At 71.2% G+C, this 57,671-nt stretch carries 43 protein-coding genes and 3 pseudogenes (1 of these 46 running past the window's edge); 23 read left to right on the forward strand and 23 right to left on the reverse strand.

Translation table 11 applies throughout. From position 1 onward, the window contains the following. Positions 1–15: 15 nt before the first annotated feature. Positions 16–4,452, forward strand: coding sequence for an SDR family NAD(P)-dependent oxidoreductase (locus ACIQFZ_RS16595; protein WP_402691512.1), 4,437 nt, complete (start codon positions 16–18; stop codon positions 4,450–4,452). A gap of 124 nt (positions 4,453–4,576) precedes the next feature. Beyond that, complete coding sequence (locus tag ACIQFZ_RS16600; protein WP_402691513.1) at positions 4,577–5,338, forward strand: thioesterase II family protein; 762 nt, start codon at positions 4,577–4,579, stop codon at positions 5,336–5,338. Between the two features lie 210 nt (positions 5,339–5,548). On the opposite strand, the gene ACIQFZ_RS16605 is transcribed toward ACIQFZ_RS16600, so the two are convergent. The 8 genes from ACIQFZ_RS16605 to ACIQFZ_RS16640 form a co-directional block, all read right to left on the reverse strand. Further along, complete coding sequence (locus ACIQFZ_RS16605) at positions 5,549–6,463, reverse strand: RNA repair domain-containing protein (protein WP_402691514.1); 915 nt, start codon at positions 6,461–6,463, stop codon at positions 5,549–5,551. 305 nt (positions 6,464–6,768) lie between these two features. After that, entirely contained in the window at positions 6,769–7,860 is a 1,092-nt protein-coding gene (locus tag ACIQFZ_RS16610) for an aldose epimerase family protein (protein ID WP_402691515.1), read from the reverse strand. 33 nt (positions 7,861–7,893) lie between these two features. Further along, positions 7,894–8,910, reverse strand: coding sequence for a LacI family DNA-binding transcriptional regulator (locus ACIQFZ_RS16615; RefSeq protein WP_383056758.1), 1,017 nt, complete (start codon positions 8,908–8,910; stop codon positions 7,894–7,896). Positions 8,911–8,973: 63 nt separating this feature from the next. Further along, positions 8,974–9,999, reverse strand: coding sequence for an ABC transporter permease (locus ACIQFZ_RS16620; protein ID WP_383056759.1), 1,026 nt, complete (start codon positions 9,997–9,999; stop codon positions 8,974–8,976). Continuing rightward, the gene (locus tag ACIQFZ_RS16625; RefSeq protein ID WP_365777327.1) at positions 9,996–10,964 is read right to left on the reverse strand and encodes an ABC transporter permease; all 969 of its coding nucleotides are present in this window, start codon (positions 10,962–10,964) and stop codon (positions 9,996–9,998) included. The genes ACIQFZ_RS16620 and ACIQFZ_RS16625 overlap by 4 nt, the downstream gene beginning before the upstream one ends. After that, on the reverse strand, positions 10,961–12,619 hold the full coding sequence (locus tag ACIQFZ_RS16630; protein WP_402691516.1) for a sugar ABC transporter ATP-binding protein: 1,659 nt from the start codon (positions 12,617–12,619) through the stop codon (positions 10,961–10,963). The genes ACIQFZ_RS16625 and ACIQFZ_RS16630 overlap by 4 nt, the downstream gene beginning before the upstream one ends. Positions 12,620–12,697: 78 nt before the next feature. Beyond that, positions 12,698–13,780 (reverse strand): ABC transporter substrate-binding protein, encoded by a 1,083-nt coding sequence (locus ACIQFZ_RS16635; protein WP_402691517.1) that lies wholly within the window; start codon positions 13,778–13,780, stop codon positions 12,698–12,700. Between the two features lie 254 nt (positions 13,781–14,034). After that, positions 14,035–17,334 (reverse strand): LamG-like jellyroll fold domain-containing protein, encoded by a 3,300-nt coding sequence (locus tag ACIQFZ_RS16640; protein ID WP_376651134.1) that lies wholly within the window; start codon positions 17,332–17,334, stop codon positions 14,035–14,037. 454 nt (positions 17,335–17,788) lie between these two features. Between ACIQFZ_RS16640 and ACIQFZ_RS16645 the strand changes: the two genes are divergently transcribed. After that, on the forward strand, positions 17,789–20,251 hold the full coding sequence (locus ACIQFZ_RS16645; RefSeq protein ID WP_402691518.1) for a beta-L-arabinofuranosidase domain-containing protein: 2,463 nt from the start codon (positions 17,789–17,791) through the stop codon (positions 20,249–20,251). Positions 20,252–20,333: 82 nt separating this feature from the next. Next, positions 20,334–20,480, forward strand: coding sequence for a hypothetical protein (locus tag ACIQFZ_RS16650; protein WP_365419242.1), 147 nt, complete (start codon positions 20,334–20,336; stop codon positions 20,478–20,480). A 26-nt stretch (positions 20,481–20,506) separates the two neighbouring features. On the opposite strand, the gene ACIQFZ_RS16655 is transcribed toward ACIQFZ_RS16650, so the two are convergent. Further along, positions 20,507–21,358, reverse strand: coding sequence for an NmrA/HSCARG family protein (locus ACIQFZ_RS16655; protein WP_365419245.1), 852 nt, complete (start codon positions 21,356–21,358; stop codon positions 20,507–20,509). Between the two features lie 238 nt (positions 21,359–21,596). Between ACIQFZ_RS16655 and ACIQFZ_RS16660 the strand changes: the two genes are divergently transcribed. From ACIQFZ_RS16660 to ACIQFZ_RS16690, 7 genes and pseudogenes are all read left to right on the forward strand, one after another. Next, positions 21,597–22,883, forward strand: a complete 1,287-nt coding sequence (locus ACIQFZ_RS16660; protein ID WP_402691519.1) for a flavin-containing monooxygenase — start codon at positions 21,597–21,599, stop codon at positions 22,881–22,883. A 10-nt stretch (positions 22,884–22,893) separates the two neighbouring features. After that, positions 22,894–23,364, forward strand: coding sequence for a RidA family protein (locus ACIQFZ_RS16665; RefSeq protein WP_365419251.1), 471 nt, complete (start codon positions 22,894–22,896; stop codon positions 23,362–23,364). Beyond that, the gene (locus tag ACIQFZ_RS16670) at positions 23,361–24,035 is read left to right on the forward strand and encodes a DUF1028 domain-containing protein (RefSeq protein ID WP_383056765.1); all 675 of its coding nucleotides are present in this window, start codon (positions 23,361–23,363) and stop codon (positions 24,033–24,035) included. Before ACIQFZ_RS16665 ends, ACIQFZ_RS16670 begins: the two co-directional genes overlap by 4 nt. After that, a complete protein-coding gene (locus ACIQFZ_RS16675; protein ID WP_402691520.1) occupies positions 24,032–25,180 on the forward strand; it encodes a M20 family metallopeptidase in 1,149 nt (382 codons plus the stop codon). Before ACIQFZ_RS16670 ends, ACIQFZ_RS16675 begins: the two co-directional genes overlap by 4 nt. A 74-nt stretch (positions 25,181–25,254) precedes the next feature. Further along, positions 25,255–25,674, forward strand: a pseudogene (locus tag ACIQFZ_RS16680) (lyase family protein); the annotation flags it as partial. Positions 25,675–25,754: 80 nt separating this feature from the next. Continuing rightward, on the forward strand, positions 25,755–25,985 hold the full coding sequence (locus tag ACIQFZ_RS16685; protein WP_402691521.1) for a hypothetical protein: 231 nt from the start codon (positions 25,755–25,757) through the stop codon (positions 25,983–25,985). 54 nt (positions 25,986–26,039) lie between these two features. Beyond that, entirely contained in the window at positions 26,040–26,966 is a 927-nt protein-coding gene (locus ACIQFZ_RS16690; protein ID WP_365419265.1) for a LysR family transcriptional regulator, read from the forward strand. Positions 26,967–27,014: 48 nt separating this feature from the next. On the opposite strand, the gene ACIQFZ_RS16695 is transcribed toward ACIQFZ_RS16690, so the two are convergent. Next, positions 27,015–27,632, reverse strand: coding sequence for a TetR/AcrR family transcriptional regulator (locus ACIQFZ_RS16695; RefSeq protein WP_402691522.1), 618 nt, complete (start codon positions 27,630–27,632; stop codon positions 27,015–27,017). 266 nt (positions 27,633–27,898) lie between these two features. Here ACIQFZ_RS16695 and ACIQFZ_RS16700 point away from each other — a divergent pair, with 266 nt between their 5' ends. From ACIQFZ_RS16700 to ACIQFZ_RS16715, 4 genes are all read left to right on the forward strand, one after another. Continuing rightward, a complete protein-coding gene (locus ACIQFZ_RS16700; RefSeq protein ID WP_402691523.1) occupies positions 27,899–29,371 on the forward strand; it encodes an aldehyde dehydrogenase in 1,473 nt (490 codons plus the stop codon). A 71-nt stretch (positions 29,372–29,442) separates the two neighbouring features. Then, entirely contained in the window at positions 29,443–30,810 is a 1,368-nt protein-coding gene (locus ACIQFZ_RS16705) for an aspartate aminotransferase family protein (protein WP_402691524.1), read from the forward strand. Positions 30,811–31,347: 537 nt separating this feature from the next. Continuing rightward, positions 31,348–32,853, forward strand: a complete 1,506-nt coding sequence (locus ACIQFZ_RS16710) for an APC family permease (protein ID WP_365419276.1) — start codon at positions 31,348–31,350, stop codon at positions 32,851–32,853. 169 nt (positions 32,854–33,022) lie between these two features. Further along, complete coding sequence (locus tag ACIQFZ_RS16715) at positions 33,023–33,283, forward strand: hypothetical protein (protein WP_402691525.1); 261 nt, start codon at positions 33,023–33,025, stop codon at positions 33,281–33,283. 141 nt (positions 33,284–33,424) lie between these two features. Here the strand turns inward: ACIQFZ_RS16715 and ACIQFZ_RS16720 are convergent, their stop codons facing one another. After that, a complete protein-coding gene (locus ACIQFZ_RS16720) occupies positions 33,425–35,638 on the reverse strand; it encodes a discoidin domain-containing protein (RefSeq protein WP_365777303.1) in 2,214 nt (737 codons plus the stop codon). 397 nt (positions 35,639–36,035) lie between these two features. On the opposite strand from ACIQFZ_RS16720, the gene ACIQFZ_RS16725 reads away from it, so the two are divergent. The 3 genes from ACIQFZ_RS16725 (at position 36,036) to ACIQFZ_RS16735 (ending at position 39,181) form a co-directional block, all read left to right on the forward strand. Next, a complete protein-coding gene (locus tag ACIQFZ_RS16725; RefSeq protein WP_383056772.1) occupies positions 36,036–37,130 on the forward strand; it encodes a DUF1996 domain-containing protein in 1,095 nt (364 codons plus the stop codon). Between the two features lie 185 nt (positions 37,131–37,315). After that, the gene (locus tag ACIQFZ_RS16730) at positions 37,316–37,921 is read left to right on the forward strand and encodes a class I SAM-dependent methyltransferase (RefSeq protein WP_365777301.1); all 606 of its coding nucleotides are present in this window, start codon (positions 37,316–37,318) and stop codon (positions 37,919–37,921) included. A 93-nt stretch (positions 37,922–38,014) separates the two neighbouring features. Beyond that, entirely contained in the window at positions 38,015–39,181 is a 1,167-nt protein-coding gene (locus tag ACIQFZ_RS16735; protein ID WP_365777299.1) for a permease, read from the forward strand. Positions 39,182–39,217: 36 nt separating this feature from the next. Here the strand turns inward: ACIQFZ_RS16735 and ACIQFZ_RS16740 are convergent, their stop codons facing one another. The 3 genes and pseudogenes from ACIQFZ_RS16740 to ACIQFZ_RS16750 all read right to left on the reverse strand — a co-directional run. Next, positions 39,218–39,997, reverse strand: a complete 780-nt coding sequence (locus ACIQFZ_RS16740; protein WP_383056774.1) for a D-Ala-D-Ala carboxypeptidase family metallohydrolase — start codon at positions 39,995–39,997, stop codon at positions 39,218–39,220. Between the two features lie 55 nt (positions 39,998–40,052). Then, positions 40,053–40,436, reverse strand: coding sequence for a peptidoglycan-binding protein (locus tag ACIQFZ_RS16745; RefSeq protein ID WP_365419303.1), 384 nt, complete (start codon positions 40,434–40,436; stop codon positions 40,053–40,055). Positions 40,437–40,475: 39 nt separating this feature from the next. Next, positions 40,476–41,366, reverse strand: a pseudogene (locus ACIQFZ_RS16750) (lysozyme); the annotation flags it as partial. Between the two features lie 428 nt (positions 41,367–41,794). On the opposite strand from ACIQFZ_RS16750, the gene ACIQFZ_RS16755 reads away from it, so the two are divergent. Continuing rightward, complete coding sequence (locus ACIQFZ_RS16755; RefSeq protein ID WP_402691526.1) at positions 41,795–42,871, forward strand: ParB-like protein; 1,077 nt, start codon at positions 41,795–41,797, stop codon at positions 42,869–42,871. Positions 42,872–42,960: 89 nt separating this feature from the next. On the opposite strand, the gene ACIQFZ_RS16760 is transcribed toward ACIQFZ_RS16755, so the two are convergent. From ACIQFZ_RS16760 to ACIQFZ_RS16780, 5 genes are all read right to left on the reverse strand, one after another. Then, positions 42,961–44,592, reverse strand: coding sequence for a CehA/McbA family metallohydrolase (locus tag ACIQFZ_RS16760; RefSeq protein ID WP_402691527.1), 1,632 nt, complete (start codon positions 44,590–44,592; stop codon positions 42,961–42,963). Between the two features lie 249 nt (positions 44,593–44,841). Then, complete coding sequence (locus ACIQFZ_RS16765; RefSeq protein WP_365419298.1) at positions 44,842–46,734, reverse strand: CocE/NonD family hydrolase; 1,893 nt, start codon at positions 46,732–46,734, stop codon at positions 44,842–44,844. Positions 46,735–47,277: 543 nt separating this feature from the next. Further along, positions 47,278–48,870, reverse strand: coding sequence for an FUSC family protein (locus ACIQFZ_RS16770; protein ID WP_402691528.1), 1,593 nt, complete (start codon positions 48,868–48,870; stop codon positions 47,278–47,280). A gap of 179 nt (positions 48,871–49,049) precedes the next feature. Beyond that, positions 49,050–49,835 (reverse strand): NAD(P)-binding domain-containing protein, encoded by a 786-nt coding sequence (locus ACIQFZ_RS16775; RefSeq protein WP_365434752.1) that lies wholly within the window; start codon positions 49,833–49,835, stop codon positions 49,050–49,052. Positions 49,836–49,987: 152 nt separating this feature from the next. After that, on the reverse strand, positions 49,988–50,407 hold the full coding sequence (locus ACIQFZ_RS16780) for a carboxymuconolactone decarboxylase family protein (RefSeq protein ID WP_402691529.1): 420 nt from the start codon (positions 50,405–50,407) through the stop codon (positions 49,988–49,990). A gap of 181 nt (positions 50,408–50,588) precedes the next feature. Between ACIQFZ_RS16780 and ACIQFZ_RS16785 the strand changes: the two genes are divergently transcribed. The 3 genes from ACIQFZ_RS16785 (at position 50,589) to ACIQFZ_RS16795 (ending at position 53,405) form a co-directional block, all read left to right on the forward strand. After that, positions 50,589–51,173 carry a TetR/AcrR family transcriptional regulator gene (locus tag ACIQFZ_RS16785; RefSeq protein ID WP_365434758.1) on the forward strand — a complete coding sequence of 195 codons (585 nt, stop codon included), beginning with the start codon at positions 50,589–50,591 and terminating at the stop codon, positions 51,171–51,173. Positions 51,174–51,359: 186 nt separating this feature from the next. Continuing rightward, on the forward strand, positions 51,360–52,031 hold the full coding sequence (locus ACIQFZ_RS16790; protein WP_365434761.1) for a GntR family transcriptional regulator: 672 nt from the start codon (positions 51,360–51,362) through the stop codon (positions 52,029–52,031). A gap of 81 nt (positions 52,032–52,112) precedes the next feature. Next, positions 52,113–53,405: an MFS transporter gene (locus tag ACIQFZ_RS16795; RefSeq protein WP_383056786.1), complete on the forward strand. Its 1,293-nt coding sequence runs from the start codon at positions 52,113–52,115 to the stop codon at positions 53,403–53,405. Between the two features lie 62 nt (positions 53,406–53,467). Here ACIQFZ_RS16795 and ACIQFZ_RS16800 read toward each other — a convergent pair whose 3' ends face one another. Continuing rightward, positions 53,468–53,686 carry an SDR family oxidoreductase gene (locus ACIQFZ_RS16800; RefSeq protein WP_383056883.1) on the reverse strand — a complete coding sequence of 73 codons (219 nt, stop codon included), beginning with the start codon at positions 53,684–53,686 and terminating at the stop codon, positions 53,468–53,470. Between the two features lie 34 nt (positions 53,687–53,720). Next, positions 53,721–53,873 (reverse strand): annotated as a pseudogene (locus ACIQFZ_RS16805) (2-oxo acid dehydrogenase subunit E2); the annotation flags it as partial. 356 nt (positions 53,874–54,229) lie between these two features. Between ACIQFZ_RS16805 and ACIQFZ_RS16810 the strand changes: the two are divergent. Beyond that, positions 54,230–56,938, forward strand: a complete 2,709-nt coding sequence (locus ACIQFZ_RS16810) for an ATP-binding protein (RefSeq protein WP_402691530.1) — start codon at positions 54,230–54,232, stop codon at positions 56,936–56,938. Between the two features lie 26 nt (positions 56,939–56,964). On the opposite strand, the gene ACIQFZ_RS16815 is transcribed toward ACIQFZ_RS16810, so the two are convergent. Then, a complete protein-coding gene (locus ACIQFZ_RS16815) occupies positions 56,965–57,606 on the reverse strand; it encodes a response regulator transcription factor (protein ID WP_361410080.1) in 642 nt (213 codons plus the stop codon). Next, positions 57,603–57,671, reverse strand: the 3' portion of a protein-coding gene (locus tag ACIQFZ_RS16820) for a sensor histidine kinase (protein WP_383056789.1). The gene runs 1,971 nt beyond the window's last position; 69 of the gene's 2,040 nt are visible here — the last part of the coding sequence; its start codon lies beyond the right edge, outside the window; its stop codon occupies positions 57,603–57,605. Before ACIQFZ_RS16820 ends, ACIQFZ_RS16815 begins: the two co-directional genes overlap by 4 nt.

Below are 57,671 nucleotides of genomic sequence, written 5' to 3' on the forward strand. Positions count from 1 at the left end.
GTCATCAAGATGGTGATGGCGATGCGGCAGGGTGTGCTGCCGCGCACCCTGCACGTCGATGCCCCGTCCTCGCACGTCGACTGGACCGAGGGCGCGGTGGAGCTGCTCACTGAGCAGACCGCGTGGCCGGAGACGGAGCACGTGCGTCGTGCGGGTGTGTCGTCCTTCGGTATCAGCGGTACGAACGCCCACGTGATCCTGGAGCAGCCGGCGAAGGTGATCCAGGGCACGGTGGTCGGTGCTTCGGCACCGGAGGCGGACGTGGTCGAGCCCTCGGTGGTGCCGTGGGTGCTGTCCGGCAAGACGCCGGAGGCGCTGCGCGACCAGGCCGCCCGCCTGCTCGCCGCGGTCACCGAAGAGCCGGCACCCCGTTCGGTCGACGTGGCCCACTCCCTGCTCGTCACCCGCTCGCTGTTCGCCCACCGCGCGGTGGTGCTCGCCGGTGAGCCCGAGGAGACGGTTCGCGCCCTCACCGCCCTGGTGGCGGGCACGACCGATCCGGCGGCGATGTCGGGCATGGTGACGGCCGGTCGCTCGGCGGCCTTGTTCTCGGGTCAGGGTTCGCAGCGGTTGGGGATGGGTCGTGAGTTGTACGGCCGGTTCCCGGTGTTCGCGGAGGCTCTGGATGCCGTTCTGGCCATCTTGGACGGTGAGTTGGGTGGCCCGCTGCGGGAGGTGTTGTGGGGTGAGGACGCAGGTCTGCTGAACGAGACCGGGTGGACTCAGCCCGCCCTGTTCGCCGTTGAGGTGGCGCTGTACCGGCTGGTGGAGTCGTGGGGTGTGAGGCCGGACTTCGTGGCCGGTCACTCGATCGGTGAGATAGCCGCGGCGCACGTTGCCGGGGTGTTCACCCTGGAGGACGCAGCCCGTCTGGTGGCTGCTCGTGGTCGTCTGATGCAGGCGCTGCCGGCCGGTGGTGCGATGGTGGCCGTCCGAGCCACCGAGGATGAGGTCACCCCGTATCTCACCGACGGGGTGTCGATCGCCGCGCTCAACGAACCTACGTCCGTGGTCGTTTCGGGCGTCGAAGGTGCCGTGCTGGAGCTGGCCGCGCGATTCGAGGCGGAAGGCCGCAAGACCACGCGGCTGCGGGTGTCCCACGCCTTCCACTCCCCGCTGATGGACCCGATGCTGGACGAGTTCCGCACGGTGGCGGAGGAGTTGTCGTACGCCGCCCCTGTGATTCCGGTGGTGTCGAACCTGACCGGTTCCCTGGCCACGGCGGAGGAGTTGTGCTCGCCCGAGTACTGGGTGCGCCACGTCCGTGAGGCGGTCCGCTTCGCCGACGGGGTGACCACGCTCGAGGAACAGGGTGTGACGACGTTCCTGGAGCTGGGTCCCGACGGGGTCCTCTCCGCGATGGCGCAGGAGTCGCTGACCGGCGGCGAAGCCGTCACGATCCCGCTGCTGCGCAAGGACCGCGACGAGGAGACGACCGCCCTGCTGGGCCGGGCCGGGCTGTACACGCGGGGGATCGGGGGAGGCTGGCAGGACCTGCTGGCCGGTACCGGTGCCCGCCGGGTGAACCTGCCCACGTACGCCTTCCAGCACCAGTGGTTCTGGCCGACCGGCCGGGCCGCCGCCACCGGTGACGTCCGCGCCGCCGGTCTCGGCTCCGCCGAGCACCCGCTGCTGGGCGCCGCCGTCGAACTTGCCGCAGGGCAGGGCGTGTTGTTCACGGGCCGCCTGTCGCTGACCTCGCACCCGTGGCTGGCCGACCACGCCGTCATGGGCACCGTCCTGCTGCCGGGCACGGCCCTGCTGGAGATGGCGGTCCGCGCGGGCGACGAGGTCGGCAGCGACCGGGTCGAGGAACTGACCATCACCGCGCCGCTGGTCCTGCCCGAGCGGGGCGCGCTCCAGGTACAGGTCGCCGTCGCCGTCCCGGACGACTCCGGCCGGCGTGTGGTCGGGGTGTACTCGCGCCCCGAAGGCGCCGACGAGTCGGCGTGGGCACAGCACGCGGCCGGTGTGCTGGCACCCGGCGCCACCGCACCGGACCAGGGCTTCGACACCGAAGTCTGGCCGCCGCGGGACGCCGAACCGCTGGACACCGAGGACTGCTACCAGGCGTTCGCCGAGGCAGGATTCGCGTACGGACCGCGCTTCCAGGGTCTGCGCGCGGTGTGGCGCCGCGGCGAGGAACTCTTCGCCGAGGTCGCGCTGCCCGAGCAAGGCACCGGCGAGGCGGCCGAGTTCGGTCTGCACCCGGCGCTCCTCGACTCCGCGCTGCACGCCACCATGCTGGCCGCCACCGGCGGCGATGAGGGCGACGGGGGAGGTGCCCTGCCGTTCTCGTGGGAGGGCGTCGCGCTGCACGCCTCCGGCGCCTCGGCGCTGCGGGTGCGGCTGGCCCCCGCGGGCGACAACGCGCTGTCGGTGAACGCGGTGGACCCGGCCGGTGCGCCGGTGGTCACCGTCGACCGGCTCCTCACCCGCACGGTCACCGGTGACCAGCTGAAGTCCGCGGGCGACGACCAGAACACGTTGTTCGGCGTCGACTGGATGCCGGTGGCCGACACCGGGGCCGCTCGGCCCGCGTCGGTCGCGGTCGTCGGGGACGACCCCTTCGGCCTCGCCGACGCGCTCACCGGCACCGGCCTCACGGTCGGCACGGCGGCCGACCTCACCGCGCTGCCGGCCTCGTCCGACGCCGCCGTACCGGACATGGTGCTCGTCCCGGTCGCCGGAGCCCCGGCCGGCGGGGAGGACCTGCCCGGCGCGGTCCGGGAGGTCACCGCGCGGGTGCTCACGCTCCTGCAGCAGTGGCCCGGCGAGGAGGCGCTCGCGGCCTCGCGGCTGGTGTTCGTCACTCGCGGCGCGGTAGCCGTGGACGACGGCGGGACCACGGACCTCGCGGCCTCTGCGGTCTGGGGCCTGGTGCGGTCGGCGCAGACGGAGAACCCCGGCTGCTTCGGCCTGCTCGACCTCGATCCGGCCGCTGCGGATTCGTCCGCCCGGCTCGTCGAGGCCCTGACGGCCGGCGCCGAGGAACCGCAGCTCGCGCTGCGCGGCACCGAGATCGTGGCCGCGCGCCTCGCCCGGCTCGACACCGGCACCGGCACCGCACAGCCGGAGCCCGCTTCCGGTACCGCGGCGGACGGCACGTCCCGCACGTTCCGGACCACCGGGACCGTCCTGGTCACCGGCGGCACCGGTGGCCTCGGCCGGCTCCTCGCCCGGCACCTGGTGGCCACGCACGGCGTACGGAGCCTGCTCCTCGCCAGCCGCAGCGGTCTCGAGGCGGACGGTGCGAGCAAGCTCGTCGCCGAACTGGAGGAACTGGGTGCCGAGGTCACCGTGCGGGCGTGCGACGTCGCCGACCGGGAGGCCGTGGCCGCCCTGGTCGCGGCGACACCGCAGGACCGCCCGCTGTCGGCGGTCGTCCACACGGCCGGCGTCCTCGACGACGGTGTCGTCGGCTCGCTGACACCGGACCGCCTCGCCACGGTGCTGCGGCCCAAGGCGGACGCGGTGTGGCACCTGCACGAGGCGACCCGCGGCCTGGACCTGGACGCGTTCGTCGTCTACTCGTCCGTGGCCGGCGTGTTCGGCGGTGCCGGTCAGGCCAACTACGCGGCAGCCAACACGTTCCTGGACGCCCTGATGGCGCGGCGCCGCGCCGACGGGCTGCCCGGCGTGTCCCTCGCGTGGGGACCGTGGGAGCAGGACAGCGGCATGACGGGCACCCTCTCGGACGCCGAGGCCGACCGCCTGGCGCGTTCCGGGATGCCGCCGCTGACGGTCGAGCAGGGTCACGCCCTGTTCGACGCGGTGGTCGCGGGCGACCGCGCGCTGGCGCTGCCGGTCCGGCTTGACCTCGCCGTACTGCGGGCCCGCGGTGACGTGCCCGCGCTGCTACGCGGCCTGATCCGGGTTCCCGCGCGGCGGGCCGCGGCCCAGAGCGCGGTGCCGTCCGCGGACACGCTCACCCGGCAGCTCGCCGGACTCGGCACGCAGGAGCAGGAGGAGGTGCTGCTCAAGCTGGTGCGCGGACAGGCGGCGGCGGTGCTCGGACACCGGGACGGCTCGGCGATCGGCTCGGACCGTCAGTTCCAGGAACTGGGCTTCGACTCGCTGACCGCGGTCGAGTTCCGGAACCGGCTCAACGCGGCCACCGGCCTGCGGCTGCCCGCCACGCTGCTGTTCGACTACCCGACGACGGCCGATGTCGTACGGCACCTGCGCGGACGGCTCGTCACCGACGACCGGGCCGGCGCCGGTTCGGTGCTCTTGGCGCTCGACGCGCTGGAGAAGGCGATCGCCGGACTCAGCCTCGACGACACGGACGAGCACCGTCGGGTGACCGGCCGGATCGAGGTCCTCAGGACCAAGTGGGCCGAGCTGGGCCGCACGGACACACCCGACGAGGACTCCTCGAAGGACGACCTGGACGGGGCGTCCGACGAGGACATGTTCGCGCTTCTCGACGACGAACTCGGTCTCAACTGACCCGCCCCGCGGGCCGCCCCGGCGGCCCGCGGGGACCCGTCGCGGCTCCGCCCCGTACCGCCGAAACCCGCCGCATGCCACACCGCCGGCAACACGCCGGCGCTCACGAAAGGTCCAGGAAAGCGTGACAACCCGTACGTCCACCGAGGAGAGCCTGTGGGCCCGGAGCTTCCACCCGGCCCCCTCCCGCTCCACCCAGCTCCACTGCTTCCCGCACGCGGGCGGCTCGGCGTCCTTCTACTTCCCCGTGTCCGCCCAACTGTCCTCCGCGGCCGAGGTGTTCGCGGTGCAGTACCCGGGACGGCAGGACCGGCGCAAGGAAGTGTCGCCCACGGACATCGCCACCCTCGCCGACCAGCTCTACGACGCTCTCGGCCCCGCCCTCAAGGCGCGGCCGACCACGTTCTTCGGGCACAGCATGGGCGCCACCCTGGCGTTCGAGGTGGCCCGACGGCTGGAGGCCGACGGCGGTGAGCTCGTCCGGTTGTTCGCCTCCGGGCGACGCGCGCCGTCGACCGTCCGCGACGAGCGGGTGCACCGCCTGTCCGACGAGGGCATCGTGCGGGAGCTGAAGCTCCTCGCCGGCACCGACACCGCGCTGCTCGGCGACGAGGAGATCCTGCGCATGATCCTCCCCGCCATCCGCAGCGACTACGAGGCGATCGAGACCTATCGGTGCGCCCCCGACGTCACCGTCCGCGCCCCGATCACCGTCCTCACCGGCGACAGCGACCCCAAGACGTCGATGGCCGAGGCCGAGGCCTGGCGCGGCCACACCACCGGCGACTTCGACCTCCAGGTCTACCCCGGAGGCCACTTCTACCTGACGGCGGAGGCCCCCGCGGTCATCGCCTCCCTCAGGAAGCACCTCGCCGGGCAGGGTTGACGTCCACCGTTCCGCCCCTCGTCAGGCCACGGGCGACGGGCGGAACGGACGACCTCCGGAGGGCTGGGGCTGTACGCATCCGGCGAGCGAGGTTCGGAAACAGGCCCGGTAGGGGCCGCGGACTGCGGTGGGTCGAGGTGCTCTTGCCAGGTTGGGCTCATCGGGTGGCGCTTGTCACCAGGTGTCGCGCGGGGTCGGCCACAAGTCGCCTCACCTGTCGGTGATCGTGGAGAGCCATGCCGTGTCCTCCGGGCCCGGTGCTTCGGGGTCGGGGGTGGGCAGTCGGCGGAGCTCGCCCGTGCGCAGGGCGACCGTGGCCCGTGGCCGCATCGGTCCGTCGCCCCTGCGGGAGAGCAGGACGAGTTCCCAGACCGTCGCCGTCATGGGGTCGAGCCGGGTGGCGCAGTCGGCGGTGACTTGCCGGGGATCCCTGGTCCGGCCCAGGGAAAGATGGGGGGTGAAGTCCTTGGCGGGCCCACGGCAGCGCGGGAACCGCCGGCTCAATGCGCGGTGCAGGTCCGCCCACGGCGTCTCGCCGGCTGCCGTCGGGTCGAGCCACACGGTGAAGTACGCCCTGTGCCGGAAGGTGCGCACCCCCTCCAGCCGGGCGGTGAAGACCGGTGTCGCGGCCGTCGCCGCGGCGAGCAGCGGGGCCGCCCGCTCGAAGTCGGACTCCGGTACGAAGCCGTAGAGCACATTGACGTGCGGCGGCCACCGGTGGATCTGCGGATCGTAATCCCGGCGGATGTCCTGGACCGCCGGCCACAGCTCCGCGGGCGGGATCCAGGCCACCGCCGTGCGGGCCGTCGGGGACACGTCGAGGACACCGACGGGCTCGCCGCTGCCGGAGGTCGCGTCGAAGCCCGGGTCCTCTTGCGGGGCCCGTACCCGGCCGGCGCCCGACGCGTCGACGCGGTCCACACCCGTGGACCGGTCCCAGACCACCTCGCCGTCCGCCTCGATGAACACCACCCGGTGCCACGGGATGTCGCCCCCGGGCACGAAGGAAGACAGCGGGACGCGTTCGACGCCGTTTCCGCGCAGGCTGATCCCCAGCACGAACCGGGACGGGTCGAACCGCGGGTCCCAGCGGACCTGGTGATAGATCTCGTCGCTGGTTCGCATCACGGATCCTCTCCCGCCTTCACTGGAAACCTCCGAGGGCGCCCCCGGCTTCAGCCGGGGGATGAATCGGACTCCTGCGGAGCAGGGCAGGGAATGGGGTTTCGTCCAAAAGGTGAAAGACCGCCCCGATGGTCGGGTAGGCTGAGCGTCGTGCGTTGCGAGAGCCAAGCACGCGCAACTCCTTTGTCTGATGGGCAACCGGGCAGGTTCCGTCCCGGCTGGTGCTGAGAGCGTCAGACTCGTTCGTTCGCTGAGCGAATGAGCTGCTTGAGCCAGGAATCCCCCTGCTTCAGCTGGGGGAGGGTTCAAACCCTCTCTTCCTCCAGGGTGCCGCCCGGGGCGAGCCGGTACTCGGTGCGGCTGGTCAGGGCGGAGCCCGGGCGCAGCACCGTGCTCGGGTACTCCGGGTGGTTCGGCGAGTCGGGCAGGTGCTGGGTCTCCAGGCAGACGGCCGCGTATCGCTCGTGGCGGCGGCCCGCCGCGTCCTTGAGCGTCCCGTCGAGCTGGTTGCCGGTGTACACCTGGAGGCCGGGTTCGGTGGTCCAGACCTCCAGGGCCCGCCCGCTCCCCGGATCCTCCAGGCGGGCCGCACGCCGCAGGGCCGACCCGTCCGAGGGCGGGCGCAGCACCCAGCAGTGGTCGTAGCCGCCCGCCGCCCGCAGTTGCGGGTCGGGATCGTGCAGACGGGCGCCGATGCGGTGCGCGCGGGTGAAGTCGAAGGGGGTGCCGTCCGTCGCCGCGCTGGGCCCGTACGGGATGCCTTCGTCGGACAGCGGCAGGTAGCGGTCCGCGTCCAGCAGGAGCGTGTGGTCGGTCACCGTGCCGGCATCCGACAGGTTGAAGTAGGCGTGGTTGGTGAGGTTGACGACGGTGGGCCGGTCGGTGACGGCCCGGTAGTCCAGCGCCAGCGTTCCTCGGGCGTCGAGGACATAGGTGGCCGTGACGTCCAGTTTTCCGGGGAAGCCCATGTCGCCGTCGGGGCTGCGCAGCGTGAGGCGTACCCCCGCGCGGTCGTCGCCCAGCACGGGCGCGGCTGCCCAGACCCGCCGGTCGAAGCCGTCCGGGCCGCCGTGCAGGGCGTGGCCCCGGTCGTTCACCGGCACCTGGTGCGCCCGGCCGTCCAGGGTGAAGCGGCCGCCGGCGATCCGGTTGGCGTACCGCCCCACCAGGGCCCCCAGGTACGGGCTCGGGCCGGCGTAGTCCTCGGTGCCGGTCAGGGACAGGACGACCGAGCGTGCGACTCCGTTGCGGTCCGGCACCTCCAGGGCGTGCAGGATGCCGCCGTAGGTGAGCACCTCGGCACGCACGCCGCTGCCGGAGTCGAGGTGCCAGCGTTCCACCGGAGTGCCGTCGGGCGTGGTGCCGAAGGGGGAGCAGCGCAGGGCGGGTCGGGGCATGGAGGTCCTCGGGAAGGGGGGTGGCGGGCCGGTTCAGCGGTGGCGGCCCAGGGTGGACTCGCGTACCACCAGGTCGTGGCCCGGCCGCAGCCGGCGCGGCTCGCCGTCGGCGGAGCCGGTCAGCCGCGAGATGACGCAGCTGACGGCCTGCCGGGCGATGGCCTGCTTGTCGGGGGAGACGGTGGTCAGGGTGATCGCCCCGAAGCGGCCCTCCTCGATGTCGTCGAACCCCACCACCGCGACGTCCTGCGGAATGCGCAGCCCGCGCTCGCCGAGCACTCTCATGGCGCCGATCGCCTGGAGGTCGTTGTAGGCGAAGACCGCGTCGGGCCGCACTCCGCGGTCCAGCAGGGCGGTCATGGCCTGCGCGCCGTCCGCCCGGCCGTAGCCGTCGGTGGGGGCCACCAGCGAGTCGTCGTGCGGCAGCCCGGACGCGGCCAGCTCCTCCCGCCACCCCTGGAGACGCAGGTGGGCGGGCTGCCGCGCGCTCTCGGCCCGCGCGCCGAGGAAGGCGATCCGTTGCCGCCCCATCCCCACCAGATGGCGGACCGCGCTGCGCGCCGCGGCCACGTTGTCGATCGCGATGTGGTCGTAGGGGGCGTCGTACTCCCGCTCGCCGAGCAGCACCAGGGGCGATGTGTCGGTGCGGCCGCGCAGGTCCTGGTTCTCCAGCTCGATCGGGGAGAGGATCAGGCCGTCGATCACATGGGTCCGGAACCCCTGGCAGACGAGCATCTCCTTCTCCCGCATGCCGGCGGTGTGGTCGAGGAGCACGGTGTAGTGGTGGCGGGCCGCGGCGTCGATGACCGCGCTGGCCAGTTCGGCGAAGTACGGATTGCCGAGTTCGGGCACGGCCAGCGCGATGATCCCGGTGCGGCCCTTGCGCAGGTGGCGCGCGGTGAGATTGGGGCGGTAGCCGAGTTCGTCGATCGCCTGTTGCACCCGAGCCCGCATGGCCGGGGTGACGTGCGGATAGTCGTTGACGACGTTCGAGACGGTCTTGATGGACACTCCCGCTCGCAGCGCGACGTCTTTGAGGCTGACGCCCACGGCGTTCCCTCCTTGTCGGGCCGAGCGCAGGACTGCGACGGTCCTGCGGCACGGCGTCTGTCATCAGGTGCGGCGTGCCCGCGCCAGGTACCGCTGGGCCACGACCACCACGATGAGGAAGCCGCCGCTGACCACGGACTGGTAGGACGAATTGAGCGAGCCTATCTGGTTGATCAGATTCTGGATGACCGCGAGCAGCAGCACTCCCCAGAGGGTGCCGCTCACCGAGCCGGCGCCGCCGATCAGCAGGGTGCCGCCGATGACCACCGCGGCGATGGCGTCCAGCTCCATGCCCACGCCGATGATCGTCACTCCGGAGGAGAGCCGGGCGGCGTTGAGCGCGCCGGCGAACCCGGCGAGCAGCCCGCTGAGCATGTAGACCAGGACCCGGGTGCGGGCCACCGGCAGCCCCATCAGGGTCGCGGCGTCGGCGCTGCCGCCCACCGCGAACAGCGACTGGCCGAACGAGGTGCGCTGCAACACCGTCCCGCCCGCGGCGAACAGGGCCAGCGCGATGAGCACCGGATACCCGAAGCCGCCCACCGTCCCCTGGCCGAGTTCGGCGAAGGCCGAGCCCCGCGGTACCAGGTAGGTGGTGGCGCCCTCGTCGGTGAGGGCGAGCAGCAGGCCGCGGGCCCCCAGCAGGGTGGCCAGAGTGACGATGAAGGGGGCCATGCCGGCCCGTGCGATCAGCAGCCCGTTGAGTGTGCCGATCGCCCCGCAGACGGCCAGCGGCAGCAGCAGCGCGGCCCAGAGACCGTACTGCGAGGCCCAGGCGGCCAGCACGCCGCCGAGCGCGAACACCGAACCGACCGAGAGGTCGATGCCGCCGGTGATGATCACCAGCGTCATGCCCAGGGCGACGACGGCGATGAAGGACGCCTGTACGGCGATGTTCTGGGCGTTGTCGAGTGTGCCGAAGGACGGGAAGACGAACGAGGAGACGAGGACGACCGCCACCAGGACGGCGAGGGCGCCGTGCCGTTGGAGGAGCGACGTGATCCGCTCCTGGCCGGCGGTGGGGGAGGGGGACGCCGCCGTCGGACGGAGGGCGGCCGACAGTTGCCGGGGGATGGTGAGTGACTTCATCGGGACCTGCGCTCCCGGGCGACGTAGACGGCGACGAGGATGATGGCGGCCTGGGCGATCTGCGCGGTGGAGTCCGGCAGATCGTGCTTGACCAGGGTGGCCCGCAGCAGCTGCATCAGCAGCGCGCCGGTGACGGTGCCCAGCACCCGTACCGAGCCGCCGGTCAGCGGCGTGCCGCCGACCACCACCGCGGTGATCGCGGACAGCTCCATGAGGTTGCCGAGCGCGGAGGGGTCGCTGGCGGTCAGCCGGGCGGTGGCCAGCACGCCGGCAAGCGCCGCTAGGACGCCGCACAGCACGTAGACGCCGATCAGGACCCGCTTGACCGGCAGTCCGGCGAGTCCGGCGGCGGCCCGGTTGCCGCCCACCGCGACCAGTTGCCGGCCGAAGGTGGTGCGGTGCACGACACCGGCCACCGCCAGCGCCAGGACGCCCGCGGTCAGTACCACCACGGGGATGCCCAGCACCTCCCCGCTGCCGAGCGCCAGCAGGTCCGGGTTGACGATCTGCTTGAGCTGCCCGTCGGCCATCACCAGGGCCAGCCCCCGGCCTCCGACGAACAGGGCCAGGGTGGCCACGATGGGTTGCAGGCCCACCACCGCGACCAGGGTGCCGTTGACCGCGCCCACGACGACCCCGGCCACCAGCGCCACGAGCAGTGCCGGAACCAGACCGTAGCCGAGGTAGAGCGGCAGCAGCGCGGCGGCCAGCGCCATCGTGGACCCCACCGACAGATCCACGCCCTCGGTGCCGATGACCAGCGCCATGCCGAGCGCCACGATGACGACCGGGGAGACCTGCACCAGCTGGGTCCGCAGATTGGCGACGGTCAGGAAGTGCTCGGTGAACGCGGCGTTGAAGGCGAGCAGCACCAACACCGCGGTATAGACGCCGTACTTCTGGAACCAGGCCGGTGCGGCGAGCCGCACCGCGCTCCGTCCCAGTGCCGGCGACAACTGGGTCATTCCTGCTCCTTGTCCGTGTGCGGCGGGGTGGGCGGCGCTGTTTGTGGCGCGGCTTGTGGCGCTGTGTGCGGCGCCTCGGCGGCGGGCTCGGGCGTGTGCGCGGCCAGCATGTCGAGCAGTTCGGGCTCGCTGACCAGGTCGCCGGCCAGCTCACCGGCCACCGTGCCGCCGCGCAGTACCACCAGCCGGTCCGCGCCCTCCACCAGCTCCTCGACGTCGGAGGAGATCAGCAGCACCGCCAGCCCCTCCTGCGCCAGTTCGTCGATGAGGGCCTGCACCTCGGCCTTGGCGCCGACGTCGATCCCGCGGGTGGGCTCGTCCAGCAGCAGCACTCTGGGCTCCAGGCAGAGCCAGCGCGCCAGCAGCACCTTCTGCTGATTGCCGCCGGAGAGCTCCTCGACCTTCTGCTCGGGGCCGGCTGCCTTGATCCGCAGCCGCTTCATGAAGATCTCGGCGATGCGGTCCTGCTGTTTGCGGGAGACGACACCGGCGCGGGAGAGGCGGGGCATGGCGGCCAGGACGATGTTCTCCCGCACCGACAGGCCCGGCACGATCCCCTCGGCCTTGCGGTCCTCGGAGAGCAGGCTGATGCCGGCCCGGATCGCCGCGGCGGGAGAGAGGCGGTGCAGCGGTCTGCCCGCCACCGAGACCGTGCCGGAGTCCAGCGGCAGCGCACCGACCAGGGCCTTCGCTGTCTCGGTACGTCCGGAACCCAGCAGGCCGCCCAGACCCAGAACCTCCCCCGGACGCAACTCCAGGGACACCTCGTCGAGCAGATGACGGCGGCTCAGCTTCTCGGCGGTGAGCACCGGTTCACGGGCGGCGTCATGAGCGGCGCCGAAGCCGGTGACGCCGTGCCGGCGGACTTCGGCTACCTCCCGGCCGAGCATCATCGAGACCAACTGCATCCGGTCCAGATCTGCGAGGGCGCCGGTGTGCACCAGCCGCCCGTCGCGGAGCACGGTGACCCGGTCGCAGACGCGGTACAGCTCGTCCATCCGGTGGCTGACGTAGAGGATGGCGATGTCCCGGCTGTGCAGCTCCTCGATGACCCGGAAGAGGGTCTCCACCTCGCGCGGCTCCAGCGCGGAGGTCGGCTCGTCCATCACCACCACCCGGGCCCGCACCGAGACGGCCCGTGCCAGTGCCACCATCTGCTGGGTGCCCACGCCCAGGGTGTTCAGGGGGCGGCGCACATCGGCCGTGACTCCGAAGCCGGCCAGCAGCTCGGCCGCCTCCCGGTGCATCCGGGGGAAGTCGATCAGGCGCAGGCGGTTCTTGGGCTCGCGGCCCAGGAAGATGTTCCGCGCCACGCTCATCATCGGGACGAGGTTGATCTCCTGGTAGATGGTCGAGACGCCCGCCTGCTGCGCTTCGTGCGGCCGGGCGAACGAGACCGGCTGCCCGCCCAGGCGCAGCTCCCCGGTGTCGGGGCGGTGCACGCCGGTGAGCACCTTGATCAGCGTGGACTTGCCGGCGCCGTTCTCGCCGACCAGGGCGTGGATCTCACCGCGGCGCAGCGTCAGGGAGACGTCGTCGAGCGCCACCACGCCGGCGAAACGTTTGCCGACGCCGACGGCCTCCAGCACCGTCGGTGGCGCGGTGCCGTCCGCGTCCGGGTGCGGTGCGGCGACAGCCGCTTCGGGGGGTGCCATGGGGGTCGGCCTTCCGTCGGTCGGTCAGCGGGGAGCGGGCCGCCCGGTCCGGGGCGGCCCGGGTGGCCCGAGGGCGTCTCAGTAGGCTCCGGACAGGGAGTCCTTGGCGTTGGACGCGTCGTAGGCGCGGTCGGAGATGATCACGTTCTCCGGGATGGACTCGCCTGCGAAGAACTTCTGCGCGGTTTCGAAGGCCAGCGGGCCGAACCGGGGGTTGGACTCGATCACCCCGTTGTACTGGCCGTCGGCCAGGGCCTGCACCGCGTTGCGGGTGCCGTCGATAGAGATGATCTTGACGTCCTTGCCGGGCTTCTTGCCGGCTCCCTTGAGGGCGGTGACGGCGCCCAGGCCCATCTCGTCGTTCTCCGCGTACACGGCGGTGATGTCCGGCTTGGACTGGATCAGCTGCTCCATCACCTGCTGGCCCTTGTCGCGGGCGAACTCGCCGGTCTGCTGGGCCACGATCTCGAGCCCCGGGGCCTTGGCCTTGATCTGGTCGACGAAGCCCTTGGTGCGGTCGGTGGTGACGTTGTTCCCGGACGAACCCAGCAGGATCGCGACCTTCCCCTTGCCGCCGGTCACCTGGATCATCGCGTCCGCCGCCCGCTTGCCCTGCTCGACGAAGTCCGAGCCGAGGAAGGCCACATAGTCCTTGCAGGCGGTGGCGTTGAGCTTGCGGTCGACGGTGATCACGGGCACGTGCTTGGCCGCGGCGGCCTGGAGCGCCGGTTCCAGGCCGTCGGAGTTCAGCGGCGCCACGATCAGCAGTTGCGCGCCCTGGGCCAGCATGTCCTTGATGTCGCTGATCTGCTTGGACAGTTGGGACTGGGCGTTGGTGGTGAGCAGCTTCTTGACGCCCAGTTTGGCGGCCTCGTCCTTGATGGACCGGGTCTCGGCGATCCGGAAGGGGTTGGCCTCCTTCTCGGACTGCGAGAAGCCGACGACCGCGTTCTTCAGGTCGATCTTGGTGGCGCCGTAGGCCTCCAGGGTGCAGCCCGATCCCGAGGAGTCGGCGGACGGCGACTGCACCACCTGGGCGCCCTGGCTGGTGTCGGAGGAGGCCGTGCCGCTGCCCTCCTCCTTGGAGCAGCCGGCGGCGAGGGCCGCGGCGGCAGCGAGGCAGACGGCGGCCACGAGACGTGATCTGCGAGGGCTGGTCATGGTCGTTGCACTCCTTGCGTGTGGGGCGACTGCTGTGTCACGGCGAGGCCGACGACGTCGTCCGGATCGCCGAAGGGGGCACCGAAGGGGCGCCGCACGGTGGGAATACGGCGTCGCGCACGTTCTCGGCAGGGGCAGGGGCAGGGGCAGGGGCAGGGGCAGGGGCAGGGGCAGGGGCGGGGGCAGGGGTTAGGGCAGGGGACAGTGGTGGGGCCGGGAGGCCCCCGGGGTGGACCGGGGGCCTCCCGCCGCCGTCACCGCTTGGTGGGTGCGGTGGGTTCGTGCGCTGCCAGCGAGGCCGCCTCGGCCCCGCTCAGGGCGCGGTCGTAGGCGTGGACGTCGGCGATCGCACCGGTCCAGTGGTCGACCGGGCCGCCGTTGTACTTGCCGCGGCCGATCACCAGGTTCCCGGTGGGCACCTCCCCGTTGCAGGCGCGGGTGGAGCCCGCCTCGGTGCCGTCCACGTAGATCCGCAGTGCCCCGTCCCGGTGGCTGTAGCTGCCGACCAGGTGGTACCACTTCCCGGCCTGCGGCTCACCGATGCTGTTCGCCAGCGCCCGGGCGCCGGAGAAGCTGAACGCGAACCGCTTGTCGGCCTGGGAGTACTGGAGGTAGAAGACGCTGCTCCTGTCGCCGTCGATGGACACCGCGGTGCTGAAGTGCCCCTTGTCGTCCAGCCGGACCCAGGCGGCCACCGAGTAGTCGCCCTTCTCGGTGTCCAGGACAGGCGCGCCGGCATCGACGTAACCGGTCGTGCCGTCCAGTTGCAGCGCGCCGCCGTTCGGCCCGGAGGTCCAGGTCGCGCCGCCCTTGAGGGTGCCGTCGTGTCCGCCGACGACGTCCGTGGCGACCGTGCCGGACTGCTGGTGCAGCGGCCACCAGGACACTCCGGCCGGTCCCGGGGTGCCCGGCGGGACGTTCACCCCGCCCGCGGCGGAGCCCGCCGCGATGACCTGCTGGTTGATCTCCCGCACCTGGTCGGGGAGCACCTTGACCACCTTGCGGTCGTAGGTGAGCAGGCCGTTGAGCTCGCCCTCCACGTCCGTGACCTGGGTGTAGACCGAACCGGAGAGCCCGCAGGACGCGCGCTGGATGAGCTTCCTGGTGTTTTCCACGTACGCCTTGGTCAACTCTTCGGTGCTGGTGGCGGCGTCACCGTAGTCCTGGCCGCCGGCGGTTCCCAGGATGTGGCCCGGAACGACGTACGAGTAGCCGCCGTGCTCACCGTCGACGGATGCCCGGGTGGCGTCGGGGGCGGGGTTCGCCGGGCCGTGGTAGTCGTGGAAGTCGATGATGTCGCCTCGACCGGAATCTCCCTTGGAGGCACAGCAGTTGACTCCGGAGTGGGCATCCACGAGACGGGACGGGTCCTGCTTCTTGACCGCGTCAGCGAGTTCACCGGTGGCGGCCTTGCTCCATTCGCCCCAGCCTTCGTTCATCATCGTCCACATGACGATCGACGGGGTGCTGATGTGCTGGTCGACGATCGTGTGCACCTGGTCGATGAAGGTCTGGGTCTCCGGCGTCCCTGCCGCCGCCGTCATGCGGCTCGGCATGTCCTGCCACACCATCAGACCGAGCCGGTCGGCCCAGTAGTACCAGCGGGCGGGCTCCACCTTGATGTGCTTGCGCACCGCGTTGAAGCCGAGCCTCTTGTGCTCCACCAGGTCGTACTTCAGGGCCTCGTCGGTCGGCGCGGTGTACAGGCCGTCCGGCCAGAACCCCTGGTCCAGGGTGGCCATCACGAAGGTGGGCTTCCCGTTGAGCATGATCTTGTTGACGCCGCCGACCGGGGCGACCTCGATCGACCGCATGCCGAAGTAGGAGCCGACCTCGTCCGTTCCGGCACGTCCACCGTCCAGGGTCACCTTGAGGTCGTACAGGTACGGGTCGTCCGGGCTCCACAGTCGCGGCTTGCTGATCGGGATGCGCAGCGCGGTACCGGCCCGGCCGGTGACCGATCCCACGGCCTTGTTGCCGGCGTAGGCGGTGGCGGTGACCTTCGCCGTCGGGGCGGTCCCGGCGGCGGGGCGCACGGTGACGGAGAGTGAGTTGTCCGACAGGTCCGGGGTGAGCACCAGTGAGTCGACGCTCGCCGCGGCAACGGGCTCCATCCAGACGGTCTGCCAGATGCCGGAGGTCGGGGTGTACCAGATGCCGCTCGGGTGGGTGGACTGCTTGCCGAGGGCGTACTTGTCGTTCGTGGTGTCCTTGACCTTCACCAGCAGGGTCTGCTGCCCGCGTCCGGTGAGCGCGTCGGTGACGTCGGCGCCGAACTCCTCGTAGCCGCCGGTGTGGTGGGCGACCTGCCTGCCGTTGACGTAGACCCAGGCTTCGTGGTCGACCGCGCCGAAGTTCAGCCGCAGCCGGTTGTCCGATCCCACCTTCCAGCCGTTCGGCACGGTGAAGGTGCGCTGGTACAGCGACCAGTCGTGGTGTTTGGCGACGCCGGACAGGGCCGACTCCATCGGGTACGGCACCAGGATCTTCCCGGTGAGCTTCCCGGTGGGCAGCGCGGCGTCCTGCTCGGTGGCCTGGAACTGCCAGGTGCCGTTGAGGTTCTGCCAGTTCTTGCGGGTCAGCTGCGGTCGCGGGTACTCGGGCAGGGCGTTGTCTGCGGAGACGTCCTTGGCCCACTTGGTGGCGAAGTACCAGGTGGAGTTGTTCTGCGCCACCACGGAGAAGGGCCCGAGATCACCGTCGGCGGTGGTGATGCCGCCCTTGCCGTCGTAGCTGATCCGCACGTCGGCGTGGAGTGCGACGGGGGTGTCGTCCTTGCCGGGGGTGACCAGGAGCCTGGAGGCGTTGTTGGGATCCCTGGCCACGGTGGGGGACCAGAGGGCGCCTCCGGAGACCACCGCGAGGTGCTTTGCCGCGTCCGCCGGAACGGCCGTGACGGCGGAGGGCAGTTCGATCGTGGCGGTCCGCCCGGTCGTGGCGACGGTGCCCTTGGCGTCGGCGGGGGCGAAACCGGCCGGCAGGTGCAGCGCCGAGTCGGGGATCGGCTGCCGGGAGAAGCCCGGCCCCGACCACTCGGTGTGCAGGTAGGCGCCGCCGTTGCCCTGGTTGTAGTCGACTGCCAGGTCGTGCAGACCCGCAGTCAGGGTGATCGCCTCGGAGGTGGTCTGGACGTCCCAGTCGGTGGTCCAGTGGTCGATCACACTGGCCCCGTCGAGGGACATCCGGAAGCCGTTGTCGCCCTTGATGTAGAAGGTGTAGACGCCGTCCGCGGGCACCTGGAGCCGACCCGTCCAGCGCACCGCGACGTTGTCCGTGGTCCCGGCGTAGGCGCGCAGCGTGGGCAGCAGGTCGTCGACGTAGAGGGAGTTGTCGATCCGGGTGCCGGTGTAGGACGCGAAGTCCAGCGCCGTCCTGCTGGACATCCGGTAGTAGTCACCTCGCAGGCCGAGGTCGGTGGCCTCGGCGGAGGAAGGGGACGCCGCGGCGGGTGCGGCACTCACCTGGGCCGGGACCAGCAACGCGGCTCCCAGCAGCAGTGGCAGCAACGCAGCGAGTCGGCCGAGGAAGGGTATTCGGAGTCTGCCTGGGCTCATGCTCACCCTTTCCGTAACGGAAATTGTCCACGCCTGAACCTGCGCCGAAGGAGACGCTCGCGCCGCCCGTCACAGCGGGAAGCGCAGCGGAAGCGTTCTTGTATAACGTTGGAAAAGTCGGCGCGGCAGCATGAAAGCAGGGCCCTCACAACCCTGTCCAGACCCCGAACCCCAACCGATGCGAACCGGCTCGGCCCTGGCCGGAAGACCCCCAAGTCAGCGGGCAGCACGGGCCGTTCAGGGTATGGACACGACTGCTCGCGCATGCTGTCATTCCTGTCGGCGGCAGTCTCTCCAACGTTATAAGGCGCGCTGACGCCGCAGCCGCACAGCGCCGCCGGCCGGTCCGCACGCGCCGGCCGTCACCCCCCACCACCACGACTGCCGCAGGCCGGCGGTCTCCTCGTCGTCCCACGGCCCTGTCCCCCTTCGGCAGTTCAGGAAGGTCGTCCGCATGGAACGTCGCGCGTTCCTCAACCGCTCAATGGCCGTCGTCGGTGGCGCCGCACTGGCGGGAGCGGCGGGTCTGCCCGCGCAGGCGGCCGCGCCCCGGCCGCCGGTGCGCCTGGTCGGCCCCGCCCGCGCCCTCAGCCGATACCCGGCCAACCGGGCCCCGTTGCAGCAGGAGCCCTTTCTGCGCCTTCCCCCGGGCAGCGTCACCCCCAAGGGCTGGCTGCGCGAACAGCTCGACCTCCAGCTCAACGGCCTCAACGGGCGCCTGCCGGAGATCTCCGCGTACCTGTCCCCGGCCACCAGCGGCTGGGCCGTGCCCGACAGGGACGGCTGGGAGGAACTGCCGTACTGGCTGCGCGGCTTCGGCGACCTCGGCTACGTCACCGGCGACGCCAGGACGCTGGAGCTGACCCGCGCCTGGATCGACCGCATCCTGGCCACCCGGCAGCCGGACGGCTTCTTCGGCCCGTCCGCGCTGCGCACGGCTCTCAACGGCGGCCCGGACTTCTGGCCTTACATGCCGGTGCTGGACGCCCTGCGCACCTGGCACGAGTACAGCGGCGACGACCGGGTCGTCCCGGCGCTGCGAGGGTGGCTGAAGTACCTCGACACGCAGCCGGCCGCACTGTTCGGGCAGGGCTGGGGCTCCGCCCGCTGCGGCGACACCATCGACACCGCCTACTGGCTGTACAACCGCACCAGCGACTCCTGGCTGCTGGACCTGGTGCACAAGATCCACGCCAACAGCGCCGACTACACCACCACGATCCCCACCTGGCACAACGTCAACCTGGCCCAGGGGTTCCGCGAACCGGCCCAGTACGGCGTTCTGGCCGGCGGCCCGGCCTTCCGTGACGCCACCTACCGCGTCTACGACACCGTGATGCGCCGGTACGGGCAGTTCCCCGGCGGCGGCTTCGCCGGCGACGAGAACGCCCGCAGCGGCTACCACGATCCCCGCCAGGGCTTCGAGACCTGCGGCATCGTCGAGTTCATGCACAGCCATCAGCTGCTCACCCGCATCACCGGCGACGCGGTGTGGGCCGACCGCTGCGAGGAGCTGGCGCTGAACATGCTGCCGGCCGCGCTCGACCCGCTGCAGCAGGGCATCCACTACGCGACCTCCGCCAACGGCATCCAGCTCGACAACATCCCCAAGTCACACGGTCAGTTCGACAACCGCTTCGCCATGCAGGCGTACATGCCCGGCATCCACCAGTACCGCTGCTGCCCGCACAACTACGGCATGGGCTGGCCCTACTACGCCGAGGAACTCTGGCTGGCCAGCGCCGACGGCGGTCTGTGCGCCTCGCTGTACGCGGAGTCCTCGGTACGCGCCGAGGTCGCCGACGGCACCACGGTCACCATCGCCGAACGCACCGACTACCCGTTCGGCGAGACCGTCGCCTTCACCCTGTCCACACCCCGGACGGTGCGCTTCCCGCTCTACCTGCGCGTGCCGGGCTGGTGCCAGGCCCCCTCGGTGCTGGTGAACGGCCGACCCGCGCAGGGCCGCAGCAGCGGCGGGTACCTGGTCCTTGACCGCCCCTGGCAGCACCGCGACACCGTGGAGCTGCGCCTGCCCATGCGCACCACCGTGCGCACCTGGGGTGCGAACCGCGACTCGGTCTCCGTCGACCACGGTCCGCTGACCTACTCCCTCCAGATCGAGGAGGCGTGGACGCGGTTCGCCGGTACCGCGGACTGGCCCGAGTACGAGGTGCGCCCGGCCTCGCCGTGGAACTACGCCCTGGCACTGGACGAGAAGGACCCCGCCCGCTCCTTCACCCTGGAGCGCACCCGCGCCCGTGCCGCCAACCCGTTCACGCACACCGGAACCCCCGTCCGGATGAAGGCCAAGGCGCGGCGTGTCCCCGCCTGGCAGTCCGACGACCAGAACGTGGCGGCGCCGCTCCAGCAGAGCCCGGTGCGCACCACCGAGCCGGTCGAGCACATCACGCTGATCCCGTCCGCCGCCGCGCGGCTGCGCATCACCGCCTTTCCCACGGCGGGATCGGGGCGGCGGGCGAGCGAATGGGCCGACTGCACCGCGTCCTTCAGCGGCGTGGACAGCGTCCAGGCCCTGATCATCAACGCCGCGGCCGAGCCCGCGGACTCCTTCGACCAGTCCATACCCCGCTTCACCTGGTGGGACCGGACCGGCACGGAGGAGTGGGTGCGGTACGAGTACGCCGAGCCGGTCCGCACGAGCGGGGTGTCGGTGTACTGGTACGACGACACCGGCCACGGCGCCTGCCGGGTACCGCAGTCCTGGCAGTTGGAGTACCGGTCACCCGCGGGTGCCTGGCAGCCGGTGAGCGGCGCCTCGGCGTACGGCACGGCCACCGACACGTTCAACCACGTCTCCCACGAGCCGGTGACCGCCACCGCCCTGCGTCTGCTCGTGCGACTGCGGCCCGGCGTCTCCGGCGGCGTACTGGCCTGGCGGGTCCGGCTTTCGTGAGGCCTCGGCCCGGGCGGCGACGGCGGCAGGGGCGCGATCGCGTGAGGACGCGGCGCTCCTGTCCACCGGCCTGGCCGTCGGCGTGAGTGTGCTGCCCGACGACTGCGGAGCATGGGCGCGGATCCTGGGCAGCGCCCCGCCCGCGGTCGCCCGCGCCCTGCACACGGCCTGGGACGCCGTGCGCGGCCCGCTCATCCGCGTTCCCGCCCCCGGCCTCCGCAGGACCTGACGGGCTGGATCAGCGGACCGGCTGCCTCAGCGGGCCGTCGCGAACGTGCGGTGCGCCCAGTCGGCGAAGCCGGTCCACGGGATCTCCGGGTGAGCGGCGTGCAGTGCGGGGATGTCGACGCGGTAGCCGGGTCCGTTCAGGAACGTCCACATCGCGTGCATGTCCGGGTTGGCGACCGCCGTCAAAGGCACTTGCTGATGGCGGACCTCCCGTCCCAGCGCCGCGCCGAGCGCGGCCGCCATCTGCGCGGGAGTGGGCGCGTCGCTTGCCAGTTCGATGCGCTGCCCGACGTAGCGGGCGGGGTTGAGCAGCACTTCCGCCGCGAACGCTCCGAGGTCGGGGCGGGCAAGCTGCTGCAACGGCCGGTCGGGCGGCAGCGGCAGGTCGAGAACGCCGCCGAGGACGCGCTCCGCTCCGCCGAGAGCGTTGTCGAAGAAATACGTCGGCCCCAGGATCGTATGGGGCACGTCGCCGGCGGCCAGTTCGGCTTCGATGCGTGCCTTGCTCTCGAAGTGCGGCACCCCGCTTTCCTGGTCGGCGCCGGCGACCGAGCTGAACACGAGATGCGGCACGCCCGCCTCCCCGGCGGCAGCCAGGATGGCCCGTCCCTGGCCCACCTCCGCCTCGACGCCGGCCTCGAAGGGGGTGGTGAACGCGAAGACGCCCGCCACCCCGCTCATCGCGGCGGCGAGCGACCCGCGATCGCTCAGGGATCCCGCCATCACCTCGACACCCCGGTCGGCCAGTTCCCGCGCCGCTTTCCGCGCGGGGTCGCGCACCAGCGCGCGGACCCGGGCCCCGCGGCCCAGCAGCGCGTCGGCAACAGCCCTGCCCTGTCCTCCGGTTGCCGCTAGCACCAAGACCGGCTCATCGACCATCGAGGGGTTCCCTTCCGTGTGGGCGGACGCGGCAAGGGGTCGCCGGCGCCGACCCCCACGGTAACCATCCGTCCCACACGACACGCCCAGCGTCACGCCCCTTGATCGCATCTGGAAATCAGATCACTCACACCGAAAACATCTGTTCGACAGTTTTCCGGGGGCGCCCGAGGATGTCTCGTGCGGTAGCACAGTCAACGCGACACCGGGATGGACTACCGCCTGAGTGGAGGCTGAAATGCCCAGTGAAGAGACTGAAGTAGTCGTGGTCGGGGCGGGCCAGGCGGGCGTCGCGATGAGCGAGCACCTGGGAGCCCACGGCGTACCGCACATCGTCCTGGAGCGGCACCGGATCGCCGAGCGGTGGCGCTCGGAGCGGTGGGACTCCCTGGTCGCCAACGGGCCCGCGTGGCACGACCGGTTCCCGGGGCTGGAGTTCCCCGACGTCGGCCCCGACGCCTTCGCCTCGAAGGAGCAGGTCGCGGACTACTTCGTCACGTACGCCGAGAAGATCGGCGCCCCGGTCCGGTGTGGTGTCGAGGTGACCTCGGTGCGCAAGCACACCGGCCGGCCCGGCTTCCGGGTCGAGACGTCGGAGGGCTCCATCGACGCGCGCTTCGTCGTGGCCGCGACCGGACCGTTCCAGCGACCCGTGATCCCGCCCATCGTCCCGGACGGCGCCGTCTCCGTGCAGATCCACTCCAGTGGGTACCGCAACCCGGAGCAGCTGCCCGAGGGCGCGGTCCTCGTGGTCGGGGCCGGCTCCTCGGGGGTCCAGATCGCCGACGAGCTGCGCCGGTCCGGCCGCCGGGTCTTCCTCTCCGTCGGTCCGCACGACCGCCCTCCCCGCGAGTACCGCGGACGTGACTTCTGCTGGTGGCTCGGGGTGCTCGGGATCTGGGACTCGCAGACCCCTCCCCGAGGTGCCGAACACGTCACCATCGCCGTCAGCGGCGCTCGCGGCGGCCACACCGTGGACTTCCGCGCCCTGGCCGGCACCGGCATCGAGCTCGTCGGCCTGACCGGGTCCTACGACGACGGCGTACTGCGCTTCGCGCCGGATCTCGCCGCGAACATCGCGCTCGGCGACGACAAGTACCTCGCGTTCCTGCGGGCGGCCGACGAGTACGTCGAGCGCAACGGGCTCGACCTCCCCGAGGAGCCGGAGGCCCACGTCCTCGGACCGGACCCGGACTGCGTGACCAGTCCCCTCCTGGAGCTCGACCTGGCCGGCGCCGGCGTCACCTCGATCGTCTGGGCGACGGGCTTCGTCACCGACTACGGCTGGCTCGAGGTCGACGCGTTCGACGAGAACGGCCGGCCGGACCAGCGGCGAGGAGTGTCCTCCGAACCCGGCGTCTACTTCCTGGGCCTGCCCTGGCTGTCCCGCCGCGGATCGAGCTTCATCTGGGGTGTGTGGCACGACGCCAGATATGTCGCCGACCACATCGCGACCCAGCGGGGCTACCTCGCGTACGGCACCACCGACCGGCCCGGCGCCACGCCGGCGGCCCTGACGAACTGAGGAGCAGACGATGAACTCGACGAGCGAGGGCCGCCAGGCGCGGGCCCCGATCACCGCCGGCGGGCACACCCGGATCCGGCCGTTCAACACGCGCGACACCTATCCCGAGCAGAACCTCGACAACGACCTCTGCCAGGCCGTCGTCGCCGGCGACACGGTGTACGTCCGGGGGCAGATCGGCCAGAACCTCGACACCAGCGAGTCGGTCGGTATCGGCGACGCCGAGGCCCAGGCAGAGCAGGCGATGGCCAACATCAAGATGCTGCTCGAAGAAGCGGGCAGCCGGATGGAGCACCTGGTCAAGCTGACGATCTACCTGATCGACCCGCGCTACCGCGAGGCGGTGTACCGCACCGTGGGCCGCTGGACCAAGGGCGTGCACCCCATCTCCACCGGCCTGGTCGTCTCCGCCCTGGCCCGCCCGGAGTGGCTGTGCGAGATCGACGCGATCGCCGTGATCCCCGAGGAGGCGCGGGCATGACCTTCTCCCTGGTGGTGCGCGACGGTCAGCGGTTCGGCATCGTGGCCAGCTCGTCGAGTCCGGCGGTCGCCGCCCGGGTCGTCCATCTGCGGCCCGGGGTCGGCGCGGCGGCCTCGCAGAACGTCACCGACCCCACGCTCGGCACGAGCCTGCTGGACGGGCTGGCCGACCACGGCGACGCGGAGCGCGCCCTGGCCGACGTCACCGGCGCGGCGCGGAACGCGAAGTCCATCGAGTACCGGCAGTTGACCGTGCTGGGCCGCTTGGGTGCCGGGTTCGCCCACAGTGGCTCGCAGACCCTCGGCAAGCACGCCTCGGCCACCGCGGACGGCGCGGTGGCGGCCGGCAACATGCTGTCCGGCGAGCACATCCCCGGCGTTCTCCTCGACGCCTACGCCGCGGCCGGCGGGGAGCTCGAGGAGCGTCTGCTCACCGCCCTGAAGGCCGCCGTCGCGGCCGGCGGCGAGGAGGGGCCGGTGTACTCCGCGGGCCTGGCGGTCGTCGCGGACGTGGACTGGCGGGTGACCGACCTGCGGGTGGACTGGGCCGAGGATCCCGTGGACCGGCTCGGCGAACTCCTCGACGTCTGGCTGCCGCAGCGGGACGACTATGTGCGGCGCGGACTCGACCCCGCCGCCGCTCCTTCCTACGGCGTCCCGGGCGACCTGTGACGAGCGCGCTGAAGGAGGCGGCCCGGCTGGTGGTCGACCGCCGGGCCGAGGAGCTGATCGGGCTCTCCGAGCGGCTGCACGCCGACCCGGAGACCGCCTGGGAGGAACACCGGGCCGCCGCCGCCGTACCGGAACTGCTGGACCGCGCCGGATTCGACGTCACCTCGTCCTACCTGGGCCTGGAGACGGCGTTCCTCGCCCGGTTCGGCAGCGGGCCCGTCCGGATCGCGCTGTGCGCCGAGTACGACGCGCTGCCGGGCCTCGGCCACGCGTGCGGGCACAACCTCATCGCCGCGAGTTCGGTGGGGGCCGCGCTCGGCCTGGCCGCCGTCGCCGACGACGCCGGCCTCACCGTCGAGGTCTACGGCACCCCGGCCGAGGAAGGCGGCGGCGGGAAGATCGAGATGCTCGACTGGGGCGCCTTCGCCGGAGTGGACCTCGCGATGATGGTGCACCCGGCGCCCGTCGACGTCGCCGAGGCCCGCCCTTTCGCGGTCAGCCACTCCAGGATCTCCTACACCGGGAAGTCCGCGCACGCCGCGGCCTACCCGGAGGCCGGGGTCAACGCGGCCGACGCCTTCACCGTGGCCCAGGTCGCGATCGGCCTGCTGCGCCAGCAACTGCCGGGCTCGGCCAGGGTGCACGGTGTGGTGACCCACGCCGGGGACGCCCCGAACGCCATCCCGGAGCGGTCGACCGGCCGTTGGTACGTACGCGCGGAGACACTCGCCGAACTGGCCGAGCTGGAGCCGCGGGTCATGCGGGCCTTCGAGGCCGGGGCCCTCGCGACCGGCTGCGAGCTGGAGATCGAGCCGGAGAGCAAGCCGTACGCGGAGTTCCGCACGGACGAGACCGCCCTCGGGCACTATCGTGCGAACGCCCTCGTCCTGGGCCGGGAGTTCGCGCCGCCCGGCCAGGCCGCGCGGATGAACCGCGCCTCCACCGACATGGGCAACGTCTCGCAGGTGGTGCCGGCCATCCACCCCTACATCGGCATCGGATCCCTGCCCGCCACCAACCACCAGCACGAGTTCGCCGCGTACTGCGTGGGCGCGGCGGCGCAGCGGGCCCTGCTCGACGGGGCGATCGCCCTGGCCTGGACCGGCGTGGACCGGGGCGTCCCGGCCGGGGGAGCGGCGGCGTGACGGGGGCGGCCGCCGCCATGGCCGCGCGGACCGATCGCGTGCCGTGGAAGCACCCGGGAGACGTTCCGCCCGGGTCCAAGATCTGCAACGACCTGCGTCTGCTGTCCTCCGGACCGCAGGCCGGGCTCGGCGAGATCAACCTCCCCGCACGGCAGGCCGGATCGTCCATCATGCCCGGCAAGGTCAATCCGGTGATCCCCGAGGCGGTCAACCAGATCGCGTTCGAGGTCATCGGCAACGACGTGACCGTCACCCTCGCCGCCGAGGGCGGCCAGCTCCAGCTCAACGCCTTCGAACCGGTCATCCACCGGAGTCTGAGTGCCGGCCTCGACCACCTCACCGCGGGCATCAAAGTCCTCACCGAACACTGCGTACGGGGCATCACCGCCAACCGGAACCGGCTCGCGGAGACCGTCGCGGCCTCCACCGGACTGGTCACCGCGCTCAGCCCCGCACTCGGCTACGAGACCGCCTACGCCCTCGCGCTGGAGGCGCACCACGGCACGTACGCGGTGTGGTCGGCGGAGACCTTCCCCACCGCACGCGTCAGAGCGGTCTGTCCATCGCCTACAACGTGACCGCCGCCCTGTTCGCCGGCACCGTGCCGTACCTGATGACCGTGCTCATCTCCGCGACCGGCAGCACCCTGGTGCCCGGCCCGTACCTGACGGTGTTCGCCGCCGGCGGTCTCGTGGCCGCCCTGTCCCTGCGGGAGACCGCCGGTTCCGCCCTGCTGCGCCCCGAGGACGTGCCCGAGAACGTGGCCGAGGACGTGCCCGAAGCGGCCGCAGCCGAGGTCCGCTAGACCGTGCCGCATAAGGTCGGCACCGACACGGATCGCCCGGCGCAAGGGTCACGTATGACGGCACCAGTGGGTTTCACGCTCGTTCAGCTCCGCTATTTCCTCGTCGCCGCCGAGCGCGGTTCGATGACGGAGGCGTCGGCGGAGCTGCACATCGCGCAGTCCGCCGTGTCCGCGGCCATCCACAACCTGGAGCGCGACCTCCAGGCGCAGCTGTTCATCCGCCGGCGGGGCCGGGGGCTGACCCTCACACCCGCCGGGGAGAGGCTCCAGCAGCAGGCGAGGGATCTGCTGGCCCGTGCCCGCGAGGTCGAACGGGAGGCCCGGGGAGAGGGCGAGACCATCTCCGGGCCGGTGGCCGTCGGCTGTTTCGTGACCCTGGCCCCCTACTACCTGCCCCACCTGTTCAGCGAGTGCACCAGACGCTATCCGGGCATCGAGATCGACGTGGTGGAGGCGGAGACGGACCAGCTCGTCCAAGCCCTGGCTGCGGGACGCATCGACTTCGCCCTCACCTACCACCTCGGTCTGTCGGCCGAGCCGGACCTGCGCAGCGAGACCATCGCCCGCGCCCCCGCCTATGTCATCGTCCCGGCCGATCACCCGCTGGCGGGTCAGGGCAGCGTGGAGCTGGCCGAGCTGTCCACGGAACCGCTCGTCCTGCTGGACCTTCCCCACAGCCGCGACTACTTCCGCGCGCTGGTGGCCGCCACGGGCACCGCGCCCGACGTCCGCTACCGCACCCAGAGTTACGAGACCGTGCGCTCCCTGGTGGCCCGGGGACTCGGCTACTCGGTGCTCAATCAGCGCCCGGCGACCAGCCAGACCTACGGCGGCGGCGAGATCGCGGAACTCCAGCTCCGGGACGCCTCCCCGCTCGAAGTCAGGATGGCCTCCCTGGAGGGCGTGACCCAGACCGCCCGGGCCCGAGCGGTGATGGACCTGCTGCGGGAGATCGCCGCCGCCCGGTCCGCCGAGGTCTGAGCCGGCAGCCGCTCATCGGGGACGGAGCCGAGCGGTGCCCGCCGAGCCCTACAGGCCGGCGCAGCCCGTCACCGCCCGGGCATGGGCCAGAATCAGCTCACGGGCCCTGTCGGGCCGCAGAGCCGCGTTGCGGCTGACGATGTGCAGACCGTAGCCGTCCTCCAGGGCGACCAGCCCGTGCGCCAGATCGTGCGCGGACGCGGCGAGGGAGAACACACCGGTCGCGGCGCCGACCTCCAGGGCGGTCGTGTAGAGAGCGACCTCCCGGGCGAAGAGGGAGGTCATCAGCTCGGCGTGGCCGGGGCTGCGGCCGGCGCGCCGGTGCAGTTCGTACAGCAGCCCGTGGACCGGGTCTTCCGTCATGCTCGGCAGACCGCTGTGCAGCAGGGCCCGAAGCCGTGCCGCCGGATCCTCGGCGGGTGCCTCGTCGTAGGCCCCCTGCCGCGAGGACAGGTAGCTCTCGACCGCGCCCCGGTGCACCTCCAGTACGAGGTCGTCGAGCTCGGGGTAGTAGTACAGGACCGAGCCCTGGGAGACGCCCGCCGCGTCCGCGATGTCCTTGATGCGCAGGCCCTCGAGCCCGCGCTCCGCGATGGCCCGTCCCGCGGCGGAGACGAGGGCCTGCCTGCGTGCCGTCTGGTTGCGTGGTCTACCGACTTTCCCCATGGTGGCCAATTCTCTGATACCCGTCTCAGTTTTCGCAAGAAGTTTCAGTCAGAAGCATTGACGGCGGGTTCACCTATTGTTTGAATCTCGACTCAAAGAAACCGGCGCAGGCACGCGCTGCCGAGCCGCCCGCCCCGTCGCGCCCGCCGTTTCCGGACGGCCCCTGAGAGGGGCCGGGCCACACCCGATCGAGACGGCCCAGGCCGCACCCGATCCGAACGGGCACCGGTTCGCCCACGTCCCACGACGCAATCGAAGGCCACAGCATGCAGACGTACGCCCACTGGCGGCAGCGCGCCGCCGACCTCACGCCACGCACGCGCCTGTTCATCGACGGAGCGTGGAGCGACCCCGCCGACGACCAGTGGATCCCGACCGTGAACCCCGCGACCGGCAAGACCACCGCGCATGTGGCAGCCGGCTCGGCCGCCGACGTCGACCGGGCCGTGACCGCGGCCCGCACCTCCTTCGAGGACGGCCGCTGGTCGCGTACCGCACCCGCCGAGCGCAAGCGGGTCCTGCTCGCCCTCGCCCGCCTCATCGAGGAGAACAGCGAGGAACTCGCCCTCTGCGACACCCTCGACATGGGCAAGCCCATCGCGGAGTCCCACGGCACTGACGTGCCCGGCGCGGCCGGCGTCTTCGCCTGGTACGCGGAGGCCGTCGACAAACTCTACGACGAGGTCGCCCCGGCCCCGCCCGGGAACCTCGCCCTCGTGCGCCGCGCCCCGCTGGGCGTCGTGGGCGCGGTGGTGCCCTGGAACTTCCCCCTCGACATCGCGAGTTGGAAGCTGGCGCCCGCCCTGGCCGCGGGCAACAGCGTCGTGCTGAAGCCGGCCGAGCAGTCCCCGCTGTCGGCGCTGCTGCTGGCCGAACTCGCCTCGCGGGCCGGCCTTCCCGACGGCGTACTGAACGTCGTCCCCGGCCCGGGGGAGACGACCGGGCGTGCTCTCGGTCTCCACCCGGACGTGGACACTCTGGTCTTCACCGGCTCCACCGCCGTGGCCAAGCGGTTCCTCGCCTACTCGGCCGAGTCGAACATGAAGCAGGTGTGGCCCGAGGCCGGCGGCAAGAGCCCCAACGTGGTCTTCGCCGACGCCGACTTGGAGGCCGCCGCGGAACGCGCCGCCTGGGGCTTCGTCTACAACTCGGGCCAGGTGTGCTCCGCCAACACCCGCCTGCTCGTCGAGGCGTCCGTCGCCGAGGAGTTCACGGCCAGGGTCGCCGAACACGTCCGCGGCTGGCTGCCGGGCGACCCGCTCGACCCCGCGACCCGTCTCGGACCGCTCGTCGACGAGGCCCAGGTGGAACGCGTCCTCGAAGCCCTGCGGTCATCGGGCGGCACGCTCGTGTGCGGCGGCACGCGACCCGACCGCGACGGCGCCTACCTCGACCCCACCGTCGTCACCGGCCTCGGACCCGACGCCCCGCTCGTCCGGGAGGAACTGTTCGGCCCCGTGCTGACCGTGCTGCCCTTCCACGACGAGGACGAGGCGGTCCGCCTCGCCAACGACTCCGCCTACGGACTGGCCGCGTCCGTGTGGACCCGGGACGTCGGCCGGGCCCACCGCGTCGCCGACTCCCTTCAGGCGGGCACCGTCTCCGTCAACACCGTCGACGCGCTCAGCCCGTTCACCCCCTTCGGCGGGTTCAAGCAGTCCGGTCACGGCCGTGACCTCTCCCTGCACTCCTTCGACAAGTACACCGGCCTGAAGACGACCTGGATCGCCTACGGCTGACCGCGCCGGCGACACCAGGCCTCCCGGCCACCACACCCACCACCGGCACCGAGCAAAGGACGCACCCCCTCATGACCAGCAACGCCGCCGACCTCATCGAGCTGGACCGGGCGCACATCATCCACCCCTACCTGCCGGGCACCGCCACCGAGCGCGTCGTCATGACCTCCGGCTCCGGCTGCCGCCTCACCGACACCGAGGGCCGCAGCTACCTCGACGCCACCGGCGGACTCTGGCTCGCCCAGGTCGGCCACGGCCGCACGGACCTGGCCGACGTCGCCCACGAGCAGATGAAGAAGCTGGAGTACTTCACCAGCTTCTGGGAGTTCTCCAACGAGCGCGCGATCGAACTCGCCGCACGCCTCGCCTCCATCGCCCCCGACCCCCTGAACCACGTCTACTTCACATCGGGCGGCTCCGAGGGCAACGAGGCGGCCATCAAGATGGCCCGCTACTACCACCACCGGCGCGGGGAGAGCAGCCGGACCTGGATCCTGGCGCGCAGCAAGGCCTACCACGGCATCGGCTACGGCGGCGGCTCGGCCACCGGCTTCCCCGTCTACCACGAGGGCTTCGCCCCGATGATGCCGCACGTCTCCCACCTCACGCCGCCGTGGCCGTACCGCTCCGAGCTCTACGGCGACCAGCCGCTGAGCCCCGAGCAGGTCACCGACTTCCTCATCCGCGAACTGGAGGAGCGCATCGCGGAGATCGGCCCGCGGAACATCGCCGCGATGATCGGCGAACCCATCATGGGCGTCGGCGGCATGCTCGTCCCGCCGGCCGACTACTGGCCCCGGGTGCGCGAAGTCCTCGACCGGCACGGCATCCTGCTGATCTTCGACGAGGTGGTCACCGCCTACGGCCGCGTCGGCGAGTGGTTCGCCGCCCAGTACTTCGACGTCACCCCGGACATCATCGTCACCGCCAAGGGCATCACCTCCGGCTACGTCCCGCTCGGCGCCCTCCTGGTCGGCGACCACGTCGCCGAGGTCCTGCTGCGCGACCACGGCTTCCCCATGGGCTACACCTACAACGGGCACCCCGTCGCCACCGCGGTCGCCACCGCCAACCTCGACATCATCGAGAAGGAGGGCCTGCTCGCCCGCGCGACGAGTCTTGGTGCCTTCCTCCACGGTGAACTCAAGGCCCAGATCGGCGAGTTGCCCATCGTCGGTGAAATCCGCTCGGTCGGCATGATGCTCGCCGTCGAACTCGTCCAGGACCGCGCCACCCGCGCACCCCTGCCCCTGAACCCCGACCGGATGCCCCACGACGTCATCCGCCGCGAGACCGGCGTGATCGTGCGCGACTCCGCACACAGCCTGGTGCTCTCCCCGCCGCTGATCATGACCGAGGCCGAGGCCAAGGAAGCCGCCTCCGCGCTGCGTGGCGTCCTGGAGCGCACCGAGCCCACCGGCGAGATCCGCGCCGCCTGACGCCCAGAGGGAGGCCCGGCCCACGGCCGGGCCTCCTAGGCCCTGTCGTCAAACTCCCGTCTGCCCCGCGACGCCTGGCACGCACTCTCGCCACACTGGGCGAAAGCCCAAGTACGTCCAGTACGAGGACTTCCGCCCGGCACGCCGAGAGCACGCACCAGACGCCGCGGAGCCGCCCTTCGGGCGACGACGGGAATGTGACGACAGGACCTAGGCCCTGTCGTCAAACTCCCGTCTGCCCCGCGACGCCATGCACGCTCCCCCAAGCTCTTCGAGCAGGGGGGACCCCCACTCGCCGCACCGGGCTCCGGCCCAAGTGCATCCAGTACGTGGGCCAGGGCCCGGCACTCCCCCAAGCTCTCCGAGCAGGGGGGACCCCCAGAGCACGCACCTGACGCCGTGAGGCCCGCCCTTCGGGCGGACGCCGGGAGTTTGACGACAGGACCTCGCCCAGCACCACCCGACACGGACTCCACGCCGTCACGGCGCCCGCACGCGCCCCCTCGCAGTTACTCCTCTCCCTCCTAGGAACTGCCCGTGTCCTCCAACCTCTCGACGACCGAACCACGCACGTCCGAGCCCGCGGCCGGAGCCCTGCAACGCAGCCTCAAGCGCTTCGACATCACCGCCATGGCCATCGCCGCGGTCATCTCCTTCGACACCGTCGGGCAGATCGCCACCGGCGGCGGCGAGGCCGCCACCTGGACGGCGGTCATGGCCCTCTTCTTCCTCGTTCCCTACGCCCTGCTGTTCGCCGAGACCGGCGCCGCGTTCCCTCAGGAAGGCGGCCCGTACGTATGGGTCAAGCTCGCCCTCGGCCGTCCGGCGGCCGCGCTCACGACCCTGTTCTACTGGGTCACCAACCCCGTCTGGCTGGGCGGTTCACTGGTCTTCCTCGCCTCGCAGACCTGGGACGGCTTCGTCTTCCACCTGGGCTCGGGCACGGTGGCCGACTACACCTTCAAGCTGCTGTTCGTCTGGATCGCCATTCTCACGGCCGTCGTCTCCCTGCGCCGCGGCAAATGGATCACCACCGCGGGCGCGGCGGCGAAGGTCCTGGCCCTCACCGTGTTCACCCTCACGGCCGTGCTCTACGGGGCGCGGCACGGCTTCCAGGGCCTGACCGACACCCGCTTCACCCCGACGACCGCCGGCTTTCTCGCCCTGGTGCCGATCCTGCTGTTCGCCTACGTCGGCTTCGAAGCACCCAACGCCGCCGGTGAGGAGATGCACGACCCCCAGCGCGACGTGCCCGCCGCACTCGGACGCTCCGCGACCGTCGCGGCCTGCTGCTATCTGCTGCCGGTCCTCGCCCTCCTGGCCGTCGTACCCAAGCAGCAGGTCACCGGCATCGGCGGCTTCATGGAGGGTGCCCGGCTCGTCTTCAGCGTCTATGGCGGAGCGGCCGGCCCCCTGCTGAAGCTCACCGCCGTCATGTTCGTCTTCGCCCTGCTCACCCAGGGCAGCGCCTGGATGATCGTCAGCGACCGCATGCAGGCCATGGCCGCCGCCGACGGGGGCTTCTTCAGCCGCGCCCTCGGCGCCTTCCACCCGCGGCTCGGTACGCCGGTGCGCACCAATCTGCTCTCCGGAGCCGTGGCCACGGTGTTCATGCTCGCCGCCATGCGTCTCGCGAACGGCGACGCGGCCGACGTGTTCGCGGTGGTGCTCACCGTCGCGGTCACCACCCTGCTGCTGTCCTACCTGGTCGTCATTCCCGCCCTGGTCCTGCTGCGGATCCGCCGGCCGGACGTCCCGCGGCCCTACAGCGTCCCCTTCGGCAGTCGCGGCTTCCTGCTCTGCGCGGCACTCGTCTACGCCTGGATCCTGATCGGATCGTGGTCGGCGCTCTTCCCCGGAGTCCTGGAACACCTCTTCGGCATCGACTACGTCTTCCACGACGTCTGGGGTGTCTCGCGTACCTCGTTCGAAGCCTTCACCCTCGGCACCGTCGCCGTACTGCTGATCGTCGGTGTCGTCGGAGTGGTGGTGGCCCGCCGCGAGGACGCCGTGGCGGGCGCGGCCGACGGGGCCGGTTCCTGACGACGCGCGCAGGGCGATGCTCAGGGTCCGGCCGCCGGTGATCTCCTGCGAAAGGGACGGCCCTCCCGAGTAGCGCACGGTCGCGAAGTCCGCGTTCCCGTCGAGGTCGGCGGCGGCTTTCACGGTGGTCGGAGAGGCGCGGCACTCCCCGCTGTCCAGGCCGACCAGCGTGGCCCGGTCGGGGGAGGCGGCCGGGGCGGCCGGCGCCGGGGAGTCCTCCGACGGGGTGGCGGGGGCCGACGGCGCCGGCCGTTCGGAGACGGCGACCCTCGGGGACCGGGAGCCGGTCACGTACAGGTCCGGCTTGTCGTCCTTGAAGTGGTCACCGGTCCAGTCGAAGCCGTTGGTGACGGCCAGGACGACGACCGCGACCACCACCGGCGCGATGATCGCGGTGGCGGTGAAGCTGCCGTCCCCCAGAGGGAGATAGCGGCGCCACCGGGCAACTCGGCCCGCTGGATTTGCCGACTTCCCCGGAAATGCAACCCGGTTCCTGCCAAGGCAGGCGGCGAGCCACCGGTGGTGACTCGCCGCGTGCTATCGCCGGCTTGGGCCGGTCATCCGTCCCCGGTCAGGGGAACTGGACCACCTTGGACGGCACGGTGCTCGTTCCCGAGGTGGGCGCGCCCGTGTTGTTGACGACGTGGGCGTACTGGCCCTGGCCGCCGAGGGAGATCACCAGAATGTCGTGCAACTTGATCCCGGACTTGACCGGCACCTGGAATCCATGGGCCTGGACGATCGTGGGGTCGGCCGTGAAGTTGCAGTAGCTGCCCAGCCCCCAGGCCTCGTGCGTGTTGACCGTGTCGGCGACCTTGTAGGCCGCGTAGCCGACGATGCCGTCGTGGGTGATGGCGGCGGCGTTCGGGACGTCGTAGGCCTTTTCGTTCTGGAAGAAGATCGTCCGGCCGCGCTCTCCGTTCCAGTACACGTCGTACTTGTTGTAGTGCTCGACGAACAGGCCCGTGGCGAGGACGTCGTTGCCGTTGACCCACAGGCCGTAGTCGGCCCGGTTGGTGTTCCAGCCGACGCCGCTGCCGTGGTCCGCGCGCCACAGCCAGGTGTGGTCGATGACGACGTTGTTGCTGTTGACGACGACCGAGTTGGTCGCGAGGCCGGGGCCCGCGCCGCCGATGCGGACGAACACGTCCTGCACCGTGGTCGGGTTGGCGGAGTGGTCGGCGGAGGAGCCGGGCTGGCCGACCCGCAGGAGGGTGTCCGAGTTGACGGTGCCCGCGTCGATCAGGAATCCGGCGAGCCGGACGCCGTCGACATCGGCGACGTGCATCGCGTCGACGCCGTTGTCGGGCACGAGGGTGGCGAGGCCCAGTCCGAGCACCACGGTGTTCGCGCGGGTGACGTCGATGGTCCGGTCCAGGTGGTAGACGCCGGGCGTGAACAGGAGGTTGAGACCCTGGGACAGTGCCTGGTTGATGGTGGCGGCGGTAGCGCCCGGCTTGACGACGTAGAACTGGTCGAGCGGGAGGGAGGTGCCCGCGTTGGCCGGCCAGGACACACCGCGGGCGCCTGTGCGCTTGGCGGGTACGAAGACCTTGTAGGTGCTGCCGTCGAGGTAGAGGAACGGCTTCTCGCGCGAGATCGGCGTGGTGTCGAGCGTGGTGTACGAGCCGGTGGCGAAGTCGGTCGCCGGCGCCCCCTGCACTCCGGTGAACGTCATGTTCCACACGCCGTTGGTCCAGCCGCCCACCGAGCTGTCGCGGGTGTACCACTGCTGCTGTGAGTACGGTCCGACGGTGCCGTCGATCTTCGAGTCGGCGATGTACCCGCCGGAGGCCCAGCCGTATCCGTTCGGGGCGAGGTTGAGGCCGCCCTGGACGTGGATGCGGCGGAACGGCGCCGCCTGGGCGACGGCCCACCGGTCGTCGCCGTGCGACGGCCTGATGGCGAGGTTCTCCGCCGAACGCCAGAAGTTCTGGGTGGCGTTGCCGTTGAACCAGCCCGCGTCGACGGTGATGTCACCGTTGATCTGGGTGTCGTCGGGGTTGAGGCCCAGCCCGGAGATCGAGGTGTAGAAGCCGATCTGGGCGTTGATCCCGTTGTAGGTGCCCGGCTTGAGCAGGAACTGGTAGCGGCCGGCGCCGAACTGGTTGGACTCCTGCTGGGCGAAGATCTGGTCGAACCTCTGCTGGAGGTTGGGGGTGGAGGGGTCGACGACGATGACGTTCGGCCCCAGGTCGCCGCCGCCCTGGACGGGCGGGGTGCCGCCGCCGGACGATTCGGTGTGGACGGCGACCTCCCAGAGCGAGTAGCCGTAGCCGGTCGAGCGGACCGTTCCGTAGACGCGCAGGTAGCGGCCCGAGCCGCTGACGTCGTAGGAGGAGGTGCCGCCGGTCGCGCCGGTGACGCTCCTCAGCGTGGTCCAGCTCTGGCCGTTGGCGGAGGCCTGGATCTGGAACTCCTTGGCGTAGGCGGTCTCCCAGGTCAGGTCCACCTTGCACAGGTTCTGGACCGAGCCGAGGTCGACCTGCACCCACTGCGGGTCCGAGAAGGCGCTGGACCAGCGGGTGCCCGGGTCTCCGTCGAAGGCGGCTGAGGCCGGGGTGCCCGCGTTCTCGGTGGAGGAGGCCGACGCGGGCTTGCCCAGGGCGGCGTTGCCGGTGCCGCAGGCGGCCGCGACGCCGGCGCTCTGGCCGGACGGCGACGTGGCGGTCCTGCCCTGGGACAGCGGAGTCCCGGCCGCCGCGGCGACCGGCGACTGGGTGGCGGGAAGGGCGATGAGCGCTGCCGCTGCGGCGAGCGCGACACCCATGGATCTGAGTCTCATACGGGTCCCTGCGGATGCGATGGGCGAGTGTTCGCGAGGAGGGCGGGGCGGCGTACATGACGTGCGCAAGCTCAACTACACGCCTGCGGTGCTTAGTTCACATCTTGATTTAACTGATGAGACCGAGGGGTGGGCAAGCCCCCGGACACGGGAAACTTTTCAAGCGTTGACGGCACCCGTGTCCACCTGGGGGGAGGTGGTGTTCAGGAAATGAGGCCGGCGCAACAGTGCTGATCCTTCTGTGGCATGCCTTGACACCCGCGCGTCAGGGCCTCAACACTCCCAGGGCAGGAGAGCGCCCGCCCACCGCCGAGGTGTGTGTGACACGCCGTCAGGTCGGTGCCCGCTCGTCCTTCTTCAGCCCCCACTTCTCACCCCCTGAGTTCAGGAGGTCTCCATGCCACGGAGATCGAAAGCCCTGTCAGGAATGCTGATCGCCGGAGCGCTGCTGATGAGCTCGCTCGGTGTGGCCGGCGTCGCCACCAGCGCCGGGCCGCCCGCGCCCGGCAGTGCGGCGGCGAAGTCCTTCGCGGCCGGCCACTCCGGGCACGCCATGGCCGCGTCGACCGCCTTCTCGGTCGAGGACCCGGACGGCGACGGCTACATCCCGGCGAACCCGCCGGTCACCGGCGTCACCCCGTCCGCCGGGAACCCGCCCCATCGTTACTTCCACGAGTTCCAGGCCAACTGCTCGTTCACCCACACCAGGCCCGACGACCCCATCGTCTATCCGCAGCAGCCGGGCAAGTCCCACGACCACACCTTCATGGGCAACACCACGACCGACGCGAACAGCACCACCGCGTCACTGGACGCGGGCGGCACCACCTGCAAGGCGCCCGGCGACCGGTCGGGCTACTGGGTGCCGACTCTCTACAACGGCGACCAGCCGGTGCTGCCGGTCGGCCCGCAGACGATCTACTACAAGGCGGGCGTCACCGACTACACCAGCGTGCGGCCCTTCCCCAAGGGGCTGCGCTTCGTGGTGGGCAACCCGTTGCAGAGCGCCCAGGAGTTCCGCAACAGCCCCGGCTTCGTCGAGGGCTGGGAGTGCGGCGACAGCTACTTCAACGTCGACTTCCCCGCCAACTGTCCCAACCGGCCCGACGTGCAACTCAACATCCGCTTCCAGGCGCCGAGTTGCTGGGACGCCAAGTATCTCGACACCCCCGACCACCGCAGCCACATGGCCTATCCGGTGGTCAAGCCCGGCACGAACGACAACATCTGCCCGGCCGACCACCCCGTCGCGCTGCCGATGATCGAGTTCAAGATGGCGTTCCCGGTGAACGGCGACATGTCCCGGGTGAGGCTGTCGAGCGGGGCCGCCTGGTCCTTCCACTACGACTTCTTCAACGCCTGGGACGCGCCCACGCTGGCGGCCATGGTCGGCCACTGCATCGTCGGCGGCCTCCAGTGCGACGCACGCGGCTACGACGAGACGCACCCCGAGGCGGGAGCCGCGCTGAACGGGGACTACCGGCTTCCCTGACCGCACCCTGAACGGCGCCACTCCTCGAAGCAGGGTGGCCCGGCCGGACACGCCCCACCCGGCCGGGTCTGGTGACGCTCCGACACGGCCGCCTGCGCACCCGGTCACTCCCGAGTGACCGACAGTGGTTGCCCCCCCGGTCCACCAGGACTCCCCTGCCACACGGTCGACCTATAGTGGGCCGCATGAGCCGTTGGAGGGAACTGACCGGGGAGACGTCCGGCGAGGACTACGCCGCGCGGTTCGCGGCGCTCGCCCGGAGTGGCAAGGACATGCACGGTGAGGCGCGGTTCTGTGCCGCTCTCGTGCCTGCCGGGGCGCGGGTGCTGGACGCCGGGTGCGGTACCGGGCGGGTCATGATCCGGCTCGCGGAGCTGGGGTACGACTGCGTCGGGGTGGATCTCGACGCGTCGATGCTGGCGGTGGCGCGGAAGCAGGCGCCGGAGCTGCCCTGGTTCCAGGCCGATCTGGCCACGTTCGAGCCGGACCTGCTCGGCATCGCGGCGGACTTCGATCTCGTGGTCGCCGCGGGCAACATCTTCCCGTTGCTCGCCGCCGGCACCGAGGCCGCCGTGGTCGAGCGCCTGGCCGCCGCCCTGCGCCCGGGCGGACTGCTGGTCGCCGGGTTCGGCCTGGACGAAGCCCACCTGCCCGTGCCGCCCGGCATCACCCTGTCCGAGTACGACGACTGCTGCGCCACGGCCGGCCTCACCCTCGTCGACCGCTTCGCCACCTGGGACGCCGACCCGTACGAGGGCGGCGGCTATGCCGTCAGCGTCCACCGCCGGTGACGAGGGCGTCGTAGTCAGGTCCCCGCTGTCCTGACCCCGGCGGCGGGCGTGTCCCTCGGTCGTGTGCCGCGCCTTGCAGGGAAGGCTGCACAGATGCACGCCGTACTGCACGCACTGTCGATCACCGGGTCCATGACCTGGGAGATCACCTGGGCCCTGATCCTGGGCTTCGCCCTGTCCGCGGTCGTCCAGGCCGTGGTCCGCAAGTCCACCGTCGTCGCACTGCTCGGCGACGACCGTCCCCGCACGCTCGCCGTCGCCGCCGGGCTCGGCGTGGCGTCCTCGTCCTGCTCCTACGCCGCGGTGGCGCTGGCCCGCTCCCTGTTCCGCAAGGGCGCCGACTTCACCGCGGCGATGGCGTTCGAGATCGCCTCCACCAACCTCGTCGTCGAGCTCGGTGTCATCCTCGCGCTGCTGATGGGCTGGCAGTTCACTGTCGCCGAGTTCGTCGGCGGGCCCGTCATGATCATCCTGCTGGCCGTCCTCTTCCGGCTGTTCCTGCGCGAGAGGCTGCTGCGCCAGGCCCGCGAGCAGGCGGAACGGGGCCTGGCCGGGTCGATGGAGGGCCACGCGGCGATGGACATGTCCGTGCGGCGCGAGGGCTCCTTCACCCGGCGTCTGGTCTCCCGCGAGGGCTTCACCGCAGTCAGCCACGTCTTCGTCATGGAATGGGCGGCGATCCTGCGCGACCTGGTGGTCGGCCTGCTGATCGCCGGTGCCGTCGCCGCCTGGGTCCCGGACTCGTTCTGGCGCACCTTCTTCTTCGAGGGCCACCCGCTCGCCGCCAAGCTGTGGGGCCCCGTGATCGGCCCGCTGGTGGCGATCGCCTCGTTCGTGTGCTCGATCGGCAACGTGCCGCTGGCGGTGGTGCTGTGGAAGGGAGGCATCAGCTTCGGCGGCGTGGTGGCGTTCATCTTCGCCGACCTGCTGATCCTGCCGATCCTCAACATCTACCGGAAGTACTACGGCGCCCGGATGGCCGTCTTCCTGCTGGGCACGTTCTACCTCGCGATGGTCGTCGCCGGTTACGTCGTGGAATTCGCCTTCGGCGGCCTGGGCCTGATCCCCGACCAGGCCGACGCGAGGCTCCCCATGGAAGGCATCCGCTGGAACTACACCACCTGGCTCAACATCGCCTTTCTCCTCCTCACCGCGCTGCTTCTGGTGCGGTTCTGGCGGACCGGCGGGCTGTCCATGCTGCGCATGATGGGCGGCTCCCCGAACACCGGCCACGACCGGACGGGCCCGTCCGTGCCATGACGGCGCGGACGGGCCGGTTGTGCCGGGGCGGGCGGGTCACGCCACGCCGCTCTCCCACCACCACGAGCCGGAGCCGTACGAGGGGTACTGGACGCGGCTGTCGCAGTGCTGCCACGAGTTCGTGTACGCCTCGAGGCCGGAGAAGCCGCAGGTCTCGGCGATCCGGTAGGTCTGCAGGGTGCTGTGGCCGGAGACGACGATGTCGGCGGCGACGCCGTAGAGGTGCATGCTGTTGGACGCGCCGCCCGAGGCGGCGTTGTGCGCGATGCTCCGGAAGCCGGAGTTGATCGTGATCGCGCTGTTGCCGGCCTTCTTGCGCACCGCCTCCAGCTTGTACATCAGCCGGCGGACGTTGTCCTTGACCGTCGCGGAGCCGACCTTGCCGTTGTTGAAGCCGGAGCCGTCCTTGGAGTAGAACTCGCTGAAGTTGAAGTGGGCGGTCGATCCGTCGCCGGCCTCCAGGCTGTTGAGCACGCTCTGGGTCTGCGGGCCGACGATGCCGTCCGCGCCCAGGCCGTAGGCGGACTGGAAGCGCTGGACGGCGGCGGCCGTGCCCGGGCCGAAGGCGCCGTCCCAGGCGACGTACGTCTGGGAGGCGCTGTTGGCGGCCCAGCCGCCGACGCGGATCTGGAGCTCCACCACGTCGGAGCCGGAGGCGCCCTGCTGGAGGGTACGGCTCCAGCCGTAGGCCGAGGCCGTGCCCGCCGTGGCGACGCCGGTGACCGCTGCCACGCCGAGTGCGGCCGTCACGCCCGCCGCGCTCCGGAACAGGGTGCGGCGGTCGATGCTTCGCTGGGGGTGTCGTGCCGGGTTCATGGAAGTCTCCTCCTTTGGTGACTACGGGTGTCTACTGGTGACGACGCCCCGAAGGTCAAGCGACCAGGGCCTGCCAGGTGTTGGCACCGACGATGCCGTCCACGGCGAGGCCGTGCGCGGACTGGAACGAACGCACCGCTGAGTCGGTCGCGGGCCCGAACGCACCGTCGACCGTCAACGCGGAACCGCGTGCCTTGAGTTGGCTCTGCACCGCCTGGACCGCGGGTCCCGACGAGCCCTGCCGTACGGTGACGATGAGGGCCTGCCAGGTGGCGGGTCCGACGATGCCGTCCACGCCGAGGCCGTGCGCGGACTGGAACGAACGCACCGCTGAGTCGGTCCCCGGCCCGAACGCGCCGTCCACCGTCAACGCGGAACCGTTCGCGTTGAGCAGGTACTGGACGGTCTTCACCCGCTCACCGGAGGCCCCCTGCTTCACCGTGGGCCAACTGGCGGTCGGCGGAGGGTTGTAGCCGCCGCCCTTGGCGAAGGCCTGGAGGTCGGTGAGGGTGCCGTTGAAGGTGTCCTGGTCGCCGGGGAAGGTTCCGGAGTCGGCGTACTGCCAGATCGTCTGGGCCGACCAGCCGGCGGGCAGCGTGCCGGGGCTGGAGGCGTAACGGGCGATCCACAGCGGGTTGGTGGCCCCGAAGCTGCTGTTGTTGCCGGTGCAGGTGGTCCACCAGTCGGTGGTGGTGTAGATCGTCGGGTAGCGCCCGACCTTGGTGCGCACCTGGTTGCTGAAGTCCCGGATCCAGGAGACCATCGCGCTCTGGCTCAGCCCGTAGCAGGTGGCCCCGTAGGGGTTGTACTCGATGTCCAGGGCGGGCGGCAGCGTCTTGCCGTCGGCGGTCCAGCCGCCGCCGTGGCTGACGAACCAGTCGGCCTGCGCGGCACCGCTCGAGTTGCCGGGCAGCGCGAAGTGGTAGGCGCCGCGGATCAGTCCGGCGTTGTACGCGCCGTTGTACTGCTGGGAGTAGTAGGGGCTGGTGTAGGTGGTGCCTTCGGTGGCCTTGACGTAGGCGAAGGCGGCGCCCTTGTTCTTGACGGACGTCCAGTCGACGTTGCCCTGGTAGCCGCTGACGTCGAGGCCGGCCGGACCCGTGCTGACGGCGAGCGGGGCGACGGCCGACAGTGATGCCGCGCCCGGGCGCTGGAGTCCGGATCCGGCGTGGTCCTGGTCCGGGTGCGTCATGCGCACCGGGGTCCCGGTGGAGGTCCCGGGGTCGCCGGCCGCCGTCGCCTGGGCGGTGCCGGGCAGGACCAGCAGGGTCAGGGCGGCGGCCAGCAGCCCGGCCGCACGGGCGAACGTCCGGCGCGGGCCGGTACCGGTGTTGCCGGGTCTGAACCGCGAGAAGGTGGCTGAAGGCATTGGTGCTCCCAGAGGTGTGGAGGGACACTGCGATGCGCTTGGGCCTGGGTGGCCGTGGTGACGGCCATCGACGGTCGGGAGTGGAGCGTCGGAGCTGCGAGCGGTGGGTGAGTGCCGGTCGCGGTGGGGGGTCAGCAGGTGCCGGGCACGCCGTCAACTCCACGGCGCATAGGTTGAGTTGACGCGCGTAAACGTAAGGGATGTGTTGACATGCTCGCAACATCTTCGGAGGTGCGAAAAGTTGAATTGCGGGTGGCGGTTCTTGAGCGGCGCGTGCGGGGATCCGGCAGGAAGCTCCGTACGGAAGCCGGTTGGCGGTGAATTGTTCACCTACGGCTCCGCCGGATGTCACCGGGACGATCCAGTGCATTGGGTGATCGGCCAGACGCTGACCGTCGACATTCCCCATATCGCAAGGAGCAGGTGTGATGCGCTTCGGATCTCCGTCCCGCCGGGCCTCGGCCCTCGGAGTGGCCCTCGCCGTCATCGGGTCCGGCGTCGCCGCGCTGGCGCCGGTCGCCGCCGCCGCACCCGGTGCTCCGGGCACCCGGCCGTCGTTCTGCGGCCACGACAACCGCAGCACGCCGTTCTCGCGGTACCTCTGCGCCCAGCCCGGTGACCTGCTCGACGTCCGCATCGGCGACGTGCACCCGACCCAGCCGTCGCTCGGCTACGACGAGGTGTACTACAAGCTCGGCCGCTACACCCTCGGCAAGGACGCGATCAACAAGAAGTTCGACGACTGGTGCGAGGCCGACGGCCGAGCCGCCGCGGCAACCGTGTCTCCCGGCGCGCGACTTGACGACCCGTCGTCGTTCACGTGCGAACTCCCCGTCGGGGCGGAGACGGCGGACAGCATCGCTCCCATGAAGACCGTCGTCATCGGCCCCGGCGGCGAACCGTTCCTCACCGACGGGCACCACACGCTCACTTCCTTCTACGAGACCCCCGACGGCGGGGCCGACCTGCACGTCCGGCTGCGGGTGCAGGCCAACTTGAGCAACCTGCCCCGCCAGGCCTTCTGGGACGAGATGAAGGCGCACAAGTGGGTGTACCTGCGCGGCCCCGAGGGCAACCAGGTCACGGTGAACAAGCTGCCGAGCAGCGTGGGTCTGGCCAACTTCACCGACGACAAGTACCGCAGCCTGCTCTACTTCGGCCGTGACATCGGCTACGCGCAGAACGGGCTGCCGTTCCAGGAGTTCTACTGGGGCAGCTGGGTCCGCGACGCCAAGCCGATCGACCTGGCCGACTGGAACCCGAACGACCTCGACAACTACCTGTCCACCGTCAAGTCCCTGACCGAGACGATGACGGCGCTGCCCAAGGGCGCCGTCGTCGACAGCGGCTTCACCGCCGCCGAACTCGGCGCGCTGGAGCGGTGGAACGACGGCAGCGCTGTCAACAAGGGCGAGTTCAACAAGCTGAGCAAGCCGTACTCCGACGCCAAGCCCGGGAAGCTCGCCTACACGATGGAGTACAAGCGGGCGCACGGTCTGGGCTGAGGCGTCCCCGCCCGGCTCACCGGGAACCCCGGCCACCTGACAACGCCGGTCGGGGGCGGTCTCGCGTAGACCGCCCCCGACCGCGTACGTCACCGGCCCTTCGTCTCCAGGAAGACCGGGTTGGTCATGGCGGCCATGGGCCCGAACAGCAGCGCGTCGCCCATGGTGTTGCCCTGGCCGGGGGAGCCGTCGGCCATCGCGTGGCGGACCTCGGCGCGCACATAGGCGGCGAGCGAGGCGGTGGTCCGCCAGACCACCGTGCCGGTGCCGGAGGCGCCGACGGACTCCTGGTGCATCTGGCCCTCGTCGGTGATGAACCGGACGGTGCCGTGGGGCACGCCCCGGACGTCGAGGCGGATGTCCACCGGTGCTTCGGCGGGCACGGTGAGCTTCTCGCCGATCCCGGCCTGCCTGCCGCCGCCGGTGGCGGTGAAGGCCAGCTCGACCGAGGAGGACTCGGCGATCCAACTGCGGCCCGCCCGGATGCCCTTCATGAGCGAGTCGGTGGCGAGGTCGTCCGCGTGGACGACGTTGTGTGGCAGACCGATGACCTGCGGCTCGCTGTGCGCGTCGCTGTTGCCCATGGCCGGGAGCCAGCGCTTTCCGGTGCGGACCGCTTCGCCCAGCTTCTGGTCCCAGGTGCTGACCGCGTGCTCGTCGTCATAGGTCCACGGACCGGTCCACACCTCTGTGGCGTCCGCGTTCTCGAAACCGAACTTCCACTGGCAGGCCACGTAGGCGCAGTACATGTGCGCGGGCACCACGAGGCCGTCGTTGCGGTGGACTTGACGCGCGAACCGGTCGAACGCGTCGTCGCGCGAGCGGTAGCGCCAGTCGACCCACTCACCGGCCGGAACGCCCAGGGCGAGCCAGTGCCCGTTGCGCGTGGTGACCTCCTCGCCCGGGATGATGAGCAGGTCCGGACCGGCGTGCTCGCCCCAGACCGCGTGCGAGGAGGACGTGTTGTGGTCGGTGGAGACCATGAAGTCCAGCCCCGCGGCGCGCGCGCCGGCCGCGACCTCAGCCGGCAGGCGCTTTCCGTCGGAGTGGACCGTGTGCAGGTGGCAGTCGCCGCGGTACCAGGCGCGACCGCGGCCCTTCGCCCGCTGCGGGGGGTGGTGCGGTACGAAGGCGGGGCCGGGGTCGCCGTGGGTGATCGTCACCTCCACCCGGTAGTTCATGCCCTGAGGCGCCACCTGGTAGGGGCCGAGGACGATGTTCCAGGTGCCCGGGTTGACCGGACCGGGCAGATACCCCGGCGTGGCCTCGCCGGCGCCGATCTCGAACGAGGTGCGGAAACCGCCGGACCAGCCGCGGAATCCGCGGCCGCCGAGCGCGGTCCCGCGCTCGTCGAAGACGCCGATGTCGCACGAGTTGCCCGGGACACCCGACGGTACGGACGGCTTGTCGTAGGAGTAGGAGACGGCGATCTTCCGTATTCCTCCGGGGACTTCCACCGGCAGGTAGACGAAGTCCGCGACGCCGGTCTCCAGGAAGCCGGTGATGGTGCGGGTCGCCTCGCTGCCGTTCGCCGGCGCGGCGTCGGCCGAACCGTCGGCCGCCCGCGCGAAGGAGACCGGGGTGAGGGTGAGGGCGGCCGCGCCGGCACCTCCCGCCAGCAGCAGTCGCCGGCGTCCGAGTCCGGCACCGGCGTCGCCGGCGTCCGCGGTGTCGGGCTCCAGGGGCTTCACGTTGTGCTCGCAGTGTCCGTCAAGGCACATGTTCCGTCCTCGGCAAGCTCGGTGATGGATGCGCGGAAAGCCTCTGGAGCCTCATGGGGTTCCGTGAACGACGGATGAGCCGGGCATGGCCCGTTCGGCAAGAGCCTGTGGCCGGTGTGCGGTGGCGGTGCGTTGCCGCACCCCTTGCACCCTTGCCTGGGTCGCGCGACTCGCGGACTGGCCCGCCAATATGCCAACGAGGGCCCCAACCTTGGTGGTTGGGACCCTCGTCGGGTGTTGCCGCTCGACTCAGAGGTGGCCGCCAGGGGTCACCGTGAACGAGGCGGGACCGGCGGGCAGGTTCACCGTGTACTGGCGCAGGTAGGTGTCCAGGAACGGGGAACGGGCGCCGGCGGTGGCGGTGTCGCGGGCCGGGTCGTCCAGGGCCAGCTTGAGCTGCGCGCCCTTGACCTCGATCGTCTGGCCGGACGGCTTGGCACGCCACGAGCCGGTCTGGATGGAGCCGACCTCAACGGCCAGGACGTGACCCGCGGCCAGGGTCCAGTCGGTCGCCTTCAGATCGACGGTCATCCGGCCCTCACGCAGCAGGGAGACCTGCTCGTCGAACATGACGGCCTTGCCGTTCGGGGCGACGTCGTACAGCTTGAGCATGACGTTGCCCTCACCCTCAGCGGTCAGCGAGACCTGCGGGGTGCCGGTGAGGCGCACGGACTGTCCGACCGGCTTCGACCACGCGAAGAAGCTCGATGTGACCTTGCCGTCCTTCTGGAGCTTCGCCAGCCCCCTGGCCAGGCCCTGCGGGGCGGCCTGGTCGGTCGCGGGCGCGTTCTCCATGTCCCACTGACCGGACGGCTTCCCGAGCGTCTGCGACGTCGGCTCGCCGGCCGCGGCCAGGGCCGCACGGCCCGAGGCGCCACCGTCGTCCAGGTACGAGCCGTTGCCGAGCGGGAGGGTGACGGACCGCTTCACGACCGGCCACGTGTTCTGGGCGCGCCAGGCACCCGTGGAGTCCTCGACGACGTAGGCCGGGTACTTCACCTGCGGCTTGATGCCCTTGAGGTACTCGTCGTAGTAGGAGAGGGTCTCGTCGTACCAGCCCTCGCGTCCCATGGACAGGCGCCCGTCGCTGGTGCGGTCACCGCCACGCACGTGCTCCCACTGGCCGAGCCAACCGCGCTGCGGGCCCTCGTGGTTGTCGAGGTACTCCTGCATCTCCTCGGGCTTGGTGTTGTTCTCGATGAAGCCCTGGGTGACGAACAGCGGGGTCTTGGTGCCCTTGGCCATCTTCGCCAGGTCACGGTCGGTCCAGTGCTTGTCCCACTGGTCCGCGATCTTGTACCCGGCCGAGTTCTGGGTGAGGCACTCCGGGTGGGTCTTCTCCCACTGGGCGTTGGCCAGGTAGTGCGCGTCGTCGTCCGCCATCTGGGGAATCGTGGCGATGGAGTTGTAGGCGTTGGCGGTGCCGGTGACGTTCGGGCGGGGCACCCCGTTGGAGTAGATGTACTGGTACATGTCCCATACGGGTTCCTGGGCGACGACGGCCTTGAGGGCCTTCTGGCTCAGGTTGTTGCCGATCAGGCCTGTGACGGCGTCGTACGACTTGCCGTACATGCCGACCGCGCCCGTGCTCCACGGCTGCTTCGCCGCCCAGTCGATCGCCGCCTTGACGTCGGCCTGCTCGCCGGGACCGGCCCAGTCGAGGCAGCCGGTGGAGCCGCCGAAGCCGCGCAGGTCCACCATGACGAAGGCGTACCCCTGGGCGAACAGGTCGGTGCCCTCGACGAAGTCCTGGAAGCGGGACGAGGGGCCGGTGTGCTTCCAGCCCTCGGGATCGGTCTGCCCGGAGTGCCCGAAGTAGGGGCCGACCGACAGGATGACGGGCACCTTCTTGCCCGGGGCCAGCCCCTCGGGCAGCAGGACGTCGGCGTGCAGCTCGGTGTCGGAGCCGTCCGAGGACGGGAAGTAGTGCTGCGTCCAGAGCGAGCCCTTCGGGACGCGGTCGTTCTCCTCATGGGTGACGGGGTCGGTCGCGGTGGCGACCGCCCCCGTCCGGGTCTGCTCCGCGGCGGGCTGGGCCGCGGCGCCGGGCACCGCGGTGGCAGGGCCGGCGAGCGCGGCGGTCAGCGCGAAGGTGGTGACGAGTGCCGAGGCGGCCGCGACGGCCGTGCGACGTCTGTTCACTTGCTGCTCCCGGAGTTGTCAGGTACGGGGCGGTGCAGGTGGTGCGGTCGAGCACGGCCCCTGACCCACCGTCAGAGCGGCGAGGGGCGGTCGCACCCATGCGGAAAGCCGGATCGCGGGCGCAGGCCGAGGCCGTCGGCGTCGGACTCTATGATCATCATTGAAACGAGTCAACGGTGTTGCATGTTTCTCGTGTTAACGGTGTGACCCGGCCGATGGCCCGGCGAGGCGCCGGTCGTGGCGGTGGGAGCCGGCAGCATCACGAGTAGAAGTGCGTGAGGGATTCCGCGGCGCAGGTCGGCTTTGCCGGCCCTTCGAGGGCGAAGCTGAAGGCGCGGTGCATCCGGACGCCGCCACGGGGCGCCTGCCGCACATGGGTGATGGACTGGTGCAGCCGGATCCCGCTGCCGACGGGTACGGGGCGTGAAACGGACCTTGTTGAGGCCGTAGTTGTAGGGGATCCACACCTACACCGAGCGACAGGCTGGGGCGGCAGCCGGGGCGGGTGATCCTGGCGCGCCGTCTTCCCGGGCCGGCCGGTGGCTACATGAACGGGTGGGTTCGCTGCTTCGGGAGGCGGTCCAGGAGGGAGCGGATCTCCTCGCTGCGTGCGGTGGTGTCCAGCTGATCGGGCTGTGCGTGCCAGCCGGCCGCGAGCGCGGCGTGCGCTTGCCGCTGGACCGCCTGACTGATGTCCTGACAGTGAGTCAGATAGGCGTCGTCAGCGCTGAGTCGGGGCAGCAGGTCGGCACAGGCGAGCAGCTCGAAGCGTAGATCACGGCGGGCCTTCCTGCCGTCTTCGGTGAAGGACCGGCCGGCGGCGGCGTGATCCAGTACCTCGGTCGTCGCTCGCAGCGTGCGGGTGAGCTGCCGCCTCGCTGTCCGGTGCGGCATGCGGCGGCCCGTGCACACCAGCACGACAAGAGCCGCGGCCACTCCGATCAGGGTGGCGAGGACGCGCTGCCCCACCAGGTGAGGCGTGGCATCCACGGAGGTGATGGCGACGTTGGCCTGAAGGGTCATCATCGTGATGAACGTTGCGGCGAGTGCGTAATTGCGGGGTAGGAACAGGTTCATCCCCCATACGGAAACGATGATGACGGCGATCTGGACGGCCGCCGGCGGCTGAAGCGGTTCTATGGCGCTGATCACCAGCACGCCCATCAATGTGCCGGTCAGTCGGTGGGCTGCCCGCAGGGTGGTGGAGTTTCGGTCCAGTCCGCCGTGGAGCACGATCGTCGCCGACAGCACCGCCCAGTACGCGTGCCCGACGTGCAGGGCGAGGGCGAGTGTTCCGGCCGCCAGGCCGGCGCTTGCACAGCGAAGACCGACCAGTATGGGCAGACGCACGGGATCCCGACCGAAAGTGCGTCGCAGCAGGTAGCGCGCGGAGGGCTGACCGAGCGGGTCGGGATGCGGGGCGTTTCCCAGGTGTGCCGCGGCACCGGGGTAGTCCTGCGCGAGTGCGCCGGTGCCCAGCAAGCCGTCCAGTGTGTGCAGCTCTTGGCCGAGTTGCTGACGGATGCGGCTGGGGCGGACACGCTGTGAGCGCGCGGAACTGAGCACAGCCGCGGCGTGGTCGACGGCGGCGGTGGCTGTGTGCCGCAGTCGGTGGATCCGCTGTTCGTGGTGCCGGGGAGACTCGCCCTCCTCGGCCGCGGCATGAAGGAAGGCATGGACGGCCCCTCGGGCGGCCGTGACAGCCTGGCGTTCCGAGTGGTGGCCGCGGACCAGCAGGTCGCTGAGGCTGAGGACGGCGGTGAGCACAGTGGACACTGCCGTCACCGCCACGATCGGCCCCCCGGTGTCGGTGCTGCCGCCGAGATATGTCCCCACGGCACAGGCATAGAACAGGTGAATGGGTCCCGGCCCAGGTCCCACGATGAAGACGTGGTAGCCGACGGCCATCAGGAAGATGACGAGTGCCTCAGTGCTGATGGCGAGCCACGGAATGGGGCCGACCCATACACCCAGAGCCATGGAGGCGGGAAATATCGGGGCCACCGCCGCATACCTGCGCAGCCGGGAGCGCAGCGATTGGTTGGTGTTCCACAGCGAGATGAGCGAGCCGAACAGCGCCATGGCGCCGAGGTGCGTGCCCGCGAACACCGTGATGAGGAGGAGGGCCGCGGCCATGGGGGCGGTGGTCAGGGAGCCTTGCAACCATGCACCGGGCGAGGAGGAGAGGTGAAAGAACCGGCGGAAGTGCGGAACGATCCGCCGCCATGCCCTGGAGATATCACAGATGACGAGCGGCATACCCAGGCTTTCCGAACCATGTGAAGACCTTTGCTGCCCTGCGGGAGGACTGCATCTCAGGCCTCGGATTCCAGCAGCCCACGCGCTTGCAGGATCTCCTGTTCGACATCTCCGCTGAGATCCGTGGCCGGGAGTGAACCGACTTCGCCGCGGAGCAGGCCCACATCCTTGAGCAGCAGGTCGTACTGCACTTCGCTGAAGTTGTCGCTCATCCAGCTCTGCCCGGATGACACGCGGATCACCTCAAGGAAGTCCTTGGCAGGCACCCCCGCCCGCTGCGCCAGGTTGAGCATGTGTGCGGTGGAGAGCAGGTTGTAAGTACCCAGGGTGTTGTTGAGGAGTTTCACCGTGGCTGCGTCGCCGTAGTTGCGCATGCGGAAGACGCGACCGGAGATGTCGGCCAGCAGCCTCTCCTCCGCGTCGGTGGGGACGGGACCGCTGAGGAAGGTGGTCAGCGTGCCGTGGCGTGCGCCGTGGGGGCCACCCGACACCGGTGCTTCGAATACCCGCCAGGAGTCGGGCCCGGACGGAAGGATCCTGCGGGCGTCTTCCGCGGCGAGGGTGCTGACCACGAAGACGCTCAACGGCCGTTCGGCGCAGCATTCTTGAAGTGACCGGAACACCGAGCTGACCTGGTCTGCCGTGCGAACCGCGACGATGACGCTGTCCACGGCTGACCAGTCGACCCTCGCGAGGTCGGAGCTGGCCGGCGCATTCGTAGCCGCCGCCCACTCGTGGACGCGGGCTGCGGCGAGGTCGAAGCCGAAAACCTCCCGGTTCAGCTCGGCAAGCCGTTCGCCGATGTTTCCGCCGATGGGGCCGAGGCCGAATATCAGATGCATGTTGTTCTCCCGGATTGTCCGGGGCCTCAGGCCCGCCGGTGCTTCTTCACGGCGGGCCACTGCCCCTACTTTCAGACGCTAGGCACGTCCCTCGACGGGTGCCACCTGGCCGGAAGGCGTCTCGGACCGGGCACCGTCGGGGTGTCGCGCAATTACCCGGCCTGGGTCTCCGGGGCATCGTCGGCGTCCCGCTCGGCGAAGACGTTCTTGATGATGGCGAGGGCGTTCAGGACGCGCGGGAATCCGGTGTAGGGGAGCAGGTGGATGATCGCCGCCGTGATCTGCTCCTTCGACAGGCCCACCGTGAGGCCGGTGTTGATGTGGAGTTCGAGCTGAGGTTCGGTGCCAAGGGTGACCAGGGAGGAGATGGTCACCAGGGCCTGTTCCTGCTTCGTCAGGCCGGGGCGGGCGTAGATGTCAGCGAAGGCGAACTCGACCATGTACCGGGTGACATCGGGGGCGATGTCCTTCAGGTCGTCGGCGAGCTTCAGGTGGGAGGCGGCGCCGGAATTGCCCTTCGGCATGTACTCCATCATCTTGTCGAGTCCGTGCTGATAACGGTCGGTAGCCATGCGGCAGCTCTCCTTGGTGTATGTCGGGTTGGGGCTGGCCTCAGCCCACCTCGAAACGCTACGCTACGTATCGTTTCCATTCGATAGTAGCGCGCGAGCGCGACGTACTGAGAGGCAGGTTCAGGCGGTGGAGCCCACCGGGACGGAAAATGGCGGAACACCCCAGGTCGAAGAGCCTGCGGTGCAGGGGCGGCGGGCCCGGACCGAGAAATTGGTCCTGGATGCCACGCGGGAGCTGCTGGCGGAGCGCGGAGTCCGTGGCCTGACGGTCGAAGGCGTGGCCGAACGGGCGGGAGTGGCGAAGACGACGATCTATCGCCGCTACCGCTCGAAGACCGACCTCGCTCTGGCCGTTCTGCTCGACATGGTCGACGACGTGGCCACGCAGCCGGACGTCGGAGACACGCACGCCGAACTGGCGGCGGTGGTCGACCGGACGCTGGAGCTCCTTCGCTCCAGCTTGATGGGCCGCGTCATGCAAGGCCTGGTCTCGGAGGTCGCGGCCGACCCCGAACTGGCACGTGCCTACCGGGAGCGCGTGGTCAACCGTCGGCTGGCGGACGTGCGCCGCCTCGTGGAGCGAGGGATAGCCAGGGGGGAGATGCGACCGGACCTCGACCCCGAGATGGTGACCGACCTCCTCCTGGGCCCCATCTACTACCGGCTCTTCCTGAGCGGCTCGCCGTTGGACGACGCCTTCGGGGAGCAGCTCGTCACGGCTCTGCGTGCGCACTGCCGCATGGAAGGGGGGACGGGTTCGGGGTGACCGCTGGCGGGGGATCTCCGCAGTCACGGTCACCCCAAGTTCACAGGGCGCTGTGCACCCGGGGTGTCCGCGCCTCCTCCTCCCCAAAGCGCCGGCTCCGGTCGCGGCCTCCGTAGGCCGCTGGGCTTCGTGTCGCGGCAGACGTCATGTATCTAAGCTTGTATCTATGACTGCTATGGTTGAGATATGGCCGCCACCACCCCCGCCACCACCCCCTCCACCGCTCGCGTACCGGCCGCAGAGCGTGCGTACGACCTGACCAAAGAGCTCATCATCGGCGGGCAGCTTCCCGGCGGGAGTCTCATCAGCGAGGGTGAGATCGCCGAGCGCACCTCGCTCAGCCGCACCCCGGTCCGCGAGGCCTTCCTCCGTCTCCAGGCCGAGGGGCTGCTGCAGCTCTTCCCCAAGCGGGGAGCCGTGGTGGTACCGGTCGGACCGGGCGAGGCCGAGGACGTCCTGGAACTGCGCGAGGCGCTGGAAAGCAGCGCGGTTCGCCGCATCGCCCGTCGCGCCGAGCCGCTCGACGACCTGGTGCGCAGGCTGTCCGACCTGATCGAGGTGCAGCGGGAGCACGCCCGCCGGGCCGACGTCGCGGCCTTCGCGGAGGCGGACGAGGCGTTCCACCACGGCATCGTGGCGGCCTCCGGCAACGGCCTCGCGGAGCGCTTCTACGAGACGTTGCGCGACCGCCAGCGACGCATGGCCGTGCAGCTCCTCCAGCCACAGCCGGAGCGCCTGACCTCGCTGATCTGCGAGCACACCCTGCTCGTGGAGCGGATCGCCGACCGCGACGACGAGGGGTTCGCCGGAGCCCTGCGGGCCCACCTGGACGCCCACCGCGGCGCGACCGGCCGCTGACCTCGCCACAGACACCCGGCAGTACCCCCACCGGAACCCCTGGTGGGACCAGCACGTGAGCAAGCAAGGAGCAGCACCACCATGAGCACCACTCGGTGGCCGGCCGGCCGTCCCGCCGTACCGTGCGGCAGGGGCAGGCCGTGGCTGCCGGCGGCGGCTGCCATGTTCTGCTCCGGGTGGGGCGGCAACCAGTTCACCCCGCTGCTGCTGATGTACCGCCGCCTGGGCGGCTACTCCGCGGTCACGGTCGACGCCTTCCTGGCCGCCTACGTCCTCGGACTCGTACCCGGGCTGCTGGTGGGCGGGGCCGCCTCGGACCGCTGTGGCCGCCGCCCGCTGATGACCGTCGCGACCGCGGCGTCACTCGCGGCCAGCGCCGTCCTGTGCGGGGGAGTGGCCGGGCAGATCCCCGTCTACGTGGGCCGCTTCCTCAGCGGCCTGGCCGTCGGCATCGCGATGGCGGTCGGCACCAGCTGGGTCAAGGAGCTCTCCCAGGCACCGCACGACCCGGCGGCCGACGCCGGCGCGGGAGCGCGGCGTGCCTCCCTCTCGCTGACCCTCGGCTTCGGCCTGGGTGCCGGGGTGGCCGGCGCGCTGGCCCAGTGGGGGCCCTGGCCGATGATCACCCCGTACCTGGTGCACGTCCTGGTCACTGTGCCGGCCCTGTTCATGCTGGCGCGCGCCGTGGAGACCCGGGCGCGGACCACCGCCGTCCGCAGCCTGTGGGCCGACCTCAAGGTCCCCGCCGTCGGACACCGCCGCTTCCTGCGCGTGGTGCTTCCCATGGCCCCGTGGGTGTTCGGCTCGGCCGGCGTCGCCTACGCGGTCACCCCCCAGCTCGTCGGCGACCGGATCGGGACCTGGGCCCTGGCCTACGCCACCCTGCTGACCGTCTGCACTCTCGGCACCGGGGCGCTGGTCCAGCCCTTCGCCAAGCGCCTGGACTCGCTGGACTCGGCGCGGGGGATCATCGTCTCGATGATCCTCATGGCCTGCGGCATGGCCGTCTGCGCGGGCGACGCGGCCGTTCGCTCGCCCTGGCTCGGCCTAGGTGGGGCCGTCCTGCTGGGGGCCGCCTACGGCATCGGGGTCGTCTCCGGCCTGCTGGAGATCCAGCGGATCGTCACCCCCGACGACATGGCCGGCATCACCGGCGTCTACTACGCCCTGTGCTACTCGGGGTTCCTGCTGCCCGCGATCCTGGCGGCGCTGTCCGCGCTGGCGTCCTACACCGTGATGCTCGCCGTCCTGACTCTCCTCGCCCTGACCAGCCTCGCGGTGATCGCGACCTCTTCGGGGCGGACTGCCGGCGCCCTCGCCGCGGGCGGGGCCGGCGCGGCCGCGCCCCGGCCCGCCGAGGCCCCGGTCCGCTGACCCCCGCGGCCGTTCCCCCCACGGTGCGTCCTGCCCGAGCAGGCCGCACCGTGGGGGCGCTGTCACCGCCCCGCCGCTGCCGACGCGATGATCCCGAAGCCGTCGGCGGACCAGCCGCCGTCGCTCACCATGACCTGGCCGGTGATGTCGGCCGAGACGTCGGAGGCGAGGAAGAGCGCGAGGTTGGCGATGTCGCCCGGACTGCCGAGCCGGGACAACGGGGTGCGGGACCGCAGCGCCGCCAGGCCGAGACGACCGGCCGCGGCGAACGAGGCGGCCAGGCCGGTCTCCCCATAGTCCGGCGCGCGCGGCCACGGCGCCGTCGACCGGGCGGTGGTCGACCGAGAGGGGCACGGTCATGACCTCGGCGGCCTGGACGGCTTCGGCGATCGCGACGGCCTCGTCCCCGGCGGCGCCGACGGCCGGATCGCCGACTGCGACGCCGGTCCTGGAACACCACCCAGCAATACCGCAGGGCCTACGCCAGGCTCATCGGCGCCTTCGGCCGCCGGCTCATCACCTACGAGCACCGGCTGATCCTGGACGCCGTCCGGCGTGCCGACCGCACCGACGCCGAGCGTTTTCCGGCCGGTCACATCCGGCGCACCCGGCCGGCCCTGGCGCAGCACCCCGAGCAGTTTCCGGCCGATTCCGATTGCCGACTGGGCATCAGATTTCGGCGTGAGTACCCTCTCGCGGCCGTCCGCAACCAATTCGCACACAACTGTGCAGTCCCCGTGTGCGTTTCGCTAGGCTTCCCGGCATACCGGCAGATCAGGGGTAACGGAGTGTCGGAACGGCAGCGCACCGAGAGGACCACCATCGTGGATGGACGCGATCGGCTGGGGAGGCCCCTGTACGAGCGCGAGAACGAGGTGACAGCCGCTCAGAAAGCGGTGGAGGGGATCTCTGCGGGCGGGGGGAACGGCGAAGGCAGGCGGGGCGGGCTGCTGTTCTTCAGCGCCGCCGCCGGACTGGGCAAGACGACCGTGCTGACCGAGATCCGGCGCATGGCCGCCGCGCGCGGCTGCACCGTGCTGTCCGCCCGGGGCAGCGAGCAGGAGCACACTGTCCCCTTCCACGTCGTACGCCAGTTGCTCCAGCCCGTCCTCGCCTCCTGCACCGAGGCCGAGCGCCGCGAGATATTCGGCGGGTGGTACGAGATCGCCGGACCGGCCGTCGGCCTGTTCGCTCAGCAGACCGGTACCGCCGGCCCCGACCCGCAGGGCGTCCGGGACGGTCTGGACTGGGTCGTCACCCAGGTGGCCGTGCGCCGGGCACCGGTCGTGATCGTCCTCGACGACGCCCACTGGGGCGATCTGGAGTCTCTCGCCTGGCTCTCCGCCTTCGCGGTGAGAGCGCGGGAACTCCCCGTGCTGGTGGTCGTCGGCTACCGCCCGGACGAGGTGCCGGCCGAGGCGCAGACGTTCCGCGAACTGATCGACGGCCGCAGCGCACGCCCGATCCCGCTGCACGCCCTCAGCCCGGAGGCGGTGGCCGGACTGGTGCGGGGCTCGCTCGGAGCGGAGGCGGACGACGTCTTCTGCCGCGAGTGCTGGGTGGTCACCGGCGGCAACCCCTACGAGGCCGTCGAGCTGATCGCCAAGGTCCAGGACCGGGGTCTCGCCCCGGACGCGGAGTCGGCCTCCCTGCTGGGGGAACTCGCCGCGAGCGCGCGGGGCACCGGCCTGATCAAACGCCTGGAGAGGCTCGGCCACGCCGCCGTCCGGCTCGCCTGGGCCGCCGCGGTGCTCGGTACCGAGATCTCCGCGGAGCTGGCCGCCTCGGTGGCCGGACTTCCCCCGGCCGAGGCGCAGTCGGCCGTGGACCGGCTGCGTGTCGCCCGTATCCTCACCGGCACCCGCACCCTCGAGTTCATCCACCCGCTCATCGCCACCGCCGTGTACCAGGCCATCCCGCCGGCCACACGAACCGGGCTGCACGGTCAGGCCGCCTGGGCGGTCGCCGACGCGGGCCTGGGCATCACCGCCGCCGCCCGGCACCTGCTCGAGACCCACCCCGAGGGCGACCCGAACACCGTCCGGCAACTGCGCGCCGCCGCCCGCGAGAACCTCTGTCTGGGCGCGCCGGACGCGGCCCGGCGCTGTCTGGAGCGCGCGCTGCGCGAACCTCCCGCGCCCGAGGACCGTGCGGGCGTGCTCCACGAACTCGGCTGCTCCGCCCTGCTCACCGCTCCCGCGACCACGGTCAATCACCTCACCGCGGCTCTGGAACAGCCCTTCCTGGACCCCGAGCTGAGGGAGAACGCCACCTTCCGGCTGGCCCAGGTGTTCGGGCACAACGACGAGCTCGCCAAAGCGGCCGCCGTCGCGGGCGCCGAGGTCGCCCGGACGGAGTCCCCCAGGGCACGGCTGCGCATGCAGGTGGCGCACTACCTGTGGCTGGTCTTCGACGCGCACGAGGTGCAGGCATCCGACCGCTCCCGCCGTCTCGCACGGCTCGTCGAGGACCTGCCCGGAGAGGCCATCGAGGAGCGGGCCCTGCTGTGCATCCGCACCTGGGACGCGATGCTGCGCGGGGAGCCGGCCGCGGACACGCTCGACGTCGCCGCACGCGCCATGGGCCTGAGCTACACCGACCCGGACTGGGGTTTCGAACTGCCCAGCGTGGCCGCGCTCAGCTACATGTACGCCGACGAATGCGACCGCGCGGAAGAGCTGTTCAGTTCGGCCATCGCCGAGTGCGAGCAGGTCGGGTGGGGCGGTGCCCACCTCTCCTTCGGCTTCACTCTCCTCGGCCTGGTCTGGTTCCGGCGCGGGATGCTCGTCAAGGCGGAGGAGTGCGCACGCGAGGGAGTGCGCCTGGCCGAACGGGTGGGCGACCGGGTGCCCGCCCGGTGGTACGCCGTGGGGCTGCTGGTGGACGTCCTGTTGTCCCGGGGCCGCGTGGAGGAGGCGCTGCGGGTCGCCAGGACGTACGACTTCGCGCCCCCGTACCTGAACGCGGTGGTCTTCCCGGACTCGCAGACGGTCTACGGGCGGCTGCTTCTCGCCCGTGGCCTGCGCAAGGAGGCCGAGGCGCAACTCACCGCCGCCGGGGCACGGTTGGAGGCCAAGGGCATCGTCAACCCGACCTGGTGCCCCTGGGCGGGACACCTCGCCCTCGCCGTCGCCGAGGAGGACCCCGCGCGCGCCCGCGCCCTCACGGCGAAGATGCTGCGGCGGGCCGAGCGCTACGGCACGCCCACCGCCATCGGCGAGGCGCTGAGCTTCAGCGCGACGGTGGCCGAGGACGGGCAGGCGCTGCCCCTGCGGGAGCGCGCGGTGGAGATACTGCGCCGATCCCCCAGCCGGCACGCGTACGCCGAGGCCCTGATCGACCTCGGCGCGGAACTCGGACGCGGCGGCGGCACGGACCGGGCGACCGGGCTTTTGTCCGAGGGCGTCGAGCTGGCGGAGGAGTGCGGTGCCGACCGCCTCGCCGAGCGGGGCCGTGCCGAGCTGGCCGCGGTGAGACTGCGGCTCAATGGGACACGCCCGTTGGCGCGGCGCGGAGCGGCTGAGCACAGCTGAACCAGGCGCGGAAAAGAGGGGAGTTCTCAGCGCGGGCGGCCCAGACCGGCGTCGCGCGCCCGGACGATGGCCTGGCTGCGCTGGGTGAGGTGCAGCTTGGCCAGGATCGCCGAGACGTTGTTCGCCACGGTCTTGCCGGACAGGTGCAGGCGGCGGCCGATCTCCGCGTTGGACAGCCCGGCCGCGAGGTGGTCGAGGATGTCCCGCTCGCGTGCGGTGAGTTCGGGGAACGGGCCGTCCTGCGGCGGCGGCGACACGAACCAGGTCCGCAGCCGGCCCGCCAGTGCCGCACCGAAGACCGGCTGCCCGGCCGCGGCGGCGTGGATGGCGGCGACGATGTCCGCTCCGTCGGCCCCCTTGACGAGATAGCCGAGCGCGCCGGCCTGGACGGCGGCGAAGACCGTGGCGTCGTCCTCGAACATCGTCAGGACCAGCACGGCCGCGTCCGGCACCCGGGTCCGGATCTGCCGGGTGGCCTCGATGCCGTGCAGCCCGGGCAGTTGCAGGTCCATCACGATGACGTCGGGCAGCAACTCGACGGCCCGGCGGACGGCTTCGAGACCGTCCCCGGCCTCACCGGCGACCTCGATGTCGTCGACGGTGTCGAGGACTGCTTGCATTCCCTGGCGTACGAGGGGGTGGTCGTCGGCGAGGAGGACGCGGATCATGGTGTCTCCGGGAGTGGGAACCGGGCGGTGACGGCGCCGCCGGTGGGGCCGGGGCCGGCTTGGCA

This window comes from Streptomyces sp. NPDC093064, from assembly GCF_044754605.1.
In the GTDB taxonomy this organism is placed as follows: Bacteria; Actinomycetota; Actinomycetes; order Streptomycetales; family Streptomycetaceae; genus Streptomyces.

What these genes read in the sequence shown, in the direction of transcription:
- ACIQFZ_RS16595 (WP_402691512.1), top strand. Translation starts at nt 16, where the DNA reads ATGGCGATGCGGCAGGGTGTGCTGCCGCGCACCCTGCACGTCGATGCC.
- ACIQFZ_RS16605 (WP_402691514.1), bottom strand. Translation starts at nt 6,463, where the DNA reads ATGCGAACCAGCGACGAGATCTATCACCAGGTCCGCTGGGACCCGCGG.
- ACIQFZ_RS16610 (WP_402691515.1), bottom strand. Translation starts at nt 7,860, where the DNA reads ATGCCCCGACCCGCCCTGCGCTGCTCCCCCTTCGGCACCACGCCCGAC.
- ACIQFZ_RS16620 (WP_383056759.1), bottom strand. Translation starts at nt 9,999, where the DNA reads ATGAAGTCACTCACCATCCCCCGGCAACTGTCGGCCGCCCTCCGTCCG.
- ACIQFZ_RS16625 (WP_365777327.1), bottom strand. Translation starts at nt 10,964, where the DNA reads ATGACCCAGTTGTCGCCGGCACTGGGACGGAGCGCGGTGCGGCTCGCC.
- ACIQFZ_RS16630 (WP_402691516.1), bottom strand. Translation starts at nt 12,619, where the DNA reads ATGGCACCCCCCGAAGCGGCTGTCGCCGCACCGCACCCGGACGCGGAC.
- ACIQFZ_RS16635 (WP_402691517.1), bottom strand. Translation starts at nt 13,780, where the DNA reads ATGACCAGCCCTCGCAGATCACGTCTCGTGGCCGCCGTCTGCCTCGCT.
- ACIQFZ_RS16640 (WP_376651134.1), bottom strand. Translation starts at nt 17,334, where the DNA reads ATGAGCCCAGGCAGACTCCGAATACCCTTCCTCGGCCGACTCGCTGCG.
- ACIQFZ_RS16645 (WP_402691518.1), top strand. Translation starts at nt 17,789, where the DNA reads ATGGAACGTCGCGCGTTCCTCAACCGCTCAATGGCCGTCGTCGGTGGC.
- ACIQFZ_RS16655 (WP_365419245.1), bottom strand. Translation starts at nt 21,358, where the DNA reads ATGGTCGATGAGCCGGTCTTGGTGCTAGCGGCAACCGGAGGACAGGGC.
- ACIQFZ_RS16660 (WP_402691519.1), top strand. Translation starts at nt 21,597, where the DNA reads ATGCCCAGTGAAGAGACTGAAGTAGTCGTGGTCGGGGCGGGCCAGGCG.
- ACIQFZ_RS16665 (WP_365419251.1), top strand. Translation starts at nt 22,894, where the DNA reads ATGAACTCGACGAGCGAGGGCCGCCAGGCGCGGGCCCCGATCACCGCC.
- ACIQFZ_RS16670 (WP_383056765.1), top strand. Translation starts at nt 23,361, where the DNA reads ATGACCTTCTCCCTGGTGGTGCGCGACGGTCAGCGGTTCGGCATCGTG.
- ACIQFZ_RS16690 (WP_365419265.1), top strand. Translation starts at nt 26,040, where the DNA reads ATGACGGCACCAGTGGGTTTCACGCTCGTTCAGCTCCGCTATTTCCTC.
- ACIQFZ_RS16695 (WP_402691522.1), bottom strand. Translation starts at nt 27,632, where the DNA reads ATGGGGAAAGTCGGTAGACCACGCAACCAGACGGCACGCAGGCAGGCC.
- ACIQFZ_RS16700 (WP_402691523.1), top strand. Translation starts at nt 27,899, where the DNA reads ATGCAGACGTACGCCCACTGGCGGCAGCGCGCCGCCGACCTCACGCCA.
- ACIQFZ_RS16705 (WP_402691524.1), top strand. Translation starts at nt 29,443, where the DNA reads ATGACCAGCAACGCCGCCGACCTCATCGAGCTGGACCGGGCGCACATC.
- ACIQFZ_RS16720 (WP_365777303.1), bottom strand. Translation starts at nt 35,638, where the DNA reads ATGAGACTCAGATCCATGGGTGTCGCGCTCGCCGCAGCGGCAGCGCTC.
- ACIQFZ_RS16725 (WP_383056772.1), top strand. Translation starts at nt 36,036, where the DNA reads ATGCCACGGAGATCGAAAGCCCTGTCAGGAATGCTGATCGCCGGAGCG.
- ACIQFZ_RS16730 (WP_365777301.1), top strand. Translation starts at nt 37,316, where the DNA reads ATGAGCCGTTGGAGGGAACTGACCGGGGAGACGTCCGGCGAGGACTAC.
- ACIQFZ_RS16735 (WP_365777299.1), top strand. Translation starts at nt 38,015, where the DNA reads ATGCACGCCGTACTGCACGCACTGTCGATCACCGGGTCCATGACCTGG.
- ACIQFZ_RS16740 (WP_383056774.1), bottom strand. Translation starts at nt 39,997, where the DNA reads ATGAACCCGGCACGACACCCCCAGCGAAGCATCGACCGCCGCACCCTG.
- ACIQFZ_RS16755 (WP_402691526.1), top strand. Translation starts at nt 41,795, where the DNA reads ATGCGCTTCGGATCTCCGTCCCGCCGGGCCTCGGCCCTCGGAGTGGCC.
- ACIQFZ_RS16760 (WP_402691527.1), bottom strand. Translation starts at nt 44,592, where the DNA reads ATGTGCCTTGACGGACACTGCGAGCACAACGTGAAGCCCCTGGAGCCC.
- ACIQFZ_RS16770 (WP_402691528.1), bottom strand. Translation starts at nt 48,870, where the DNA reads ATGGCCGCGGCCCTCCTCCTCATCACGGTGTTCGCGGGCACGCACCTC.
- ACIQFZ_RS16775 (WP_365434752.1), bottom strand. Translation starts at nt 49,835, where the DNA reads ATGCATCTGATATTCGGCCTCGGCCCCATCGGCGGAAACATCGGCGAA.
- ACIQFZ_RS16780 (WP_402691529.1), bottom strand. Translation starts at nt 50,407, where the DNA reads ATGGCTACCGACCGTTATCAGCACGGACTCGACAAGATGATGGAGTAC.
- ACIQFZ_RS16790 (WP_365434761.1), top strand. Translation starts at nt 51,360, where the DNA reads ATGGCCGCCACCACCCCCGCCACCACCCCCTCCACCGCTCGCGTACCG.
- ACIQFZ_RS16795 (WP_383056786.1), top strand. Translation starts at nt 52,113, where the DNA reads ATGAGCACCACTCGGTGGCCGGCCGGCCGTCCCGCCGTACCGTGCGGC.
- ACIQFZ_RS16815 (WP_361410080.1), bottom strand. Translation starts at nt 57,606, where the DNA reads ATGATCCGCGTCCTCCTCGCCGACGACCACCCCCTCGTACGCCAGGGA.